This window comes from Nitrospira sp. Kam-Ns4a (assembly GCF_965152595.1).
Map to the genome: position 1 here is coordinate 404,809 of NZ_OZ224218.1, position 56,321 is coordinate 461,129.

Annotated in this window: 49 protein-coding genes, 7 pseudogenes and 1 riboswitch (2 of these 57 only partly in view); of the genes and pseudogenes, 30 read left to right on the forward strand and 26 right to left on the reverse strand. The window is 65.7% G+C overall.

What is annotated here, in order from left to right; genetic code table 11:
* Positions 1-2,117 carry the 5' portion of an FtsX-like permease family protein gene (locus tag ACWHYQ_RS02005; protein WP_447974094.1) on the reverse strand. It extends 484 nt beyond the left edge of the window, so only the first 2,117 of its 2,601 coding nucleotides appear in the window; the start codon lies at positions 2,115-2,117; its stop codon lies beyond the left edge, outside the window.
* Positions 2,118-2,262: 145 nt separating this feature from the next.
* Here ACWHYQ_RS02005 and ACWHYQ_RS02010 point away from each other — a divergent pair, with 145 nt between their 5' ends.
* A complete protein-coding gene (locus ACWHYQ_RS02010) occupies positions 2,263-2,514 on the forward strand; it encodes a LuxR C-terminal-related transcriptional regulator (RefSeq protein ID WP_447974095.1) in 252 nt (83 codons plus the stop codon).
* Between the two features lie 6 nt (positions 2,515-2,520).
* Here the strand turns inward: ACWHYQ_RS02010 and ACWHYQ_RS02015 are convergent, their stop codons facing one another.
* Together ACWHYQ_RS02015 and ACWHYQ_RS02020 are read right to left on the reverse strand one after the other, a co-directional pair.
* On the reverse strand, positions 2,521-3,447 hold the full coding sequence (locus ACWHYQ_RS02015) for a dihydroorotate oxidase (protein ID WP_447975507.1): 927 nt from the start codon (positions 3,445-3,447) through the stop codon (positions 2,521-2,523).
* A 14-nt stretch (positions 3,448-3,461) separates the two neighbouring features.
* Positions 3,462-4,148 carry an ABC transporter ATP-binding protein gene (locus tag ACWHYQ_RS02020; protein ID WP_447974096.1) on the reverse strand — a complete coding sequence of 229 codons (687 nt, stop codon included), beginning with the start codon at positions 4,146-4,148 and terminating at the stop codon, positions 3,462-3,464.
* A 249-nt stretch (positions 4,149-4,397) separates the two neighbouring features.
* Here ACWHYQ_RS02020 and ACWHYQ_RS02025 point away from each other — a divergent pair, with 249 nt between their 5' ends.
* Positions 4,398-5,132 carry a phosphoribosyltransferase family protein gene (locus ACWHYQ_RS02025; protein ID WP_447974097.1) on the forward strand — a complete coding sequence of 245 codons (735 nt, stop codon included), beginning with the start codon at positions 4,398-4,400 and terminating at the stop codon, positions 5,130-5,132.
* Between the two features lie 120 nt (positions 5,133-5,252).
* Complete coding sequence (locus ACWHYQ_RS02030; RefSeq protein ID WP_447974098.1) at positions 5,253-5,609, forward strand: FmdB family zinc ribbon protein; 357 nt, start codon at positions 5,253-5,255, stop codon at positions 5,607-5,609.
* 133 nt (positions 5,610-5,742) lie between these two features.
* On the opposite strand, the gene ACWHYQ_RS02035 is transcribed toward ACWHYQ_RS02030, so the two are convergent.
* Positions 5,743-7,173 carry an IS1182 family transposase gene (locus tag ACWHYQ_RS02035; protein ID WP_447973275.1) on the reverse strand — a complete coding sequence of 477 codons (1,431 nt, stop codon included), beginning with the start codon at positions 7,171-7,173 and terminating at the stop codon, positions 5,743-5,745.
* Positions 7,174-7,366: 193 nt separating this feature from the next.
* On the opposite strand from ACWHYQ_RS02035, the gene ACWHYQ_RS02040 reads away from it, so the two are divergent.
* From ACWHYQ_RS02040 to ACWHYQ_RS02065, 6 genes and pseudogenes are all read left to right on the forward strand, one after another.
* Positions 7,367-7,540 carry a helix-turn-helix domain-containing protein gene (locus tag ACWHYQ_RS02040; protein ID WP_447974099.1) on the forward strand — a complete coding sequence of 58 codons (174 nt, stop codon included), beginning with the start codon at positions 7,367-7,369 and terminating at the stop codon, positions 7,538-7,540.
* Between the two features lie 15 nt (positions 7,541-7,555).
* Complete coding sequence (locus ACWHYQ_RS02045) at positions 7,556-7,996, forward strand: division/cell wall cluster transcriptional repressor MraZ (RefSeq protein ID WP_447974100.1); 441 nt, start codon at positions 7,556-7,558, stop codon at positions 7,994-7,996.
* An 8-nt stretch (positions 7,997-8,004) separates the two neighbouring features.
* Complete coding sequence (locus ACWHYQ_RS02050) at positions 8,005-8,613, forward strand: RusA family crossover junction endodeoxyribonuclease (RefSeq protein ID WP_447974101.1); 609 nt, start codon at positions 8,005-8,007, stop codon at positions 8,611-8,613.
* 927 nt (positions 8,614-9,540) lie between these two features.
* Complete coding sequence (locus tag ACWHYQ_RS02055; protein ID WP_447974102.1) at positions 9,541-10,791, forward strand: IS256 family transposase; 1,251 nt, start codon at positions 9,541-9,543, stop codon at positions 10,789-10,791.
* Positions 10,792-10,932: 141 nt separating this feature from the next.
* Complete coding sequence (locus tag ACWHYQ_RS02060) at positions 10,933-11,271, forward strand: transposase (protein WP_447974103.1); 339 nt, start codon at positions 10,933-10,935, stop codon at positions 11,269-11,271.
* 168 nt (positions 11,272-11,439) lie between these two features.
* Positions 11,440-12,057: pseudogene (locus ACWHYQ_RS02065) on the forward strand (DDE-type integrase/transposase/recombinase); the annotation flags it as partial.
* Between the two features lie 92 nt (positions 12,058-12,149).
* Here ACWHYQ_RS02065 and ACWHYQ_RS02070 read toward each other — a convergent pair.
* From ACWHYQ_RS02070 to ACWHYQ_RS02105, 8 genes are all read right to left on the reverse strand, one after another.
* On the reverse strand, positions 12,150-13,523 hold the full coding sequence (locus tag ACWHYQ_RS02070) for an IS1380 family transposase (protein ID WP_447974104.1): 1,374 nt from the start codon (positions 13,521-13,523) through the stop codon (positions 12,150-12,152).
* A gap of 24 nt (positions 13,524-13,547) precedes the next feature.
* The gene (locus ACWHYQ_RS02075) at positions 13,548-14,543 is read right to left on the reverse strand and encodes an ISL3 family transposase (RefSeq protein ID WP_447974105.1); all 996 of its coding nucleotides are present in this window, start codon (positions 14,541-14,543) and stop codon (positions 13,548-13,550) included.
* 743 nt (positions 14,544-15,286) lie between these two features.
* Entirely contained in the window at positions 15,287-15,709 is a 423-nt protein-coding gene (gene vapC / locus ACWHYQ_RS02080; RefSeq protein WP_447974106.1) for a type II toxin-antitoxin system VapC family toxin, read from the reverse strand.
* A complete protein-coding gene (locus tag ACWHYQ_RS02085) occupies positions 15,706-15,933 on the reverse strand; it encodes a type II toxin-antitoxin system VapB family antitoxin (RefSeq protein WP_447974107.1) in 228 nt (75 codons plus the stop codon). Before ACWHYQ_RS02085 ends, vapC begins: the two co-directional genes overlap by 4 nt.
* Positions 15,934-16,230: 297 nt before the next feature.
* Entirely contained in the window at positions 16,231-17,466 is a 1,236-nt protein-coding gene (locus ACWHYQ_RS02090) for an ABC transporter permease (RefSeq protein WP_447974108.1), read from the reverse strand.
* The gene (locus tag ACWHYQ_RS02095) at positions 17,463-18,194 is read right to left on the reverse strand and encodes an ABC transporter ATP-binding protein (RefSeq protein WP_447974109.1); all 732 of its coding nucleotides are present in this window, start codon (positions 18,192-18,194) and stop codon (positions 17,463-17,465) included. The genes ACWHYQ_RS02090 and ACWHYQ_RS02095 overlap by 4 nt, the downstream gene beginning before the upstream one ends.
* A 118-nt stretch (positions 18,195-18,312) precedes the next feature.
* Positions 18,313-19,593: an efflux RND transporter periplasmic adaptor subunit gene (locus ACWHYQ_RS02100; protein ID WP_447974110.1), complete on the reverse strand. Its 1,281-nt coding sequence runs from the start codon at positions 19,591-19,593 to the stop codon at positions 18,313-18,315.
* 257 nt (positions 19,594-19,850) lie between these two features.
* The gene (locus ACWHYQ_RS02105) at positions 19,851-20,606 is read right to left on the reverse strand and encodes a helix-hairpin-helix domain-containing protein (RefSeq protein ID WP_447974111.1); all 756 of its coding nucleotides are present in this window, start codon (positions 20,604-20,606) and stop codon (positions 19,851-19,853) included.
* Positions 20,607-20,896: 290 nt separating this feature from the next.
* Between ACWHYQ_RS02105 and ACWHYQ_RS02110 the strand changes: the two genes are divergently transcribed.
* Positions 20,897-21,793 (forward strand): undecaprenyl-diphosphate phosphatase, encoded by an 897-nt coding sequence (locus tag ACWHYQ_RS02110; RefSeq protein ID WP_447974112.1) that lies wholly within the window; start codon positions 20,897-20,899, stop codon positions 21,791-21,793.
* Positions 21,794-21,821: 28 nt separating this feature from the next.
* Here ACWHYQ_RS02110 and lspA read toward each other — a convergent pair whose 3' ends face one another.
* The 3 genes from lspA to nadA all read right to left on the reverse strand — a co-directional run bounded on the left by lspA (position 21,822) and on the right by nadA (position 26,384).
* Positions 21,822-22,340: a signal peptidase II gene (gene lspA, locus ACWHYQ_RS02115; protein WP_447974113.1), complete on the reverse strand. Its 519-nt coding sequence runs from the start codon at positions 22,338-22,340 to the stop codon at positions 21,822-21,824.
* Complete coding sequence (ileS, locus tag ACWHYQ_RS02120) at positions 22,337-25,189, reverse strand: isoleucine--tRNA ligase (RefSeq protein WP_447974114.1); 2,853 nt, start codon at positions 25,187-25,189, stop codon at positions 22,337-22,339. Before ileS ends, lspA begins: the two co-directional genes overlap by 4 nt.
* A gap of 91 nt (positions 25,190-25,280) precedes the next feature.
* Positions 25,281-26,384, reverse strand: coding sequence for a quinolinate synthase NadA (nadA, locus tag ACWHYQ_RS02125; protein WP_447974115.1), 1,104 nt, complete (start codon positions 26,382-26,384; stop codon positions 25,281-25,283).
* A 306-nt stretch (positions 26,385-26,690) separates the two neighbouring features.
* Positions 26,691-26,791: riboswitch (TPP riboswitch) on the forward strand.
* Positions 26,792-26,924: 133 nt separating this feature from the next.
* Between nadA and thiC the strand changes: the two genes are divergently transcribed.
* From thiC to ACWHYQ_RS02160, 7 genes and pseudogenes are all read left to right on the forward strand, one after another.
* Positions 26,925-28,844, forward strand: a complete 1,920-nt coding sequence (gene thiC, locus ACWHYQ_RS02130) for a phosphomethylpyrimidine synthase ThiC (protein WP_447974116.1) — start codon at positions 26,925-26,927, stop codon at positions 28,842-28,844.
* Positions 28,845-28,922: 78 nt separating this feature from the next.
* The gene (locus ACWHYQ_RS02135) at positions 28,923-29,723 is read left to right on the forward strand and encodes a sulfide-dependent adenosine diphosphate thiazole synthase (protein ID WP_447974117.1); all 801 of its coding nucleotides are present in this window, start codon (positions 28,923-28,925) and stop codon (positions 29,721-29,723) included.
* Positions 29,724-30,266, forward strand: a complete 543-nt coding sequence (locus ACWHYQ_RS02140) for a tetratricopeptide repeat protein (RefSeq protein ID WP_447974118.1) — start codon at positions 29,724-29,726, stop codon at positions 30,264-30,266.
* A 29-nt stretch (positions 30,267-30,295) separates the two neighbouring features.
* Positions 30,296-30,724 carry a response regulator gene (locus tag ACWHYQ_RS02145; protein WP_447974119.1) on the forward strand — a complete coding sequence of 143 codons (429 nt, stop codon included), beginning with the start codon at positions 30,296-30,298 and terminating at the stop codon, positions 30,722-30,724.
* Positions 30,725-30,757: 33 nt separating this feature from the next.
* On the forward strand, positions 30,758-31,852 hold the full coding sequence (gene ygfZ / locus ACWHYQ_RS02150; RefSeq protein WP_447974120.1) for a CAF17-like 4Fe-4S cluster assembly/insertion protein YgfZ: 1,095 nt from the start codon (positions 30,758-30,760) through the stop codon (positions 31,850-31,852).
* A 394-nt stretch (positions 31,853-32,246) separates the two neighbouring features.
* Positions 32,247-32,789: pseudogene (locus ACWHYQ_RS02155) on the forward strand (site-specific DNA-methyltransferase); the annotation flags it as partial.
* 14 nt (positions 32,790-32,803) lie between these two features.
* Positions 32,804-33,349, forward strand: a pseudogene (locus tag ACWHYQ_RS02160) (DNA-methyltransferase); the annotation flags it as partial.
* 52 nt (positions 33,350-33,401) lie between these two features.
* Here the strand turns inward: ACWHYQ_RS02160 and ACWHYQ_RS02165 are convergent.
* Positions 33,402-34,671, reverse strand: a pseudogene (locus tag ACWHYQ_RS02165) (IS256 family transposase).
* A 229-nt stretch (positions 34,672-34,900) separates the two neighbouring features.
* Between ACWHYQ_RS02165 and ACWHYQ_RS02170 the strand changes: the two are divergent.
* Together ACWHYQ_RS02170 and ACWHYQ_RS02175 are read left to right on the forward strand one after the other, a co-directional pair.
* A complete protein-coding gene (locus tag ACWHYQ_RS02170; protein ID WP_447974121.1) occupies positions 34,901-35,536 on the forward strand; it encodes a hypothetical protein in 636 nt (211 codons plus the stop codon).
* Between the two features lie 11 nt (positions 35,537-35,547).
* Entirely contained in the window at positions 35,548-36,591 is a 1,044-nt protein-coding gene (locus tag ACWHYQ_RS02175) for an FAD:protein FMN transferase (RefSeq protein ID WP_447974122.1), read from the forward strand.
* Positions 36,592-36,703: 112 nt separating this feature from the next.
* Here the strand turns inward: ACWHYQ_RS02175 and ACWHYQ_RS02180 are convergent, their stop codons facing one another.
* Both ACWHYQ_RS02180 and ACWHYQ_RS02185 read right to left on the reverse strand, forming a co-directional pair.
* Positions 36,704-37,474, reverse strand: a complete 771-nt coding sequence (locus ACWHYQ_RS02180; protein WP_447974123.1) for a ZIP family metal transporter — start codon at positions 37,472-37,474, stop codon at positions 36,704-36,706.
* A gap of 150 nt (positions 37,475-37,624) precedes the next feature.
* Positions 37,625-38,056, reverse strand: coding sequence for a Fur family transcriptional regulator (locus ACWHYQ_RS02185; protein ID WP_447974124.1), 432 nt, complete (start codon positions 38,054-38,056; stop codon positions 37,625-37,627).
* 226 nt (positions 38,057-38,282) lie between these two features.
* Here ACWHYQ_RS02185 and ACWHYQ_RS02190 point away from each other — a divergent pair, with 226 nt between their 5' ends.
* Positions 38,283-38,840, forward strand: coding sequence for a hypothetical protein (locus ACWHYQ_RS02190; RefSeq protein ID WP_447974125.1), 558 nt, complete (start codon positions 38,283-38,285; stop codon positions 38,838-38,840).
* Between the two features lie 83 nt (positions 38,841-38,923).
* Here the strand turns inward: ACWHYQ_RS02190 and ACWHYQ_RS02195 are convergent, their stop codons facing one another.
* Positions 38,924-40,459, reverse strand: coding sequence for a carboxypeptidase M32 (locus tag ACWHYQ_RS02195; protein ID WP_447974126.1), 1,536 nt, complete (start codon positions 40,457-40,459; stop codon positions 38,924-38,926).
* Between the two features lie 133 nt (positions 40,460-40,592).
* On the opposite strand from ACWHYQ_RS02195, the gene ACWHYQ_RS02200 reads away from it, so the two are divergent.
* Both ACWHYQ_RS02200 and ACWHYQ_RS02205 read left to right on the forward strand, forming a co-directional pair.
* Entirely contained in the window at positions 40,593-41,324 is a 732-nt protein-coding gene (locus ACWHYQ_RS02200; RefSeq protein ID WP_447974127.1) for an O-methyltransferase, read from the forward strand.
* Entirely contained in the window at positions 41,282-42,205 is a 924-nt protein-coding gene (locus ACWHYQ_RS02205; protein ID WP_447974128.1) for a DMT family transporter, read from the forward strand. The genes ACWHYQ_RS02200 and ACWHYQ_RS02205 overlap by 43 nt, the downstream gene beginning before the upstream one ends.
* Before the next feature lie 32 nt (positions 42,206-42,237).
* On the opposite strand, the gene ACWHYQ_RS02210 is transcribed toward ACWHYQ_RS02205, so the two are convergent.
* Positions 42,238-42,576 (reverse strand): response regulator transcription factor, encoded by a 339-nt coding sequence (locus ACWHYQ_RS02210; protein WP_447974129.1) that lies wholly within the window; start codon positions 42,574-42,576, stop codon positions 42,238-42,240.
* A gap of 891 nt (positions 42,577-43,467) precedes the next feature.
* Here ACWHYQ_RS02210 and ACWHYQ_RS02215 point away from each other — a divergent pair.
* The gene (locus ACWHYQ_RS02215) at positions 43,468-43,860 is read left to right on the forward strand and encodes a nuclear transport factor 2 family protein (protein ID WP_447974130.1); all 393 of its coding nucleotides are present in this window, start codon (positions 43,468-43,470) and stop codon (positions 43,858-43,860) included.
* A 55-nt stretch (positions 43,861-43,915) separates the two neighbouring features.
* On the opposite strand, the gene ACWHYQ_RS02220 is transcribed toward ACWHYQ_RS02215, so the two are convergent.
* Positions 43,916-44,167, reverse strand: coding sequence for a hypothetical protein (locus ACWHYQ_RS02220; RefSeq protein ID WP_447974131.1), 252 nt, complete (start codon positions 44,165-44,167; stop codon positions 43,916-43,918).
* A 176-nt stretch (positions 44,168-44,343) separates the two neighbouring features.
* Between ACWHYQ_RS02220 and ACWHYQ_RS02225 the strand changes: the two genes are divergently transcribed.
* The 5 genes from ACWHYQ_RS02225 (at position 44,344) to ACWHYQ_RS02245 (ending at position 50,533) form a co-directional block, all read left to right on the forward strand.
* Positions 44,344-45,837 (forward strand): alkaline phosphatase D family protein, encoded by a 1,494-nt coding sequence (locus ACWHYQ_RS02225; protein ID WP_447974132.1) that lies wholly within the window; start codon positions 44,344-44,346, stop codon positions 45,835-45,837.
* Between the two features lie 137 nt (positions 45,838-45,974).
* Entirely contained in the window at positions 45,975-46,457 is a 483-nt protein-coding gene (locus tag ACWHYQ_RS02230; RefSeq protein WP_447974133.1) for a hypothetical protein, read from the forward strand.
* Positions 46,458-46,508: 51 nt separating this feature from the next.
* The gene (locus ACWHYQ_RS02235; RefSeq protein ID WP_447974134.1) at positions 46,509-46,859 is read left to right on the forward strand and encodes a hypothetical protein; all 351 of its coding nucleotides are present in this window, start codon (positions 46,509-46,511) and stop codon (positions 46,857-46,859) included.
* 88 nt (positions 46,860-46,947) lie between these two features.
* Complete coding sequence (locus tag ACWHYQ_RS02240; protein WP_447974135.1) at positions 46,948-47,829, forward strand: hypothetical protein; 882 nt, start codon at positions 46,948-46,950, stop codon at positions 47,827-47,829.
* A gap of 1,402 nt (positions 47,830-49,231) precedes the next feature.
* Positions 49,232-50,533 (forward strand): IS1380 family transposase, encoded by a 1,302-nt coding sequence (locus ACWHYQ_RS02245; RefSeq protein ID WP_447972544.1) that lies wholly within the window; start codon positions 49,232-49,234, stop codon positions 50,531-50,533.
* Between the two features lie 78 nt (positions 50,534-50,611).
* Here ACWHYQ_RS02245 and ACWHYQ_RS02250 read toward each other — a convergent pair whose 3' ends face one another.
* The 5 genes and pseudogenes from ACWHYQ_RS02250 to ACWHYQ_RS02270 form a co-directional block, all read right to left on the reverse strand.
* Entirely contained in the window at positions 50,612-51,646 is a 1,035-nt protein-coding gene (locus ACWHYQ_RS02250) for an IS481 family transposase (protein ID WP_447974136.1), read from the reverse strand.
* 158 nt (positions 51,647-51,804) lie between these two features.
* The gene (locus ACWHYQ_RS02255) at positions 51,805-52,014 is read right to left on the reverse strand and encodes a DUF4258 domain-containing protein (RefSeq protein WP_447974137.1); all 210 of its coding nucleotides are present in this window, start codon (positions 52,012-52,014) and stop codon (positions 51,805-51,807) included.
* Positions 52,014-52,250, reverse strand: a pseudogene (locus ACWHYQ_RS02260) (hypothetical protein); the annotation flags it as partial. The gene ACWHYQ_RS02255 and the pseudogene ACWHYQ_RS02260, both read right to left, overlap by 1 nt.
* A gap of 25 nt (positions 52,251-52,275) precedes the next feature.
* Positions 52,276-52,671 (reverse strand): annotated as a pseudogene (locus ACWHYQ_RS02265) (BglII/BstYI family type II restriction endonuclease); the annotation flags it as partial.
* A gap of 59 nt (positions 52,672-52,730) precedes the next feature.
* Positions 52,731-54,000, reverse strand: a pseudogene (locus tag ACWHYQ_RS02270) (IS256 family transposase).
* A gap of 369 nt (positions 54,001-54,369) precedes the next feature.
* On the opposite strand from ACWHYQ_RS02270, the gene ACWHYQ_RS02275 reads away from it, so the two are divergent.
* Both ACWHYQ_RS02275 and ACWHYQ_RS02280 read left to right on the forward strand, forming a co-directional pair.
* Positions 54,370-55,866, forward strand: a complete 1,497-nt coding sequence (locus tag ACWHYQ_RS02275; protein ID WP_447974138.1) for a hypothetical protein — start codon at positions 54,370-54,372, stop codon at positions 55,864-55,866.
* A 64-nt stretch (positions 55,867-55,930) separates the two neighbouring features.
* Positions 55,931-56,321, forward strand: partial view of a hypothetical protein gene (locus tag ACWHYQ_RS02280; RefSeq protein WP_447974139.1) — the 5' portion only. 68 nt of this gene lie beyond the right edge of the window; 391 of the gene's 459 nt are visible here — the first part of the coding sequence; the start codon lies at positions 55,931-55,933; its stop codon lies beyond the right edge, outside the window.

Consider the following 56,321-nt stretch of genomic DNA (forward strand, 5'->3'; position numbering starts at 1 on the left):
GTTTCGACGTCCCGCCGGACCGCTGCCGGATCAGCCTCCGGATCGAGGTACACGGCCAGGACCGTCGCCGTCTCGTCTTGCCAGTACTCCCGATAGAGGCTCCGATCCATCACGACCTTGCCGCCGTCGGTAGCGTAGTCATAGAAGACGCCGACGACCGGAAACCGGCGCTCGCCAGAAGGGGTCATGAGGGCTAGCGTCTCCCCGGGCGCGGTGCCGAGCGCGTCGGCCAGGACCTCGGAGACGATCACGCCCCGTTCCTCGACCGTGCGGCGAAGCAGGGCCCGCGACTCCCCCGAGACGAAGAGGTAGCGGCTGCGCTCCGCATGGAGCCGGAGATCGCGGGCGACCAGCGAGGCCGGCCGGCCGGCTAGCTCGATCGAGAGCTGCCGGTAGGCATCCACGGCCGCCACGCCGGGCACGGCGGCCACGACCTCCCGCCATTCCAGAGGAAGGCGTTTGGCGAGCATGCCCGATTCCTCCCCCTGCAGCCAAGAGGGCGCGGCGACGATCAGGTCCGCAAGGATCGTCTGGTTGATCCATTCCTTGACCGTGTGACGGAAGCTCTGGATCATGATGCCCACACCGACCATGATCGCAACGCCGACCATGAGGGCCGAGATCGTCACGGCGTTCCGGCCCGGCGCGCGGGCGACCTGGTCAGCGGCAATGAGCCCGAGCATGTTCCCGTCCCCGCGCTGGCGGAACGGCCCACGATCCAGGCGAAGCAGAGTCCCCCAGCCCCGCACCAACGCAGGCGCGAGCAGCGAGAGACTAACCAGCAGGCAGAACGTCGCGGCGTAGCCGAAGAGCGGGAGCCCGTGGACGGGGCCGGGCAAGGCGAGCAGCCCCGCCGCGACGAGCCCCGCGCCGCCGGTCCAGGCCAGCGCCGAGCCCCGCCGCCCCTGTACCGCTTCGTATTCCCCCGGAGCCAGTGCACGCGCCGGAAGGGTCCGGCTGGCTTCCAGGCTCGGGCTCATCGCCCCCAGCATGGATACGAGCACGCCCATCGCGACGCCCTCGCCGAGCAGGCCCGATGGCAGCTCGGCTAGCCCGCCGGTCCCCACCGTCACCGATACGTAGAGCTCCGAGACGGTCCGGCTCACCAGCACGACGAGGCCCCGGGCCAGAACCACGCCGAGCGCCGTGCCCGCCAGCCCGCCGATCGCCCCCATCCACGCGGCTTCCGTCAGGAACAGCGCGGTCACGGCTCCGCGAGGCATCCCCAGGGCGCGCAGGATCCCGATCTCGGTCCGGCGCTGCACCACGGCGAAGGCAACCGTGTTGTAGACGAGCAACACCCCCACCAGCAACGCGACCGCGCTCAACGTGACCAGGTTGAGCTGGAAGGCCCGGAGCATCCGCTCGACCTGCTCGTTGCGCTCGGCCGGCCGGCGGACCACTAACGGCGGGGGCAACGCCGCCTGCAGTTCGCGGGCCACCTCGGCGACCGATCGGCCGGGCTCCGTCACGAGGTCCACCCGGTCTAGCCGGCCAAACAGGCCGAACTGCGCCTGTGCCGCGGCGATGTCCATGACCGCCAGGCTGCCCCAGGCCGAAGGCCCGGCGGCCTCGGGCTCGACGATCCCGCGAACCACCAAGCGGTGCGCGGAGGGTCCGGCCAGCACCGCCAGCTCGTCCCCGACGGAGAGCCCCCAGTCCTCGGCCAGCCGCCGGCCCACGAACACCGTATCGGGTTCGAGCAGCAGTTCGAACTCGGGCTCCGCCCCCTGCGGGTCTTGGATCCGCACCCCCTTGAGGTCCCGCACTTCCAGCAGATCGAGACCCACCACCAGGAGAGGTTGGCCCGCGTGTGGCCCCGACGCGACAGTCGTTCCCTGCTGGAGGACCGGAGTGGCGGAGAGGACCGCTGGGTGCTTGAGCAAGTCCGCGATGACCAGTTCGTCCAGCCCCAGGTCCCCCGCGGAGACCTGGAGGGTCGCCCGGCCGGCTATGGCCAGGACACTGTCCTCGAACGCCCGCAGGACCTCCACATTCGCGGTCCGGATGGCCACGGAGACCGAGACGCCCAGAGCGATGCCCAGCACCGTCAGGCCGGTGCGGACGGGCCGCTCCAAAATGTGGCGGTAGCTCAGAATGCTCAAGGCCCCGATCATGGGCTTCCCGGTCGAGTTAAATTATTCGTAGTGAAAACCACGAATTTGGTATTTACAGGCACGAAGGATTCTGTTAGATTAAACCATAACAGTGCATCCAGAAGCTGGGGGAGTACCAGTGCCTAGGCAATCAGCAAGGAAGAAAATGCGCAAGGCTCGTCCGGCAGTGCGGTCCAACGCGACCCGCGCCCTGACGCCGCGCCAGAAGGAAATTCTGCGCCTCGTGGCCCAGGGGCTGACGAACCGGGAAATCGCCGACCATCTGGACATCAGCGTGCGGACGGTCGAGGTGCACCGGTTCAATCTCATGCGGCGGCTCAGGGTACGCAATGTGGCGCAGCTCCTGCGCCAGGCTCTCCAGTTGCGTCTCCTGCCGAGGAACTTCGCGACCCGCTAGCCCGGATTAGAGCTCCTTCAGCCGGCCCCGGCAAGCCGCGACGGAAGGATAGCCCTTTTTGTCCAGGAGGGCGGCCAGCTCGTTCTCCAGCCGCTCGAACAGGCCCAGCCCCTGCTCGACGAGCGCCGTGCCCACCTGCACCGCGGAGGCGCCGCAGAGCAGGTGCTCGAACGCGTCCCGCCCGCTGCCCACCCCGCCCGTCCCGATGATAGGCAGCCTTCCTTGAAACCGTTTCCAGAACGCCCGGACATTCGCCAAGGCCACCGGTTTAATGAGTGGCCCGCCGAGGCCCCCCAACCCGCCCTTTGGCTTGATCACGACGCATTCGCGCTCCGGGTCCACGACCAGGCCGTTCCCAACGGAATTGATGAGCGAGAGGAAGTCTGCGCCGGACCGCTCCACCACCCCGGCCATGACGTCCTGGTGCGCCGGGTCAAAGTAGGGCGGTAGCTTGACGCCCATCGGAACGGTGAGGACCTTCCGCACCCGTTGGAGCAGCCGCTCCGACGCCTCCGCGTCGTAGCCGATCTGGGGCTTGCCGGGGATGTTCGGGCAGGAGAGGTTCACCTCGACCAGGTCCGGCCGGCTCTCGTTGATCGTTTCGGCGATCAGAACGAAATCGTCCTCGCAGAAGCCGGCGACACTCGCGATGACCGGTTTGCCGAACGTGCGCAGCTCCGGAATGAGCCGGGCGTAGGCCCGATAGCCGAGGTTCGGCAATCCCATCGAGTTGATGGAGCCCAGGTCGAACCCGAAATAGCGCGGTTCGGGGTTGCCACTCCGGGGCTCCACCGTCATGGACTTGGTCACGATGGCGCCCGAGCGGGACCGGCCCAGCGCCTCCAGCTCCTCGCGTGTCACGCAAAGGGCGCCGGCGGCGTTCATGAAACAGCTCGGAAACCGGACCCCGGCGATCGTGGTTGAGAGGTCAATCCGGGGACGGGTTGTCACGGGCGAGGCTCCCCCAGTTCACGATCGAGCTGGCCGTCCCGGATGCGGATGAGGTGATCGGCCGCCTGCGCAGCAGCCGGGCTGTGGGTGGCGAGCAAGATCGTCTGTCCGGTGCGCTCGGGCAGGGACCGCAGCAACGCGACGATTTCCTCGCCGGTCTTGCTGTCCAAATTCCCGGTCGGCTCATCGGCCAGGATGAGCCGCGGGTTATGCGCCAGCGCCCGCGCGATCGCCACCCGCTGCTGCTCGCCGCCCGACAGCTCGCTGGGTCGGTGTCGCTCCCGGTGACGCATGCCAACCGTCTCCAGGCACGCGGCGACCCGGTCGCGGACGGCCCGTCCCATCTCCCCCTTGAGCAGCAGCGGCAGTGCTACATTTTCGGCCGCGGTCAGGCCCGGGACGAGGTGAAAGGCCTGGAACACCATTCCGATCAGCTCCCTGCGTGCACGCGTCCAGTCCGCATCGGTGAAGTCCCCGGTCGAGCGGCCATCGAGGTAAATGGTGCCTGTGGTCGGCAGGTCGAGCCCGGCCACCAGATTGAGCAGGGTGCTCTTCCCGCACCCGCTGGGCCCCATGAGCGCGCAAAACCGCCCCTGAGGAATCTCCAGGCTGATGTCCCGGAGGGCCGCCACCCGCGCCGCCCCCCGCACATATTCCTTGGAGACATGCACCAATCTGACCACACTCCGTCCGCCTCCCCGTAAGTCGCCCAGCCGGCCGCGCCTCCCCTATACCACAAGCGAGGAGGCGCCACAAGGACGGGCCAGTGCGTCGTCCCATCAGGGGCGGCGCACCGAACAGGTGGCGCGGCGGGCTATCCCAGCTTACCCTTGACAGCAGCAGTTCGATTTCTTACAAGGGCTGGACGAGGGAAGCGCGCCTTGGCCGACGCGTGCGCGTAGTCGCTGTGCGGGGGCGACTGGAGGGCGGGCATGGGGCTCCTGGCGACACTGGTCCGGCGAGCGCTGGATGTGGTCCTCCCAGTCGAGTGCGTCGGCTGCGGGACGATCCTGTCCGATGCACCGACGCCGTTCTTTTGCCAGCCTTGCTGGTCGGGCGTCGAGCCGCTCCGTGGCCCGGGCTGTCCTCGCTGCGGCCGCCCGTTCCCCTCGCCGGTTGCCCTGACCTACAGCCCCGCCCATCTGTGCGGACCCTGTCGGACGAGCCGGCCGGCGTTCACGCAGGCACAGTCCCTCTACGCCTACGCACCGCCCTTGCGGGAAGCTCTTCACCTGCTCAAGTATCACCGCAAGGTGGCGCTGGCGGACGCGCTAGGCGATCTGATGCGTGCGGCCTTCGTCCCGCCGCTGGACCTGGACGTCATCGTCCCCGTCCCGCTGCATGCGGCGCGGCTCAGGGAGCGGGAGTTCAACCAGTCGCTGCTGCTGGCCGACCGACTCAACCGGCGCCTGGGGCTCCCGCTCTCGTACCGGAACCTGATCCGCCTCCGCGAGACGCCGCCGCAGACGGAGCTAAGCCGGTCGGCCCGCCGGAAGAACCTCCGGCGCGCCTTCGCTGTGCAGCAGCCGGAGGAGCTGGCGGGCAAACGGGTCCTCCTGGTCGACGACGTCATGACAACCGGGACGACGGTGAACGAGTGCGCCAAGGCTCTGCGGAAGGCGGGAGCGGGCGACGTGTTCGTCGTCACGCTCGCGCGCACGCTTTGAACAAGCCATCAGCGGTCAGTCATCAGCCTCCAGCTTCCGGTTTCTCAGGGCTCGTAGTTCTGACTCCGGGGCCGACTGCTGAGAGCTGAAAGCTGAAGGCCAGACTCATGGAGTGCAACAATGCCGATCTACGAATACCGATGTCGTGACTGCGGGAAACGCAGCGCGTTGCTCATCCTCAGCCTCAGCAACCCAGGCACACCGTCCTGCAAGCACTGCCAGAGCCCGAACCTCGAACGGCTCCTTTCCCGCTTTGCGGCGCCGAAGTCCGAAGAAGCGCGGCTGGAGACGCTGGCCGATCCTGGCTCTTACGGCGACCTGGACGAGAACGATCCGAAGAGCATGGCCCGATTCATGAAAAAGATGGGGAAGGAACTGGGCGACGACCTTGGGGAGGATTTCGAGGACGAGCTGGACGCTGCCCTTGAGGAAGAGACCGGCGAGTCGGCGGAATCGGACCCCATTGACGTAGATTGACCTGCATTGGCAGGTACAGTTGAGCCTGTTGCTCAAACCCATGATTGAACCCTTTGGTCACCAGAAATTGTATTGTGCTCCCATCTGGGCCACTCGCTGCCGAGCCCGCGAGGGAGCGTGGCCGTCGAAAGGGTCATCCCCTCGTCTTCTTTCCACTTCCCCGGCCAAGCCGTCGCGGCTCGCTGCCTCTGCGCCGACCGGTCCAGGCCGCCTTCCCGCTCCGCCAGAGCTTCAACAAATTATGCGTCGCGCAGAGCAGTTTCCATTCGCCGTCACAGGCTTGGCGGCCCCGGCGCATGAAGCGATCACAGCCACGGGTGCTCTTGATCTGGCCGAATACCGGCTCCACCGTCTGGCCGCGCTTCGTGTACAGACGGCGTCCGCGCTTCGTCAGCAGTGTGCGCTCCATGCGGTCGCGGGCTGTCAGCCCCTTCGGACAGCGGCCGCGTGGCGGTGGCTGCTCCCGCAGCGCCTGGCGCTGTTTCCAATCTTGGTTCGGCGCGATCAGCAACTCAGGTCCGGCGGGATCGGCCTCCGTCAGGTTGGCCTCGCTGCAATAGCCGGCATCCGCCAGGGCGGTCCCGAGGGGCTGCGGGTGCTCGATGGCCTGCAGATTTTCCTGCGCCTCGGTCAGCATCGGATGCAGTTGGCGGATATCGTTCGCCTCCTGCGTGACGGCGGCCGCGACGATGATCTGGGCCTCCGTCACGACCGCTTGGGCATTGTAGCCTTGCACGTACCCGGCCGGTGTCTTCATGATGCGGCTCTCTGGGTCCGTCACGTTCGCCTTGGCCGTGGCATCCGCTGCCGCTTCGGCCGCCTTCGGCTTGCGGCCCCGCTTCTTCTGCCCGGTGGCGGCTTCCTCGGCCTGGCGGGCCTCAAGCTTGGCCTGCTGCTGGGCGGTCGCCTCGGCCGCCGCTTGCGTCAACCGTGCCTGGCACGCCTGCAACCGGGCCAGTCGGCTCCGCCGATCCCGCAACGCCTCCGGCAGTTCGTCGCCCCGCTGCTCCGGTCCGTACAGCCGATCCTCGGCGGCATCGGTGGCCTGAGCCTCGGTCAGCATCCGCGTCACCTCCGCCGCAATCGTCTCGGCGGTCCGATTCGCTGCCAGCGCCGCGTCGGCCTTGATCTTCGTGCCATCCAGGGCCACCACCCCGACCTTCACCAACCCCGCCGCCGCACACAGCGTCAGCACCTGCGTAAACAGGGCGGCCAACGCGGCCTCATGGGTCTGCCGGAATCGGGCGATCGTGGTGTGATCGGGCCGCTGATTGGCCGCGAGCACCCGAAAGGCCACATCCCGCTCGCACAGCCGTTCGATCCGGCGGCTGGAGCGCTCGCCCAGACAGTAGGCATACAGCAGCAGCGCCACCATCATGGCCGGCTCGTAGGCCGCTTGGCCCCAGCCATCGGCTCGGTACGCCCGCTCGATCTTCCTCAGATCCATCTGGGCCACCGCATCCAGGATGAACCAGGCCAGATCGCCCTCCGGCAGCCAATCCTGCAACGCCGGCGGCATCAGAAACAGTTGCTCACGATCACATGGCAGAAAGTTATAGCCCATGGCACCCTCCCTTCGGTCATGACGAGGGAAGAGAGTATACATAGAATTGCCTAGGTGTCAAGGGGTTTGTGCAACAGGCTCAGTTGCTTGACAATTCCAGGGAATCGCTCTAGCATCCCCCGTGATAGCCGGGGTCCAGGCCAGATCGGCGTTGTGATGGCTCATGCCCGCCACATCTTCGAAGGACGAGCTCATGACGGCCGCGGAGACGTGCCGGTACCTCAAGATTGCGCCGCGTACGCTCTACCGGTACATCCAGGAGCGCCGCATGCCCGCCTTCAAGCTCGGGAAGGAATGGCGGTTCGTGCGCTCGGACCTAGAGCAGTGGCTCCGGCGCCGGAGCGCCGCGGCCCGCCGGCGGCGATAACCAGGAGGCGCCTCCATGTTTGCAGGGGAATATCTGTGCAAATTGGATGAGAAGGGCCGGTTCATCGTGCCCTCGCCGATGCGCGAGCGGATCGAGGCCGAGGGCAACGGCGTCGTCTTCCTGAAAGGCCCCGAGCAGTCGCTCTGGGTCTATTCCGTCCAGGAGTGGGGGAGGGTTCTCGACCGGACCCGCGCCAGGCTCGACGAGGACCAGAGCCGGCAGTTCATGCACCACTTCGTCGCCGAAGCCGGCACCTCCGACGTGGACAAGGCGGGCCGCATCCTGATCCCCACCCGGCTCCGGAAGCAGATCCCGGTGGACGACGACCAGGAGATCGTGCTGGTCGGACTCTACACGCGCATGGAGATCTGGAACCCGGCCGAGTGGCGGCGGTACTTGGCGAAGACGGAAGACCAGTTCGAGCAGAACCTCGGCAAGATTGTGAACCTACTGTAGCCGACTCCGTGGCCAAGCGCGCGCAGTCAACGGCCCCGCGCCTCAAAGCCGTCGTCCTCCGCTCAACCTCCTATCGGACCTCGGCGACACCCTTCCCCGCGGCGCCGGTCGTCCCCCTGGGCAAGGCCCACTCCTGGCTCCTGCCGCCGTTCCATCGCACAGGCGGCCGCCGGCGGGCCGCGCGTGCGGTCTTGGCCGTCCGGGCCGAGGCCGCAGTCTTCACCGACCGGCTGGCGTTGACCCTGCCCGTGCCGCCCAGCATCAACCACCAGTACGCCACGGTGAACGGTCGCCGGGTTCTCTCGGCCCAGGGCCGCTCATACAAGGCGCTCGTCGCACAGGAGGTCCTCGCCGCCCTAGCCCGATCTGTACACCGCCGGACGTTGCTGCGCCGGCTTGGCGACGCCGACCTCGCGCTTGCCATCCACTTCCATTTTGCGTCGCCGCTCCGCCGGGACGTGGACGGCGGCCTCAAGATCGCCCAGGACGCCCTCTGTGAAGCCCTCGGCCTGAACGACAACCGGATCGTCGAGATCCACCTCTACAAACATCGCGACCCCGCCCGTCCGCGGATCGAGGTCACGCTCGGCCCGACGGCAGCTCTCTCGCGCCCCTAATCGGCCCACCCGTAGCAGGCTGTCCTGTCAGGCCTGAGATACCCCATTCTTCTGCGGCGCTCGTTTCTGTGGTCCGTGCCGTAGTGACCCGGCAATATACGCCCGATAGACGTGGTGATAATCCCCTATGGCAACGTGAGGTGCCGCAATGGCGAGCAAGATCGATGACCACCATCGAGCCTCCACCTTCCCAGAAAAGCGCCCTTGCCAAATGATCCACAAACTCGTCGAGGCGCTGGCGCCCTTCCTGAAGTTGCGGCGGGCGCTGGCGACGAGACGTCTATGAGTTCTTTCACTCGCTAGTTGACAACCGCCAAGACATCGGAAACCATTCTTAACCCTGATCCGAAAATAATCGCTGATGCCTGCACCAGCTCCAGCGGGTCCTGTCATGGCGATCACCCCCGTCGTCCTCGCTCCACCCATCCCCCCGTGGGGGGCGCTACACGATCGGCGCACAGCCGCTCTTTTGTGCACTGGGTCGGCGCGAGTCTCTGTGCGGTTCGCCCCTTCCGCTGCGGGCGACGGGAGACCCGCTCGCCACGCCACCCGCTCTGTCTTACGCAGTTCCGCGTGCCAAATATTTTCGGATCAGGGTTAATGAGCTATGTCCGCCACCACATCGAGAACTGACCGATCAGATTCGGCCTCGCGGGATAGGAAGCAAGGGACTGACCACTGGCTCCGGAACGGGAAAAGGCAGGTGCTTGTGAACATGGCCATTGGCTTGATGACCAGTGCCCGTCGGTGTGGAAAGATCGTCGCCGTGACAGAGCGACCAGCCAGACGTTTGCCGACGAAATAGTGCCGGGTGATGCTCTATACTTCCTGTAAAAGTGAGTTGAGCAGAAACAAAAATGGCGTAAGATGCCTCCGGCGTTTACCAACCCGGGGCCGAGGCCCCAAGCTGAAAGGAGGACTGACGCCATGCGAAAGCGGGGACCACCGAGCGAGCACCTGAAGCCAGCCCTCACGACCGTGTTGGAGCAAGGCAGCAAGAGCGCGGAGCATCCGTTGGATGAACTCATCAAATTGGGCGCCCGGTACGTGTGGCCAGTGGCCTCCGAGCAAGAAGTGACGGAGTGGTTGGGCCGCGCCCATGACCAGCGGGGCGCCCGGCGGCGGCGCGGCTGGCGGAATGGCGACGAGCCCAAGGGGCTCAAGACCCCGCTGGGGCTGCTGCCGGTGGCGGTGCCGCAGGTGCGGGGAACCGAGGAGCCGTTTCCCGCCCGCCTGGCGCAGGCCGTGGGCACGCGCTCGAACGCGCTGGAGCGGCTGGCCACCCGGATGTGGGTGCGCGGGCTCTCGCAGGCCGATGTCGAAGCCCTGTTTCTGGAGACGGTGGGGGACCGGGTGATTTCCCGCACCGGCGTCAGCGAGGTCTGTCGCCAGGTGCAAGCGGACTTCGAGGCGTGGCAGCGCCGGGATCTCAGTGCCCTGAAGGTCGTCTCTCTGGTCCTGGACGCGATCGATCTGGCCGTGCGGCAAGGGACGGACGAGCAGGAAGGGGTGCTCTGCGCCTACGGGATTCTGGAGTCGGGCCAGCAGGTCCTGCTGTCTCTGGCCCTGGGCAGCCGCGAGTCCTCCGACGCCTGGCTGCGCGTCCGGCACGACCTGACCGCGCGCGGCCTGGAGGCGCCGTTGCTGGTGGTCTCGGATGGCCAGCCCGGCCTGCGCAAGGCGCTGCGGGAGGTGTTCCCCCGGGCGTCCCACCAGCGGGGTCAGGGGCAGAAGATGCGGAACATCCTCGCCAAGCTGCCGCAGGCCGCGCGGGCGCTGCTCAAGCCGCTGATCCGCCAGGTCTTCTGTGCCGCCACGTATGAGCACGGGCTGACGCGGGGCCGTGCGCTCATCGCCCGGTGGCGCGCCCGCTATCCGGCGGCGATGGCCTGTCTGGAACAGGATCTGGAGGCGGGCCTGGTGTATCTGAAGTTTCCGAAGGAGCATCACAAGAGCATCCGGACCACGAATCTCCTCGAACGGACGTTCGGGGAAGGGCGGCGCCGCACGAAGGTGATCCCGCGGTTTCCGACCGAGACGGCCTGTTTGACGCTGGTGTTCGCCACCTTGCTCACCGCATCACAGTGCTGGCGCGGGTTGCGGATGTCCCCGCGCATCCTGCGCGAGCTGGACGCCATCCGCCAGGAGCGGTATCCGGTGCAGAGTCAGGTGGCCTGACCAGAAGAGCCGGAGGGATCAGCGTCATGACCACTTTTACAGGAAAGAAAGGACTTGACCTAGTGCCGGCCAGTGACAGCGATGCCGCCTGTGTGGTGCCCCACTTGAGATTTGGACAGGCATCATTAGTCAGGAGGGATCATGGAAACGGCAGTGAAACTTGTCCAGAACGGTCGTGGTACTCGACGTCGGTGGACGGCTGAGCAGAAGCTGACGGTGTTGCAGGAGTGGAAGAACGGCGTGCCCCTGGAAGAACTCTGTCGGAAATACGCCGTGAACGCGGCACAGATGTACCGCTGGAAGCGTAGCCTCGACCAGGGGCTCAAGGAGTCCGGCGAGATGGTCCCGAAGAGCCAGGTGCTGGGGCTAAAGAAGCGGGTCGCGGAGCTGGAGCGGGCACTGGGGCGGAAGGCCTTGGAGGTGGAGGTGTTAAAGAAAGCCTGCGAGCTCAAAGGGCTCAAATTACCCGAGGGGACATAGGGTGGCTGGCGAGAACCGCAGGCTGCTCCTTAGCCTTGGCGTGTCGGGCCCTGGGCAAGCATCGGAGCTGGCTCTATTAGCGGCGAGGTCCCTGGCGCAGGCGCCCGGAGCGGTGCCCGGAGGTGGAGGCGGCGCTCCGCCAACTCTTAGCGGCGAGCCCGGTGTCCTATGGGTATTGGCGGCCCCACGCCCTGCTCAAGCGCCAAGGGCTGGTGTGCAACCCCAAGACGGTATGGCGCAGACTGCGCCGACGGGGCTGGCTCGCAACGGGATGGAGGCGGCTGGGGCTGTGGCTGGGACGACGCCACGTGGGGCAGGTGCAGGTCGCGACTCCGAATCGGCGGTGGGCCTCGGACATCACCTGCATTCGGGCCTTGGGATGGCCAGAAGGGGCGCTTGGCCGTCATGATCAACTGCGCGGACCGGATGGTGCTGGCGTGGCGCTTCGCCCCGCGCATGACCGCCGAGGATCTCGCCGAGATGTTGCGGGAGGCCGTGTTCCAGCGATTCGGAGAGGCGGGGGCCCGCGCGCGGGGGATCGAGTTCCTCAGCGACAATGGGCCGGAGTACACCTCGCATCGGTTCCGGCCGTTCGTGCAGGCGATGGGGCTAATCCCCTGCCATACACCTCGACGGAGCCCGGAGTCGAACGGCCTGGTGGAGGCGTTCTTCGGAAGCTTCAAGCGAGACTACGTGTACCAGGCGTGCCTGGAAACGTTGGAGGCAGTGGGGCACCAGCTGCCGGCGTGGATCGAACCCTACAACCGAGAAGCGCCGCACAGCGCCTTTGGGAGGCGGGCACAGGCCGAGTTTTACGCAGAATGGATGGTCAAAAACAAGACATACCTGTCCAAATTTAGCCCTAATCCGAAAATAAATCAGGCCATCAGGGCCTGGGAAATCTTCGTATACAAGGCTTCGGTTGCGGGGTTCTCCGTGATGCGCAGAACGTTCCGATTGTCACTGCGAGTCAGTCGGCCCGCACGATTGATCAGGCGAAACCGCAGCGTGCGCATGCTCTGCAAGACGTACGCGTAGGTCCGCTTGGCCGACCGCGGCTTGGGCGTCGCGATCGTGTGAAGCTGGAAGCCGCGCAGCAGGTTAGGGCCGAGCACACTGAGCTGTTGCCAGGCGCTGTTGGCGCCATAGTGATGCGTCGGCACGACATCGAACGCGAACTCGCCTTTGAGCTCAGCGAGGGTCTTCTCTTGAGCGCCCCGACCAGCCATGAAGTCCCACAGGGCGGCTGCGCTGAGGGCCTTGTTGGTCGTCACCGCCGAGTACTCGAAATGCCCATCATCTGGCGAGAACAGATCGAGCTGGAAGTTCTTCCGCGTCTGATGGCGGACGTGTTTGCGATAGACGACGACCCGCAGCGTGAGGCCCCAGGGCACCAGCGGCAAGCGAGTCTCAAAACAACTGACCTCGTCGGTGACGCGGTCCCAGCGGGAACGGGCGGCCACCAGCGGCTTGAGCTCCACCCAGTCCCAGAACCCCACTTTGATGGCGTACTCGCAGCCCTCCCGCGCCAGCAGCGTCAGGATGTCACGCTGGAAAAACGCCGCATCCATGCGGAATTCGAGCGGCAGGCCCCGCCCGAAGCGGCCGCGCAGGTCGCGGATCACGTCGCGCAGGAAGCTCACCGCACCCCGGCTGTCATGCCCATTGCCCGGCCGGTTCCGCACGCGCAGGATCTGGCCGGTTTGCGCCACGTGCGCCAGCAACGGGTAGTAGCTGGCATCCTTGCGATGATGCGGATTGAAGCCCCGGAAGGCCCACGCCACCGTGCCGCCGGTCCGCACAACAGTGCCATCGAGATCAAGGGTCAGGCGACTCAGCCCCAGGCGCTCAATCTGCTCGTACAGCAGGGCACTGTTCAGCGCGACCAGAGCTTGAAGCGCCTCGTGGGTGAATGGTTTCAGCCAGTTGACCACGGTGCGATCGGACGGCACGCGGGCCAGGCCACAGAGCCGGCGCAGCAGGGGGTCCTGCTCGACGTACCGCCGATGCTCGAGCCGCCGCGCCCCCACCACGAGCAAGGCGATGACCAACAGGACCAGCCGCCCGCAGCCATAATCTCCGTGGACCCCGTAGGCGCTGAACGCCTGGCGGATCCGACGATGCAGCCCGAGCAGGGCACAATACCGGCGCAGCAGTTCCAGGCCACTGTACGACGTCAACTGCTGGCGGACAAATTCGATCCGGAGATCCCCTTTGACAGTGTGCCGCAAGCTTGCTATTCTCAAGCGCATTCCCAGGCCTCCTGTGTTGGCTCTTCAGGCTTTCGTGTGGGTTGGATAGAGATCCAATCCTCCACAATGGAAGTAGATCGCGGTCTTGAAGTGCTCGACGTTGCGGAAGCCGCGGGCGGTCTTCTTGACCCACTGGATCGTGGCATTGACCGCTTCCAGCCCCGCGTTGGTGAGCCGATGCCTCAGATACGTCAACACATTCGGAAGATGGCGCCGGATCAGGTGGGCGACGGCGGCCATTGGGCGCAGCCGACTGTGCGTGGCGCGCCAGAACCAGCGGGCAAAGAAGTTCTGCGCGGCACCGGGGGAGGCATAGTCCCAGAACGGGCGGAAGCGCTCCTTGAGGGTCCAGGCCCGGGCCACCGTCCGCTCACTGCGCTGCAGCGTCCGGAAGGTGGCCTGCTGCTCGGCGGTCATGTCCTTGGGGCGCATGAGCCAGAGGTACTTGGTGCCGGTCAGGCGCGCATCCCCGTCCTGCTTGAGCGTCCGATGCTCGACCCGGCGCACGCGGTCCACGGCGTCATGGAGGTGCTTGGCGATATGGAACTTGTCGAAGACGCTCGTCGTCTCGGCCTCGGGGAGATGGGCGTGGGTGGACTGGACGTAGGGCTCCCACCTGTCCATCGCGATGGCCTCAATCCCCGCGCGCTGCTCGGGCGTCAGCGTCGCCCAGAAGCCATCGAGGCTCTCTTGCTTCCGGTCCTCCGCCAGATCGAGCACGCGGCTGCGGTCCAGATCGGCCACCACCGTCAGGTCGCGATGCCCCTTCGCGATGGCCTTCTCCTCGACACCGAGGTGCGCGACGACGTCCCGGGTGCGACGGCTGAGCCCCCGCGCGACGGCCCGCTCCTTGATCCCCCAGGCCTCATCCCAGGTGATGCGCAGCAGCCCGGCCGCACCTGTGACCGAGCACTCGCGGAGCAGGTCGATGGCCAGGCGTTCGAACCAGGCGGTGAATTGGCTCCCCGGCTCGGCCCAGGGCACCGCGATCTGCTTGACCCCATGGGTCGGACCGCTCACGCGGGGCAGGTCCGCCTGGATCCATGTGGTGAACTGGCAAGGACTCCAGATGCCGCCACCGCCGGCGCTTGCGATCAGAGCCTGGGACCGGCGCCTGGCACTCAGGACAGGGATACGGCCCCGGGCCGGCCTCCACGGTCACGGTCACCGGCTGCCCCGTCACATCCAGCTCCACGTTGACCACGGTCCAGGGGGCTTGCAGCCCCAGCACAGCTTGAGAGCGTTCAACGTCACGCATCGCTCGGACCCTCCTTTCGAAGGTCCAAGCAGAGCGCAAGAGGGATCAGTGACCCACACAATTTCCTGAAGAGCCCCTGTGTTGAGAGTGTTGCATTGGCGTGCACACTCTCTGTACCACACAGGAGGCCTTTTTTCATCAACAATATACGTAAAATCACCCGAATTTTAATTTCGGTTAAGGTTAAGTGGGGCAGTATACCCCCTTGTCAGAATGGTGCGCACCTGCCCGCGGCGCCTCCTCATATACTCATCCCGGCTGGAACTGATGCGCCCCAAGGCGGGCCGCCGTGACGACGCACGGGCAACAGTGCGGCAGCAGCAGCCCCCGCAGCAACGCACCATGCCGAAGACCGCAGCGGCTACCCCCTCCGTCACCCGAGGCCTCTTCCTTCACTCGTCCCGCAGCGCCTCGATCGGATGCAGCCGCGTAGCCTTGTTGGCGGGAAAACGACTCAAGTAGAGAAGAAGGCTCATCCCGCAAGACCGGCTCAGAGGCCTCACCGTCAGGATGGCTCTGGCAGTAAGCGCAGCCCCGTCCGGCTCGCAATCTGCTCGAAGTCGCGATCCCGTTGGAGCAGTGCGCAGCCGTAGGCCTCGGCTAGGGTGGCGATGAGCGCGTCTATCGCGCTCACGGTAACTCCGTTGCGGCGCAGCGTCATCGCCAACTTGCCGGCCGCGATCCAGTGTCGCTCCTCCACCGGCAGCCAGTGCAGAGCCTTCAGCCGTTCGATCAACCCTTCCCGTTCCCCGTCCGAGCGGCAGCCCTGGATCAGCTCTAGCATGATCGGCCCGGCTGTGGCGACTAGGTCGGCTTCCAACAGATCGGCAAGCTCGGCCTTGATCCGGCGATAGCCCGACTTGGCGAAGAAGCAGATCCAGGCGCTCGTGTCCACCAGGACCAGGCCGCGAGGCTGATCCGGACTCAACGCACCCGCCGCCCGTGGACCTGCCCGCGACGCCTGGCACGACGAAGCTCAGGCAACGTCATGTCCACGATGCCACTCCCGGCCAGGGCCTTAAGCTCACGCCGCCGGCACGCGCGGATGAGTTCCTCCAGCGCCCGCTGCATGGTCTCCCGCTTCGTCGCCGAATCGGAAAGTGCCATCGCCTTCGTGAGCAGCCGTTCGTCAATATCTACCAGCGTCTTCATGGCACACTCTCGTCCTCAATATATACCACACCCACGAGTCAGGATATATAGGAAAAAGGACGTCCGCCGCGAGGACCACATAGCTTTTGCCTTCTCACGTACCCGTCTCGGCTGGAACGGATGCGCCCTGAGGCAGGCTGCCATGGCGGGCCGGCGCACAAGAAACCGGCAGGGTGCCGTGTGCCGTCCCGATGGTCCGTGGCGGCGCACGGCCGACAGTGCGGCGGCAGCAGCTCCCGCAGCAACGCACCATGCCGGAGACCCCAGCGGCGACCCTCCGGCACCGAGGCCTCTCCCTCACTCGTACCGCAGCGCCTCGATCGGATTCAGCCGCGCAGCCTTGTTGGCGGGATACAAGCCGAAGAAGAGCCCGACGGCGAGCGAGAAGAGAAACGCGATGAGGATGGAGTCGGCCGAGATGATCGTCGGCCAGCCCGCGAGCACCGTCGCGAGCTGCGCGCCGAGCACCCCGACCACGATCCCGAGCAGGCCGCCGATCAGGCTCAGGGTCATCGCCTCGATCAGGAACTGAAACAAGATCTGGCGCCGCTTCGCCCCCACTGCCATCCGCACCCCGATCTCCCGGGTCCGCTCCGTCACCGAGACGAGCAGGATGTTCATGATCCCGATGCCGCCCACGAGCAGCGAGATCGAAGCGATCCCGAACAGCATCATCGTCAGCGTCTGACTGGTCCCCTCCTGCACGCTGCCCATCTCCACCTGCGTGCGCACCGTGAAGTCGTCCGGCTGGTCCGGCCTCAGCCGATGGCGGAGGCGTAATACCTCGCGGATAGCGGCGGCGGCCTCCGCCAGGTCCTCCTCGCGATCCGTCGAGGCGAACAGGGCCCCAACCGACCCCAGGAACTGCGCGCCCAGCACCTTGCGCTCTGCGGTCGTGAAGGGAATGAACACGATGTCGTCCTGATCGGAGCCCTGGGAGGACTGCCCCTTCGGGGCCAGCACCCCGATGACCCGAAAGGGTACATTCTTGATCCGGATCGTCGAGCCGACCGGATCCTCGCCGGGCTCGTACAGGTTCTCCACCACCGTCTGGCCGAGGAGCGCGACCCGGGCCGCCGTGTCCATGTCGGTCTGGGTAAAGGGCCCGCCGCTCACGTAGGACCAGGCCCGGATCGTCAGGTAGCCGGGCGAGACTCCGTTGACAGGCCCGTTCCAGTTCTTGTTGCCGTGGACCATCTGCATCACATCCCGCTTGGCCCAGCCCACCTCGCTGAGGAGCGGAATCCGCTTCTTGAGGTCCAGCGCGTCCGCGACGGTCAGCGTCACCGCGCTCCCCTGGCCGCCGCGCACGCCACTCACGGTCGTGGCCCCCGGGAGCACGATGATCATGTTGGAGCCCATGCTGGCGATCTGGGCCCGCACGACCGCCTTGGCGCCCTCGCCGATGCTGACCATTGCGATGACCGCGCCGACCCCGATGATGATCCCGAGCGCGGTCAGGCCGGCCCGGAGCCGGTTTCTGGCTAGGACCCGGAAGGCGGTCGCGACGGTGAGCAGGATGAACGCGGTCACAGGGGGCCCGTGATGCCCTCGCCGGCGGCCACTAGGGGCACCGGGGGTCTCTCGTCGCTGACGATGCGTCCGTCCTTCATGAGGATCTGGCGCTCGGCGTACGTGGCGATGTCGGATTCATGAGTTACCAGGATGACCGTGAGCCCGTCCTCCCGGTTGAGGCGGGTCAGGACCACCATGATCTCCCGGCTCGACTCCGTGTCCAGATTTCCTGTGGGCTCGTCCGCGAGCAGGATAGCCGGCTCAGCGACGAGCGCACGGGCGATCGCGACCCGCTGCTGCTGGCCGCCCGAGAGCTGCGCGGGATAGTGGTGCTCGCGGCCCTGGAGGTCCACCCGGGCCAGGGCGGCGGCAGCCCGCGCCCGCTGCTCGCGAAGCGGCAGCCCCCGGTAGAAGAGCGGCAACTGGACGTTCTCCAGAGCGCTAGTCCGAGGAATCAGGTTGAAGCTCTGAAACACGAAGCCGATCCGGCGGTTCCGGATGTCCGCTAGCTCGTCGGCGCTCGCCTCGCCGATATCCCGCCCGTCCAGCCAGTACTGCCCGCGCGTGGGCACGTCGAGGCAGCCGAGGATGTTCATGAGCGTGGATTTGCCCGAGCCGGAGGCCCCCATGATCGCGACGAACTCGCCCCGCTCGACCTGCAGGTCCACGCCACGCAGCGCCGGGACTTCCACGTCGCCGACTCGATAGATCTTCCAGAGGTCCTGGCAGAGAATCAGTGGAGCCATAGAGCCAAGGCGCAGTCAGGGGTCGGTGGTTAACAGCCCTGTGAGGAAACGCCCGCCGGCACGGCATCCTCCGACCGCGGACACAGACCACCGCCCCCCGATCACTGACCACGTTCGGTCACAGGCCGCGATCCCGCGAGCTGCCGCGACGCTGGCCAGCGCCGAACCCCGGAGGAAGCGTGTTTGAGCCACGGGCCGCCCGCGGCATCTCGATCCCGACGATGACCTGGTCGCCTTCCTTCAAGTCGCCCTGGACAAGCTCGGTGACGATGCCGTCGGAGATCCCTGGCTCGATCGGGACGGGCTCCGGATCGCCCATCGGGCCCAACCGCCACACCCGCTTCGCCGCCCCGCTCCGGTCCGCCGGGGCAGCGTGGCCTGAGCCGGACGGGGGAGGCCCGCCGTGGCCGCCGGACGCCCCGTCCGATCCGTCTGCCAACCCGACCCGGGGCGGCGTGAACCGAAGCGCCGCGTTCGGCAGCTTCAACACATCGTCGCGCCGGGCGACCTCGATGGCCACGTTGGCCGTCATCCCTGGTTTCAGCCGCAGATCGCGGTTGTCCACGCCAATGACGACCTGGTAGGTCACCACGTTCTGCACGCTGATCGGCGCGTTCCGCACCTGGCGGACCTGGCCCCGAAAGATTTGGCCCGGATACGCGTCCACGGTAAAGGTCGCCACCTTCCCTTCCGTGATCCCTGCGATGTCGGACTCACTGACGTTGGCCTCGACCTGCATTTTGGTGAGATCCTCCGCCACGACAAAGAGGGTCGGAATAGAGAAGCTAGCGGACACCCGTTGACCCACCTCGACCAGACGGGAGATGACAGTGCCGTTGACCGGGGATTGGATGACGGTATATTTGAGATCGAGCTCGGCGGCCTGCAGGGCGGCCTCGGCCTGCTTGACCGCCGCTTCCGCGACCGCCAGTTGCGCGACGGCCCCCTCATGGGCCGTGATCGCGACATCCACGTCGTTCTGGGAGACGAACTGCTGCTTGAGGAGGGACTGGACGCGGTCCAGCTCCCGCTTGCGCTGGGCGAGATCGGTCTTGGCCTTGAGGACGGCCGCCTTGGCATTGGCGAGGTTAGCCGCCGCCTGATCCCGGCGCGCCCGATAGGGAAACGGGTCAATCCGGGCCACCACGTCTCCGGTCTTGACCGCGGAATTGAAGTCCGCGTGCAGGCTCTCAATCATGCCGGAGACCTGGCTCCCGACCTGGACCATCGTGACCGGATTGACGGTGCCGGTCGCCGATACGATGGAGACGATGGACCCCCGCTCGACGGGAGCCGTCCGGTAGCGGATCGGCGCCTTGCGCTCGCCCTTAAAAAATACGTAGCCACCGATGGCGAGCCCCGTCGCCACCACCGCCAGAATCAAGACGAGCTTACGCACTGGGCGTTCCTTCCTCGGTGGCATTCTAGGGAGGGGGTTTCAGGCCTGTCAAGCAAGGCGTCGCACGGACCGACGTGACAGGCACGCGCCCGCCTCCCCCCATTCTTCTATCGTGGGATCGAGCGCCGAAAAGGTTTCTGGTTCCCAGGGAGTACCTGGGCGTCTGCGGATGGTGCCGTCAAGAGGCCAAAAACAACCGGGGCCGTTCGCCCGCCGGCGAACGGCCCCGCTCCTGCCTGACATCGGTCCGAATAACCTTACGGGGACACGGTAATCCGGTCCTTGATCACGTCGAAGGTGGTCTTGGGGATCACGTTCTTCGCCACCAGTTCCCCCTTGAGCCGGTACGGGCGATTCGAGACGACCTTTTCTGCCATCTCCTTGGTCAGCCCCAGGAACAGCACCATGTCGTTGGCCGAGGCGGTGTTGATGTTCACCGGGGTCAAGCCCGTCTTGGGGCCCGATGGGACGGGGGCGACGCTAGGCGGGGAGCCGCCCGGCGGCGCCCCGGAGGGCTTGCCCGCCGGCGTCGGCGCCAGCCCCACCGACGGCGGGCTGGGCGGAACCGGCGGCTTGGGCAACGCGACGGCGCGCTCCCGCTCCTTCAGCTCCTTCTGGTATCGGGCTACCGTGGCCTTGAGCGTGTCATTCTGCGCCTTGAGTTCCTCGTGCTTCTGCTGCATGGTCTTGTACTGGACCGTCATGTCACGGATCTTCTGCTCCAGCTCCCGTACCCGGGCCTCGACGCTGGCCCGCTCCTTCTCCCGACTATCCCGGATGCGCTGCAGCTCGTCCTCGGCTGCCTGGGTCCGCTCCCCGAGCTTCGCCGCCTGGTCTTTGAGCTTCTTAACCTCCTGCTCGAGAACCGCCTTGCGGGTCTGAACATCTTCCAGGTTGGCCTTTGCGGTTTCCGCCTCCCGGACGGCCTGCTGGTACTTGTCCTTGGAGACCATACATCCGGCTGCCGCCATCATGACGATGAAGACCGCGCCAATGCTCACGACATTCTTCATACGTGCCTCCCCACGTCCGCCCTTGACACGACCAACCCGGCTCACCGTCGGGGCTTTAGGGCTCACCTCCCTACGTTCGTGGAAGTCGTTGTTGTGTAGTCCATCGGCCAGGGTTTGTCAATAGCCAGACCCTCTCCGCGGCGCTCCGCGGGCGGGAGCGCCCTCGCGGCGCAGGTCACCGGATCGCCTTGACTCCTCCCGGACAGTCTGTGATGATGCCGCGACCCTTCCCGAAAGCCGTCCTCTGATGGACCGGCAGTCTGGACCTTTCGCCGAGGCGCAGCGCAACGATGGACAAGTGGGGTCCTGCCCTCGCAGCGCTCCTGGGTCTGGTGGAGGGGCTGACGGAGTTCTTGCCCGTCTCCTCCACCGGCCACCTCATTCTGGTCGGTTCCTGGCTCGGCTTCACCGGGCAGGTGGCCACCAGCGTGGATATCTCCATCCAGCTTGGCTCGATCCTGGCCGTGGTCGCCTACGAGCGCGCCAAGCTGGCGGCCCTGCTCACCAACGCCGCACGGGAACAGGCGGCCCTGCGAGCCTGGGTGCGGCCCGGCCCCGCCGCCTCCGGCGCCGCAGCGGGACTCCCGTGGCCCGAGGCCCTCCGCCGCTCGGTTGCCGAGCACCCCAACCTGCGATTCGTGATCGGCCTGGGCCTCGCCTTCGTCCCCGCGGCAGTCGCCGGACTTGCGGCCCACCAGTGGATCGAGACCTACCTGTTCACCCCCACGACCGTGGCGGCCGCCTTGATCGGCGGCGGCGCGGCGATCCTGCTCGTCGAGGCCCGGCGGCCCGACGCCCGCATCGACCGGCTGGACCAGGTCGGCCTGGGCCATGCCCTCAAGGTCGGACTGGCCCAGTGCGTGTCGCTGATCCCGGGCGTCTCCCGCTCTGGCGCGACGATCATCGGCGCCATGCTGGCCGGGATGGACCGCAAGCTCGCCACCGAGTACTCCTTCTTCCTCGCGCTGCCCACGATGCTGGCCGCCACGACCTACAAACTGCTGAAGTCGAGGGACCTGCTGACTGGGGAGGACCTGCTCGCGCTGGGACTGGGGCTGCTGGTCTCGTTCCTCGTCGCCTGGGCCGTGATCGCCGCCTTCCTCACGTTCGTCAAGCGGCACAGCCTGCGGGTCTTCGCCTACTACCGGATCCTGCTCGGAGGGGTCGTCCTCGCCCTGCTCGGCTGAGCGGGCGAGCCGGGCGCCGCGCGGCGGCCTACGGGCGGTCTTCCTGCAACACCCCCTCGGGACGCTTCTTCTCGAAGGCGAAGTGCACGATCAGGAAGCAGACGCCGACCGTGATGGCGGCGTCGGCGATGTTGAAGGCGGGCCAGTGATAGCCGTTGATGTAGAAGTCGAGGAAATCAATGACCTCCCCGTAGCGGATGCGGTCGAGCAGGTTGCCGATCGCGCCGCCCAGGATCCCGGCGATGCTCACCTGGCCAAGCCAGTCGTCCTGGCTCAGGCGGAAAAAGATCGTCCCCAGCAACCCCAGCGCGAAGAGCGAGGTGAGACCGAAGAACACCAGCCGGAAGCCGTTGCTGCTGGAGGCGAGGAGCCCGAACGCCGCGCCGGGATTCCGGATGTAGGTCAGGCTGAAAAAGTTCTGGATGACGGCGATGGATTCATGCAGCCGCATCGTCTGCATGATGTGGGCCTTGCTCGCCTGATCGAGGACGATGGTCCCGACGCTGACCATCGCCAGGATCAAATACCGGGTCGTCCTCCCCTTCACCGGATCGCCTCAACGCACCGGTCGCACAGCGTCGGATGGTCCGAATTGGTGCCGACCGAGTCCCGATAGTTCCAGCAGCGCTCGCACTTGGCCCCGCTGGCTCGCAGGACCTCGACGGTGAAATCCATAGGCGGCGGAAGCTGCGGGACCGGCTTCAGCTCGACCCGCGACACGATGAAGAGGGCCGGCAGTTCCTGCTGATACCCCAGCAGGAAGGCGTAGCGGTCCGGAGCGGCCGTGATCACGACCTTGGCCTCCAGGGATGAGCCGATGACCTTGTCCCGCCGCTTGTCTTCCAGCTTCGCCTGGACGGCGCTCCGAACCTCGAGGAGCCGGCCCCACCGCTGCTCGAGCCCGGGATCAGCCCAGCGCGGGTCCGGTTCGGGAAACGAGGCGAGGTGGACGCTCCAGGTCTCGGGCCGGCCCCTGGCCGCCTGGGGGAGGATGCGCCAGATCTCCTCCGCCGTGAAGCTCAGGATCGGCGCCATGAGCTTCGTCACCGCGACGAGGATCTCCAGCAGCGTCGTCTGCGAGGCGCGCCGGAGGGGCGAGTCGCGGCGAAACGTGTAGAGCCGGTCCTTGAGGATGTCCAGATAGATCGCGCTGAGGTCCACCGCACAGAAGTTGTTCAGCTCGTGGAAGATCACGTGGAACTCGAAGGCCTCGTACGCCCGCCGGACGCGCTCGATCACCTGCCCCAGGCGCAGCAGCGCCCAGCGGTCCAGCTCCGGCATCCGGTCAACGGGCACCCGGTCGGCAACCGGGTCGAAATCATAGAGGTTGCTCAGCAGGAAGCGGCAGGTGTTGCGGATCTTCCGGTAGGCCTCGACGAGCTGCGACAGGATCTCCTTGGAGATCCGGACGTCCTCGCGGTAGTCCTGGGCGGCGACCCACAGACGCAGGATCTCGGCCCCGGACTCCTTCATGACCTCCTGGGGCGCGACGACGTTCCCCTTGGACTTGGACATCTTCTCGCCCTTGCCGTCCACCACGAAGCCGTGCGTCAGCACCGCCTTATACGGCGCATGCCCGTCCGTCGTCACCGAGGCGAGCAGCGCGCTGTGGAACCAGCCCCGGTGCTGGTCCGACCCTTCCAGGTACAGATCCGCGTCCCAGCCGCGGGGTTTGACCACCGCCGCGTAGCTGACGCCCGACTCGAACCAGACGTCGAGGATGTCCTGCTCCTTCTCGAAGGCCCGCCCCCCGCAGTTCCGGCAGGTGGTCCCGCTGGGGAGCAGCTCCGCCACCGGCCGCTCGAACCAGACGTCCGCGCCCTGCCGCTCCACCAGCGCCGCGAGATGCTCGATCACCGCGGGATCGGCCAGCACCGTCTTACACGCCGTGCAGGTGAAGCCCGGAATCGGCACCCCCCAGACCCGCTGGCGCGACAGGCACCAGTCGGGGCGGTTCTCGATCATCCCGCGGATGCGGTCCCGGCCCCAGGGGGGAATCCAGCGCACCCGCTGGTCAATTTCTTCCAGCGCGCGCTCGCGCAAGCTCCGGCCCTCGTAGGACTTGTCCATCGAGACGAACCACTGCTCGGTCGCGCGGAAGATCACCGGATTCTTGCAGCGCCAGCAATGGGGATAGGAGTGGCTGATCTCGCCGTGTCCAAGCAGCACGCCGTTGGCCTGGAGCTTCGCGATCAGGCCCGGATTGGCCTTGAACACGTGCTGTCCGGCGAACCCTGGCACGGCGTCCGTGAACCGGCCGAGGTCGTCCACGGGGACGACGATCTCCAGCGGCCGCGACAGGACGCCGCGATGGCTCGGCGCGTTGTATTCGAGCGCGAGCAGGTAGTCCTCCATGCCGTGGCCCGGCGCGATGTGGACGCAGCCGGTGCCTTGGTCCAGCGTGACAAACTCACCCAGCACGATCGGCGAGAGGCCGGTGGACAGTGGGCGGCGGCAGTCGAGGCCCTCCAATGGATTCGTTCGGTCGCCCCCCTTCTTCACTCCGAGTACATCGTCTATCGAGAACCCGCAAGCCTTCCTGACCGCGTCAACCAACTTCTCGGCAATCACCAAGGCCTCGTCACCGACCCTCACAAAGGCATAATCAATGTTCGGATGCAGGCAGATAGCCTGATTCGCGGGAAGGGTCCATGGAGTGGTCGTCCAGATCACGACGGACACCTGCCGCACTTCGGCCAGACGTGAGAGGCCGAGCCCTCCCTGCCCCGCCAAGGTCTCAGGAGAGTTCACCAACGGAAACTTCACGTAGATGGACGGCGAGGTGTGGTCCTCGTACTCGACCTCGGCCTCCGCGAGCGCGGTCTGATCGGTCGTGCACCAGAGGACCGGCTTCAGGCCCTTATAGACGATTCCCTTCTCGACGAACGTGCCGAACTCGCGCAGGATCGTGGCCTCGTAAGCCGGATCCATCGTGAGGTAGGGGCGCTCCCAGTCGCCCAGGACGCCGAGCCGTTTGAACTCGTCTCGCTGGAGCCGATAGTACTTCTCCGCGTACTCGCGGCAGAGCCTGCGGATGGCGGGCTGGTCGAGAGTCTTTTTCTTGTCCCCCAGCTCCTTCAGCACCTGGTGCTCGATCGGAAGCCCGTGACAGTCCCACCCGGGCACGTAGGGCGCGCGGTAACCCGCCATCGTCTTGGACTTGACGATGATGTCCTTGAGGACCTTGTTCAGCGCGTGGCCGATGTGGATCCGGCCGTTTGCGTAAGGCGGACCGTCGTGGAGGACGTAGAGCGGCCGGTCGCGGCGAGCCTCCTGGATGCGCTCATACAGCCGCTCGCGCTCCCACCAGGCCAACAGCTCCGGCTCCCGCTGGGGCAGGTTGGCCTTCATCGGGAAGTCAGTGCGGGGTAGGTTCAGCGTGGCCTTGTAATCCATTGCCTCAAGCGAGTAGCCAGCAGCGAACAGCGAATAGCAGCCACAGGCTCAAGAACTGTCACCTAGCTATGAGCTGCTCGCCTATCCGCTATTAGCTGATACTCATCATGCGGTCCAGCGCGACTTTGGCCCAGACCTTCTCGTCGTCCGGCACGACGATGCGGTTGACGACGCGGCCTTCGGCCAAATTCTCCATCGCCCAGCAAAGGTGCGGGGCGTCAATCCGGAACATGGTGGCGCACTGGCAGACCGTGGAGGAGAGGAAGAAGACGCGCTTGTCCGGCTGCTCACGCTTGAGCCGGTTGACGAGATTCAGCTCGGTCCCCACCGCCCAGGTCGTCCCGGCCGGGGCCGCGCGGACGGTCTGGATGATGAACTCGGTGGAGCCGACCAGGTCGGCCTTGTTGACGACGTCCTCGTGGCACTCGGGGTGGACGATCACCCGACCGTCCGGGTACTGCTTGCGGAAATAGTCCACGTGCGCCGGCTGGAACATCTGGTGGACGCTGCAGTGCCCCTTCCAGAGGATGAGCCGGGCCTTCCTGATCGCCTCCGCGCTGTGCCCGCCCCGGGGCAGATAGGGATCCCAGACGAGCATCTGGTCGCGCGGCAGGCCCATGCGGTTCGCGGTGTTGCGGCCCAGGTGCTCGTCGGGAAAGAAGAGGATCTTCTCCCGGCGCGCCCAGGCCCATTCCATCACCGCCCGCGCGTTGGACGACGTGCAGGTGATCCCACCGTGCTCGCCGCAAAAGGCCTTGAGGACCGCTGCCGAGTTCACGTAGACGACGGGCGTGACGGTCTCCTCCACCGGCAGAACCCGGCCCAAGGCCTCCCAGCACTGGTCCACCTGCTCGATGGCGGCCATGTCAGCCATCGAGCAGCCGGCGGCCAGGTCCGGCAGGATGACCGTCTGTTGCGAGCGGCTCAGGATGTCAGCCGTCTCGGCCATGAAGTGGACGCCGCAGAAGACCACGTAGGGGCGCTCTGCGTGCTGAGCCGCCAGCTTGGCGAGCAGCAGGGAATCCCCGCGGAAGTCGGCGTGCTCGATCACCTCGTCACGCTGGTAATTGTGGCCCAGCACGAGGACCCGATCCCCGAGCGCGCGCTTGGCCGCCGCGGTGCGCGCAAACAGCTCCTCTGGGGAGAGGTTGCGGTAGTCGCCGATGGCCAGGTGAGCCGATTCGAGCGTGGTCATTCCGCGGTCTCCATCCCGCCGCCGATTCATCTTCTTTCGGCAACCGCGCCACAAGCGGCCCGGAACCGCAGGCGCAGTGTGAAGGGGCATTCTACGCCAAGCCTGCGTAAACAATCAACGTCGAGGCTCCGGCCGATCGCCTGCGCGCGAAAGGCGACCCCGGCCACACCTTCACGGGCCCGATCGACCCCCTCGCGGGACCCGCAAGCCGGCCGGTCCCTGCATCCCGGCTCGGTGCGCGGAGGGCCGCTCTAATAGGCCCAATGGCCGATTGACAAGCAGAAAACCCAGGGTGTACGATCACGGCGTCATAGCTGGGGGCGCCTCACGGCTGAGAGTCCGGTTTCGGACGACCCTTCGAACCTGACCTGGATAATACCAGCGTAGGGAAGCGACGAGCGCAGTGTCGCGACGGACCCGGTGGGCCGCACCCTCTGCTGGTGCGGCTTTTTTGTTTGGGCTGCCGCCCCCGGTCGTCAGCCGTTGTCTGGTACTTCCGAAGCTGAAGGCTGATAGCTTCTTGACAGAAAGGACACGTCCATGAGCGACTCCGACGTCACCCCCGCAACGTCCGGTCACGGCCGCGGTCCCGCCGGTTCGGCGATCACGACGCAGCCTTTTCCGGCCTCCCGCAAGGTCTACGTGGAAGGCTCGATGCCCGGTGTGCGGGTGCCCATGCGCGAGATCACGTTGACGCCCACGCGCACAGCCAACGGCGGGGGCCCTGTTCCCAACCCGCCAGTGACGGTGTACGACACCTCCGGCCCCTACACGGACCCCGAGGCGACGATTGATATTCGGGCCGGCCTGGCGCCGCTGCGGCTCCAGTGGATCGCCATGCGGGGGGACACGGAGGAATTGCCCGACCTCACATCGGAGTACGGGCGGCGACGAGCGGCGGACCCGACTCTGGCCACCATCCGGTTTCCGCATCTCCGGAAGCCGCGGCGGGCCAAGCCCGGCCGGAACGTGACCCAGATGCACTACGCGCGCAAGGGCATCATCACGCCGGAAATGGAATACATCGCCATCCGCGAGAACCAGTCCCGGGAGCTGGCGCGGGCCCAGGCGGCCTCTCGCGGCGGCGCTGGAGACGGCCGGCTCTGGACGCAGCACCCTGGTCAGGCCTGGGGCGCTCGGATCCCCGAGCGGATCACCCCGGAGTTCGTCCGCGACGAGGTGGCGCGCGGCCGCGCGATCATCCCCGCGAACATCAATCACCTGGAATTGGAGCCGATGATCATCGGCCGGAACTTCCTCGTCAAGATCAACGCCAACATCGGGAACTCGGCCGTCGCCTCCTCCATCGAGGAGGAGGTCGAGAAGATGATCTGGGCCATCCGCTGGGGCGCGGACACGGTCATGGACCTCTCGACCGGCAAGAACATCCACGAGACCCGCGAGTGGATCATTCGGAACGCGCCCGTGCCCATCGGCACCGTCCCGATCTACCAGGCCCTGGAGAAGGTGGGTGGCAAGGCGGAGGAGCTGACCTGGGAAATCTACCGGGACACGCTGATCGAGCAGGCGGAGCAGGGGGTGGACTATTTCACGATCCATGCGGGCGTCCGGCTCCAGCACATCCCGCTCACCGCCGGCCGGGTGACGGGGATCGTCTCGCGCGGCGGGTCCATCCACGCAAAGTGGTGCCTGGCGCACCACCAGGAGAACTTCGCCTACACGCACTTCGAGGAGATCTGCGAGATCATGAAGGCCTACGACGTCTCCTTCAGCCTGGGGGACGGCCTGCGGCCCGGCTCGATCGCGGACGCGAACGACGCCGCGCAGTTCGCGGAGCTGGAGACGCTGGGCGAGCTGACGCAGATTGCCTGGCGCCACGACGTGCAGGTCATGATCGAGGGGCCCGGCCACGTGCCCATGCACCTCATCCAGATCAACATGGAGAAGCAGCTCCAGGCGTGCCACGAGGCGCCCTTCTACACGCTCGGGCCGCTGACCACCGACATCGCGCCGGGCTACGACCACATCACCTCCGGGATCGGGGCGGCGCTGATCGGCTGGTACGGCTGCGCGATGCTCTGCTACGTGACGCCCAAGGAGCACCTCGGGCTGCCGACCAAGGAGGACGTGAAGGCCGGGGTGATCGCCTACAAGATCGCCGCCCACGCCGCGGACCTCGCGAAGGGCCATCCCGGCGCCCAGGCCCGCGACAACGCGCTCTCGAAAGCGCGCTTCGAGTTCCGGTGGGAGGACCAGTTCAATCTCTCCCTGGACCCGGACACGGCCCGCGCGTTCCACGACGCGACGCTCCCGGACCAGGCGGCCAAGCTGGCCCACTTCTGCTCGATGTGCGGCCCGCACTTCTGCGCGATGAAGATCACCCAGGACGTGCGCGACTACGCCGCGCAGAAGCGGCTTGACGAGCAGGAGGCCATCCAGATCGGCCTCAAGGAGAAGGCGGAGGAGTTCCGGAAGGCAGGCGCGGAGATTTATCTCTAAGCGAATAGCGAACAGCTCATGGCCCATAGCTCAGAGCGGTCGGCTGCTCGCTGTTAGCGGCTAGCAAAGAGGCTCACCATGGAACGGCCCAAGCCCGCCCCCCTACGGGAGCGCGACATCACCCGGCAGATCGCCCGCGAGTACTACAGGGAATTCGACCAGCTCATCGAGAGCGACGTGCTCATCGTCGGGGCCGGCCCCTCCGGGCTGCTCTGCGGCCGGGACCTGGCGGCGATGGGGTTCCGGACGCTGATCGTCGAGCAGTCGCTCGCGCTCGGCGGCGGATTCTGGTCCGGCGGCTACCTGATGAACAAGGCCACGATCTGCGCGCCAGCGAACGAGATTCTGGAAGAGCTGGGCGTGCCCTGCAAGCCGGTCAAGGACTGCGAGGGGATGTACCTCGTGGACCCGCCGCACGCTACCGGCGCGCTCATCGCTGCTGCCTACAAGGCCGGGGCGAAGATCATGAATCTTACGCGCGTCGTGGACCTGATTCTCCGCCGGGACGGGGTGCTGGAAGGCGTAGTCGTGAACAACACGACGGCCGAGATGGCCGGCCACGACGTGATCCACGTGGATCCCATTGCGCTCGAGAGCAAGGTGGTGGTGGACGCCACGGGACACGACGCGGTGGTCGTGGAGCTGCTCCACAAGCGGAACCTGTATCAGCCGGTGCCGGGCAACGGCGCGATGTGGGTCGCGCGCTCGGAGGAGGAGGTCGTGGCCCGGACGGGCGAGGTGTACCCCAACTGCTTCGTCGTGGGGCTGGCTGTCGCGGCCGTCTACGGAACCCCGCGGATGGGCCCGGCCTTCGGCGCCATGCTGCTCTCGGGGCGCTATGGGGCGGAACTCATCAAGAGGAAGTTGAAACAGGGCTAGATGACGAGTGGGCAGGGATCGGCGGCGATGGATCTCCAGGATTTTCTCGTCCAGGGCGAAGGGAGCGAAGAGGACAAGAAGGAGGCCTGGCATTATTTCCAGCAGGCCTACGAGCACCAGATGAAGGGGGAACTGGAGGAGGCCGTCCGGCTCTACAAGCGGTCCATCGAGGCCCACCCGACCGCGGAGGCCTATACGTTTCTCGGCTGGACCTACAGCTTCATGGGCCGGCTGGACGAGGCCATCGAGGAGTGCCATCGCGCCATCGAGGTGGATCCCGAATTCGGGAATCCCTACAATGACATCGGCGCCTACCTGATCGAGAAGGGGCAGTACGACGAGGCGATCCCGTGGTTCGAGCGGGCGATGAAAGCCAAACGGTACGAGAGCCCCGCCTTCCCGCACCTGAACCTCGGCCGCGTGTACGAGCGGAAGGGCCAGTGGGACCAGGCGATCGAATGCTACAAGAAGGCGCTCGCACTGAATCCGAGCTACGCGCTCGCCCGCCGCGCCCTCGGCCGGGTGATCGGCATGCTGAACTAAACAGCCGTCAGCCTTCAGCCCAGAGACAGATGAACCCGCAAGATCAGAACGGAAACCAGGTCATCCTCGTCGCGGTCAACGACGTCTTCTTCTATACGAAGCTCCGCGACGCGCTGCGTGGCAGCGCCTACACGCTCGAGCGGGCACGGACGCAGGACGACGTCCCCGCAAAGACCGCCCCCGCGGCGCCGGCCGCGCTGGTCATCAACCTGAACGAGGAGCGGCTGGACCCGTTCCGGGCGATCGAGGACTTCCACCGGTCCGCCGCAGGTCGAAGCCTGCCGATCCTCGCCTTCGCGAACCATGAGGAGGTGGAGACCTGGCGGCGAGCGAAAGAGCTGGGGGTCACGAAGATCGTCTCCCGCAACGAGTTCTCCGCGCGGACGAAGGAACTGATCGAGGAAGTCATCAGCCGTCAGCTCTCAGCCTCCCGCTCCGGCAAGCAGGCGGAACGCTGACGGCCAACGGCTGACAGCTTGTTACGCTCGACGATGAAACGCTCTCCGATCCACGACCAGCATGAGAAGCTCGGCGCCCGGTTCGGCGAAGCCGCCGGCTGGGAAATGCCGGTCCATTACGGCGACCCGGCGGCGGAGCACCGGGCCGTGCGCGAGGCCGTCGGCGTCGCCGACCTCTCCCATCGGGGCAAGCTCCGCGTGACGGGCGACGACCGCGTCAAGTGGCTGCAGAGCGTGATCAGCAACGACATCCTCCCGCTCGCGCCAGGCCACGGCCTCTATTCGAGCTTCCTCAATCACAAGGGGAAGATGCTCTCCTACTTCCGGGTCTACGCCCTGCCCGACTGCCTCTTGCTCGAGGACGTCGGCGAGATCGGCGACGCGACGTTCCAGGCCCTCCGCAAATTCCTCCTCTACGGCACCAAGGCCAAGATGGAGAGCCTGACGGAGCGCTACGGGCACCTCCTGGTGAGCGGGCCCAAGGCGGCGGACCTGGTCAAGGTGGCCACTGGGCTCGAGGTTGGGGGGCTCAAGCCACTCGAGCTCCTCACCTACGATGCCGCCGGCCAGCAGGCCGTGCTGGTCCGAACCGAGGAAACCGGGGAGCTCGATTTCATGCTGCTCGTCCCGGGCGGGAGCTGTCTTGCGGAGACCTGGAATCGCCTATGGGAGGCCGGCCGGCCGATGGGTCTCATGCCGTTCGGCAGCCAAGCCCGGGAGGTGCTGCGCCTGGAGGCCGGCCTGCCGCTGGCCGGCGCCGACTTGACCGAAGAGATCGTGCCACCCGAGGCCAATCTCGAAGGCAAGGCCTTCAGCCTTACGAAGGGCTGCTACCCGGGCCAGGAGGTCGTCGCCCGGATGGATACGTATGGCAGCGTGCGGCGGCGGCTGGTCGGGCTCGTGCTCCAGGAGCCGGCGGTGCCCCCGAAGGGCGCCAAGCTCTTCAACGGCGAGCGGGAAGTCGGCTGGGTGTCGAGCGCCGCCTTCTCCTATTCCTTGAACCGCCCCCTGGCCTTCGGCTTTCCCTTGCGCGATTTCACCAAACCGGGCACCGAGCTGACCGTCGAGTTCGACGGCCGCCGCCATCCCGCCACCGTCCACGCCCTGCCCTTCTACGTCAAGGGCTAGCCATTCGCCCGCGCGGAGCCCTCTCCCCCGTTCGGTACATTCCGTTTCACCTGAGAGACGCCTCTCTATCTCTCATCCGGTACAGACGAGGCGGAAGCGGTGTGGCGAGCCCGGCTGATCGGTGATGACTGTTTCCGACCGACCCGGCCGGGGGGCGTTGATGGCTGGATAGACCGCGGATCAATATCTGGATACACCGCCGGGCTCCGCCGTCTATCCCAACCGGTGGCGCCTTGACAAAGGCACGCAACGAGCAGATATTGCAGGCGTTTTCAGCAGGGACGCTGAGGAACTGGAACGAGAGACACCGCGCGTTTATCCCAGGAGCCTCAGCGGTTCACTTGTTCGTTAGCCTCCCGAAGCAACGGACGACGAAACCCACAGGCGAGACTTGATGGCACGAAAGAAGAAGACAGAAGCCAACCGGACCAAGCGCCCGATTGAATCCTACGAGCATCGGGACAAGGAGCGCGTCAACAACCCGCCGGTGGGGCTGGTGACGCCGGAGACCGACCCCGACGGGGGCGCGAAGAGGACCTACGCCTACGACCCGCACCTGGACCCGCAACTGGTCTGGGCGGGCAAGGCCGAGTACACCTCCTTCGAGGTGCCCACGGTCTCGCTGCACGTCCACGAACGCATCGAGCCGCGCACCATCATCGAGGCGGTCCGCAAGCGGAACGGCAACGGCCAGCCTGTGCAAGGGTCGCTGTTCGAAGAGGAGCGCCAGGAGCCCCTGCGCGAGGCCATCGAGTTCTACCAGCACAAGCACGGCTGGACCAACCGCCTCATCGCGGGCGACTCGCTCCTGGTGATGAACTCGCTCTTGGAAAAAGAGGGGATGGCGGGCAAGGTGCAGATGATCTACATCGACCCGCCCTACGGCATCCGCTACGGCTCCAACTTCCAGCCCTTCGTCAACAAGCGCGACGTGAAAACGAAGATGCAACAATGAAGCCATACGTACCGAGCCTGTTTGCCCAGAATCTAAGCATTTCAGACCAATTCTCCCCTTCAGAGCGCATTGTCGTCTATCCGGGCGACTGTCTGGAGATGCTGAGGGCAATCCCGGCGGAATGCATGCAGCTTATTGTTACCTCTCCTCCTTATAACATTGGCAAAGAATACGAGAAACGGCTGGATATTGACCTTTACCTCCGACAGCAGGCCCAGGTCATCGCCGAGTGTGTGCGCACGCTGGCCCCGATGGGGAGCATTTGCTGGCAGGTCGGCAACTACGTCGATCGAGGGGCGATCATTCCCTTAGACACGGTTCTCTACCCGATTTTCGCTGGGCTTGGTCTTCGGATGCGCAATCGCATTATCTGGCACTTTGAACACGGCCTGCATTGCAGCCGCCGCTTCTCAGGACGATATGAAACCATTATCTGGTTCACCAAGTCCGACGAGTATGTTTTCAACCTCGACGCCGTGCGCGTGCCCCAGAAATATCCCGGAAAGAAGTACTTCAAAGGTCCGAAGGCGGGCCAATACTCGGAGGTTGTCAAGTTCTTAGTTGAAATTACGTCGTGGCTCATGGTTGATGATGTCATGCCGCGGCCTGCTCCTGCTGCCCGGCGTCCTGCTCGACTTCGATGTGTTTCACCACGACCGCGATCTGTCGCAACCCTTTCACTCGTTTGAAGCCCTGCTCGCAGTGCATCAGCACGGTCGCCAACCAGCGCTGACGCATCGTGCTGTTCCGGTAGCGCTTGATATTGCCTTCGCAATCCCGCACCGTCGAGAACCTGCGTTCGATCGGGTTCGTCGAGTGCAGGGTCTTGCGCAGCAGTGCTGGCCCCTGCAGGCGATGCAGCGTCAGCAACTCCTCGAACGCTTCGAGCAAGGAGTCCGCGGCTGACTCGTTGATCCGGCGCAGCCACTGCTCGAAGTCCGCGAACATCGCCTTCGCGTCGTCGTAGCGGTTCTGCTCCAAGGCCATCTGGAACCGGCGATGCGCCTCCTTCCGGTACCGCTTCGGGAGATGCTTCTGGATGTTGCGATCCTTGTGGCTGGGGCCCCGTTGGTGCACCAGCTTCTTGCCGTGGCGCGCCTTCAGCGCCTTGATGATGCCCTTGCCCCCATCGGTGATAGAGCGCACCCGCGTGGACAGCGTCAGCCCCCGCCGCTCCAGGTCGGCCAGCAGGCCCTCGCAGATCTCGTGGTTCTCCGTTGCGCCTTCCCAGAACCCCAGGGCGCGCTTCTGCCCGCTCAGGTCGATGCCCAGCGCCACGATGAAGGCCTGGCCCCCGCGGTGGATCGTGTCGAGGAACAGGGCGAACACCTCGAAGTCCTCGAGCCGGCGTTCCCGGAACTCGCGCCGCTGCTTCGCCGTGGCTTCGACGAGATGGCGCGAGTCCCGCGCTCGCGGACACGCCGAAGGCACGGCCGGCGGCGGTCACGGTCTCCTCATACTTGCGGGCTGACATCCCCCGCAGCACCTCTCCCAAAAGTTCTTCCGAGAAGCCGCCGCGCTGCTTCAACTGCTCGTAGCTCCGCAACGTGCGCTCGCCGTCAGGACCGCGTCACCGGGGATGCACCACGCGCAGTTTCTGGTCGCCGACGTAGATCGAGCCAGGCTGGCTCGCCCACTTCCGAAGCTCACGCGAGGTCGGATGGTAGTCCGGACCCGCTTGCTGCTCGCGCTCCATGGACATGATTGTCTCCGCCACCAGGCGTCCGATGTCCAGCAGCGCGGCATCGAGCGCCTGTTTGCCTCCCAGCATCACCTGCACCATCCGGTCCATCCACCACGGCTTCTCCTGGATCTCCTGCAACGCCTGGATGGCCTTCTTCCTCTGCTTCGTGTCCGGTCTCATCGCGGTGACTCCTTTCGTGTGCAGATCGTCTTCGGGTTGAAGCGACCTGATTTGAACGAAGCCACTCACCAATTTCAACTAGATTCAGTATAACCTCGAACGGAGAGAGGTAGGCTCTGAGTGCCATGCCGGCTGGCAGCCGAGCGGGTTGAGGAGGCAGCCGGTTTGGCCGGCCGGGCGGTAGCCAGAGCTGCGTGCAATTCCGTATCCGGCCCTGTATAATGTTTTCATGACGCGCCGCCTGTTTCCACCCTGTGCAGGACCCTCCCTCGCCTGGTTGCTGAATTCCCTGGTCGTTGTGGCGTTGGCTGGGTGTGCGACCTCGCTTCCATCCAAACCGGAGACGCTCACCTTCGATCGGCCCGTCGTGTTTGGCCGGGCTCTGGTTGTCCTCACTGGTTCCTCGCCCCGGTGGTATGGACCTGAAATCGAGTTCATCGAGGTGGAGAATCGCCGGACCCACGAGTTGTTCCGCATCTGGTTGCAGTCCGACGACAAGCTCTTCCTGCTGAATCTGGATCCGGGGGAGTACCAGGTGACTCGGATCCAAATCCGCGAGGGGCCGTTCACCTCCATGGCGAGCTTTGAGGCCCGGTTCGAGGTTGCCACCGGCACGGTGACCTATCTGGGCACTTGGCGGTTTGGCCTGGACACGCCTCGCTATGGCCGCATGGTCCTCATCTCGATGGTGCGCGAGGACGAGCAGCAGGCGGAGGCCGAGCGCCAGTTGACAGTGAATTATCCGACACTGACCGGCCGTCCGATCACAGCGCTCCTGCCCGAGCCAGCCGCCGCCGAGACTCGTTTGTACGAGGTTATGCCCTATCCCAGGGTGCCACGCTACTTCCTCCGGCATTGGTGGTGAGTCAGCGCATCGTGTACCGACCCCTTCGGTTCAGCGTGCGGATGGTCGGGGTCGTGCTGGCCCTGGTGGCCGGGGCGCTCGCGGCCTGCCAGCCGCTGCCGGTTCCTTCTTCTCCCGTCGTCGTCAAGCGCAGCCAGATGTTGATGGGCACGCTGGTTTTCGTGACCGCCGTGGCCCCGACCGAGGCGATCGGTCACCGGGCGGCCGCCGCCGCGCTGGGGGAGATCAAGCGCCTTGATGGCCTGCTGAGCACCTGGATTCCGACGAGTGAGGTCTCCCGGGTCAACGCCGCCGCGGGCCGCGAGCCTGTGAAAGTCAGCCCCGAGACCCTGTTTCTCATCGAGCGTGCCCTCGCGATCGCCGAGCTGACGGAGGGCGGGTTCAACATCGCCATCGGCCCGGCGGTGGATGCCTGGAACGTGCTGGAGCAGCCGCGTATCCCCAGCGAGGCAGAGCTGGCCGCGCTGCTCCCGTTGACAGATCTCAGCGCTGTCCGGCTCGATCAGCGGGCGGGCACCGTGTTCCTGGCCAAAGTCGGGATGCGGCTGGACGTCGGCGGAATCGGGAAGGGATTGGCCGCCGATCGGGCGGCTGCGGCGATGCAGGCCGCGGGCGCCTCGGCGGGGGTCGTCGCGCTGTCGGGCGACATCAAGACCTTCGGGCGCCTGCCAGACGGGCACCGCTTCATCTTCGGCATCCAGCATCCACGCAACGAGCGGGCTGTCCTGGCTCGCCTGGAGCTGCAGGATGAAGCGATCTCGACCGCCGGCGACTACCAGCGCTACTTCGAGCGGGACGGGGTGCTGTACCACCACATCCTGGATCCGCGGACGCTCCAGCCCGCGCGCCTCTGCCAGAGCGTCACGGTGATTGCGAAGGACGGAGTGGACGCCGACGGGCTGGACACGGGAATCTTCGTGATGGGCCCCGAGCGCGGGATGGCGCTGGTCGAGCGGCTGCCCGGCGTGGAGGCCGTGATCGTGGACGCGACCGGCCGCCTCCATGTCTCGTCGGGGCTGCAGGGCCGCTTGCAGCTTTCGTCGCCTGGGGAGTAAAGCTCCTCTTCGGGTGAAGCCCCACGGGCTGGCCAGCCCCAGCGGGTTTCGGCGGCGGGACGGGCTCCTGCTCGCACAACAAGAGGGGCGCGGCGATGGTCTCCGGAAGGAGCTAGGACTGCACGCCGGACACGAGCGTCAGCACCATGCCGGTCACGTACATGAGGCTGATGCCGAGGAAGACACCCAGCGCGGCTTGCACGCGGCGTGTGGCCGTATAGGTGATCGCCGTCAGCGAGAGGACGACGTAGAGCAGCGACCCAGCGGCCAACGTGTAGCAGATCACCGAGAAGTACGGAGAGATGTTAAAGCCGCTCAGGACCGTGCCGAGGCAGGTGGGGAGGCCGGCGAGCAGGCCCATCAGCGCCGCATCCTTCAGACTCACGGGCGTGCGCCCGGCGGCGCCGATGATCCCGAAGCCTTCGGTGCCGTTGTGGAGGGCGAACCCCGTGACGAGCAGGCCGCTCAACACCCATTGCGCGTTCGCGTAGCTAGCGCCGATGGCCAGCCCCTCGCCCAGGTTGTGCAGGCCCATCCCCAGGGCGATCATGTAAGGCAGGAACAGGCGATGGTTCACCGGCCTGTTCCGTTTCTGCTGCAGTTGCTCGAGCGACACCAACCCGACGAAGCTCACCAGCAGGCTCCCGAGGAAAATAAACCAGGACAATCTATCCGTCGCGCCAGTCAGCTCGACCGCTTCATGCATGAGGTCGAAGAACAGGTAGACGAGGACGCCGGTCGCGAGACCGACGAGTAACCCTTCCCAGGCCCGTACCAGTGACCGGGTCAGGAGCAGCGCAACGGCGATCCCTAAGTACACGGGGACGACCCCGGCTAGACCACCCAACCCGATCAACACCAGCAGGCTGTTCGATGGTTCCATGGCGATGAGCCGCGCCCCCTGCTCGAACCGTCCTTCACCGCCCGCTACTATAGGTGAAAACGAAATCCAATTTCAACGCCCGTGCCATGGCGTCGCGCCGAACGGGGCGAGCGGGGCAAACGTGGCATCAACAAAGCGACGCGCAGCGGGTCAATGGCGGCAGGTGGAGCACAGGCCGTACAGCTCCAGCTTGTGGGTCTGGATGGCGAAGCCGTGCCGGCGGGCGACCTCTTCCTGGAGCCGCTCGATGTCGCAGTTCTGAAACTCAACGATCCGCCCGCAGCCCGTGCAGATGAGGTGGTCGTGGTGGCCCTTGTGGGACACGTTGTCGTACTGGGTCTGGGCCCCGAAGTGCCGGGCCTGGGCGAGCCCCGCCTCGCAGAAGAGGTTCAGGGTCCGGTAGATGGTCGCCAACCCGATGTGGGAGTTCCGCTTCGACAGCATGGAATGCAGTTGCTCGGCCGTGACGTGCTCCTGCTTGAGAAAGGCCGTCAGGATCTGCTCCCGCTGCCGGGTCAGCTTCAACTGGTGTTTGGCCAGGTGCTGCTTGAGGAGGTCAATCTCTGGGGGTGCTTTGCCCATGGCGACCCGGTTTCAGGGGGGGACGTCATGGGTATTAAAGACTAAATTGAACAACCGGGTCAAGCACAGACCCGGGATCGCCGCTCCCGAGCCACGGCCCCGCGGCGGCTCGGCGCGCCGGTCCGGCCGCCGAGCCGCATTGACGGGCCTCCGATCGCCGGCCTATATTCGCTGGAGCGGCCTCGTCTGGGACGGGCTGGATTCTCCGGGGAGGGAGAAGGGCGCGGTGCGAACCCCCAACCAGATCACCGTGGATCGCGGACTGTTAGTCTATCTGCTGCACCTGGTCGAGCCCCACGGCCTCATGAGCGACGTGAAGCTCCAGCAACTGGCGTTCCTCTGCGAGCTACAGATGTTCGCCAAGGGGGTCAAGGGCTTTCATTTCGAATTCTTCCGCTATGCGTACGGCGCGTTCAGCAAGGACCTGGACAACGATCTGATGGCCTTGCGGCGCAAGGAACGGGTCGAGAACTTCAGCCTGGCTCCCACGGCGGAAGAGGCCCTGAAGGTGCTGGACGAGGCGGGCGAGAAGTCGGAGGGCAACGCGGCCGTGCTGGAGATCCTGCGGGCGGTGACCGGAACCTACGGTCCGCAGGACAGCAGCGCGATCATGCGGTCGGTCGAGCAGGTCGAGTTGAGCACGCCGGACCAACCCGACGTGAAGCTGCCGATTCGCGACATCTCGTTCCATTCGAGCCTGCTGGTGCCCGGCCGGATCCAAGTCGAGCAGGAGTTCACGCTGCCGGCCTCCCTGTTGGCCCGGCTGAACGCAGCGCTGGGCTAGTAGCGGATAGCGGAATAGCCAACAGCGAATCGCACAGAGCCGGACGGAGTCGCTGCCGGCTGCTCGCTATCAGCCACTCACGGCTAGCTTAATCCGTAGAGCTCGCCAAACTTTTCCTCGAGATAGCGCAGGAACGGCTCGGGGCTGAGTGACTGGCCGGTCACGCGCCGGAGGAGGTGGTCCGGAGTGAAGGTCCGGCCCCAACGGTGGATCTTGTGGTTGAGCCACTGCGTGAGGATCGTGAGCCGGCCTGCCTCGATCTCCGCCTCCAAAGTGGGGATCTCTCGCTTCGCCTGCTCGTAGAATTGCACCGCGTAGAGGTTCCCGAGCGTGTAGGTTGGAAAGTAGCCGATGGCGCCAAGGGACCAGTGGACGTCCTGGAGCACGCCGTCCGCGTCCTGCTCCGGCACGACGCCGAGGGTGCTTCGCATGGCCTCGTTCCACACCACTGGCAGGTCCTCGACGCGGATCCGATCCTCGACCAGCCCGCGCTCGATTTCGAACCGCAGCATGATATGTAAGTTGTAGGTCAGCTCGTCGGCCTCGACGCGGATCAACGAGGGCTTGACCCGGTTGACCGCCGCGTAGAACTGCTCCAGCCCGATGCCGCCGAGCTGGTCCGGAAAGGCCTGCTGGAGCAGGGGGAAAAAGCCGCGCCAAAACGGCCGGGACCGCCCCACGCAGTTTTCCCAGAGCCGGGACTGGCTCTCGTGGATGCCCAGCGACAGCGCCTCTCCCAGCGGGGTGCCATAGTGCTCGGGATCGAGCCCTTGGTCGTAGAGTCCGTGCCCGCCTTCGTGGAGGCAACTGAACAGGCAGGCCGGCAGCTCCTTCTCGTACACGCGGGTGGTCACGCGGACGTCGGTCGGGTGCAAGGAGGTCGTGAATGGGTGGGCGGAGAGATCCAGGCGGCCGCGATGGAAGTCATAGCCCATGGCGGTCAGGATCACGCGGCCGAACTCGACCTGCCGGGCCGGGTCGTAAGCGCGGTACAGCAGCTCGTCCTCGATCCGCACCGGTGCGGCCATGATGCGGTGGAGCAGCGGCACCAGCCGCGCACGGAGCGCGTCGAAGAGCGGAGTCAGTACCGCCACGCTCGTGCCCGGCTCGTAGGTGTCGAGTAGCGCATCGTAGGGCGAGTCCCGGTAGCCCAGGTAGCCCGCTTCCTCCCGCTTGAGTGCGAGGACGGTTCGCAGGTGGGGCAGAAAGAGCGCGAACTCGCTCCGCCGCCGCGCCTCCACCCAGATCTGCTGGGCCAGGGAGGTCGCGCGGCCGAGCCGCTCGACGAACTCGGAGGGGAGCTTCTTCGCGCGGCTGAAGTCGCGCCAGACTTCCCGCAGCAGGGCACGGGCCGGCTCGTTCCAGATGTCCTCCGCCAAATCCAGCACCTGGCCCGTCGCGAGGTCTACCCACTGGCTCAGCAGGGCCTCGATCTCGGGCGAGACGAGCTGGTCGTGGGCCAGGCGTTGGAGGGTCGCCAGTTGCTCGGCGCGCGCCGTGCCCCCGCCGGGTGGCATATAGGTCTCCTGGTCCCAGGAGAGCAGGGAGGCGGCGCTGGACAGGTGATAGATCTGCCGGAGCCGGATGATCAGGGGCTCGAGGGTGGCAAGGGTTTTCACGGTGACGTCTCCTTGGGGCTGATGCTATGATGCGGGGCCAGTGTACGCAAGGGCGAGCCGGCCCGGCAAGGGGCGCAGGACGCGCAAGGGGGAACTTGGGCGATTCGATGGTGCCGCCGCGTTGGAGGGAGTGATGAAGATCATCGTCGCGCCAGAGATCGAGGCCTATGCGGCGGCGCACTCGACGCCGGAGTCAGAGGTCCGCCGCGCACTGCGGGAGGAGACCGAGCGGACGATGGAGCTTCCCCAGATGCTGGTGGGGCCGCTGGAGGGCGCCTTCCTAGCGATGATGGCCCGCCTCGTCGGCGCGCGCCGGGTGCTGGAGATCGGCACCTTCACGGGCTACAGCGCCCTCTGCTTTGCCGAGGCGCTACCGGAAGACGGGCGCGTGGTCACCTGCGAGATTGATCCGGAGCCCGCCGCCGTCGCCCGCCGGTATTTCGCCCGAAGCTCTCACGGCCGGAAGATCGAACTGCGGCTGGGACCTGCGCTGGAGACCCTCCGGAACCTCGCCGGCCCCTTCGACGTGATCTTCATTGACGCAGACAAGGCGAACTACGTCAACTACTACCGGCGGGCCCTGGAGCTGGTCTCCCCGGACGGAGTCATCCTGATTGACAACGTGCTCTGGTCTGGCGAAGTGTTGATCCATCCCCCGCCGGACGAGCGGACCGCGACGATCCAAGAGCTGAATCGCCTAGTGGCCTCCGATCCGCGCGTCACCGCCGTCCTGGTGACGATCCGGGATGGGGTGTTAGTGGTGCGGCCGGTGCGGCGCGCGAGCATGCTGGAGGAATCCCGAGCCGCCACAGGAGCCTTCGAATGGGAAAGCCATCGGAAGCTGCGGCCTATGCCGCGCTCGTAACGGCCGCCGTCGTCTGGGGCGGCTCGATCGTCGGCCAGAAGTTCGCGCTGGGCTCCTTCTCGGCGGTGGAGACCTCGGTACTCCGGGGGCTGGGCGCGCTCGCCATCCTGATCCCGCTCTGGTGGTGGCAGGAAGGGGGCAAGGTCGCCTTCTCGCGAGCGGACTTGGCCGGCTTGACCGCTTTAGGCCTCGCGGTCCTGGGCAACCATCTGCTGACGCTCTTCGGCCTGCGCTACATCGGCGCGGCCGCGGCCGGCGTGATCATCGGAGCCAGTCCGGTCGTCACCGCGCTGCTGTCCTCCCTGATCATCCGGGATGTCCCCTTCCGGGTCGTGGCGGCTGGCTGCGCGGTCTCCTTCGCGGGGGTGGGCCTGGTGTCCTGGACCGAAGGCCAGGCGGTCGGGGAGAATCCCTGGCTGGGCGGCGTCCTGATCGTGCTGGGATTGGTGAGCTGGGCCCTCTACACCGTGGGTGGCCGGCGGACGATGGAACGCTTCTCGCCGCTCACCGTCAACTGGACCACGCTCCTACTCTCGATCCTCTTCCAGATTCCTCTGCTCTGGACCGATCAGCGCGTGATGACCGCGGGGCTCGCCTCGGTGCCCCTGGCCGGCTGGCTGGCGCTCGGCTACCTCATTGTCTTCGCCACGGCGCTGGGCCAACAGGCCTGGCTGTATGGCGTCCAGGGGATCGGCCCATCGCGGGCCGGGGTGTTTGTGAACCTGATCCCGGTCTCGGCCGTCATCCTCTCGGCTGTCATTCTCGACGAGCGGATCGGCCTCAAGGAGGTCCTGGGCATCGCACTGATCCTAGCCGGCGTCTGGCTGGTGAACTGGCAGTCTGCCCGGTACGCCGCGGGCCGCGAGCGGGTGCCTCGCTAGACCGCCTGGATCAGGATGGCTAACCGACGGTCTTAGGAGTGACAGCTCTCCTCGATCAGGCGGGCCATGATGCCGCACCGGCTGACTGCCTGGAACTTCAACTTCAGCTTGAGAATGTGGTCTCTGATGGTGTGCGGTGAGATACCCAGCTCCTGGGCCATTTCCTTGTAACTGGCGCCCTGCCGGACGTAATCGAGCACCTCGATCTCCCGGCTGGTCAGGTTGTAGGCATTCTTGAGGTAGGTGAGGTCGAGCGGGGTCCGCTTTGACTCGGATGTCGTGTCCACGACCACCAGGATCAGCGGCTCGCCTGCGGTCGCCGGCTCGAGGAGCAGGCCGCGCACGTGATGCAGGCAGGAACCGCGCCGCACGGAGACCGCCTCGGCGACGCAAGGACTCGGGGCCCGGCCACGGTCGGGACGCGGCTGGGCGAGCGCCCTGAGGCGCGCGCAGAGTTGCTGAATGTGGGGCTTGAGGTCTCGCTGTTCGGCCACCCGGCGGTGGCTTGCGGATGCCGGGCCTGCGGGTCTCGTGCGGCCGGAATACAGCGGTTGGCCTTTGAGATTACAGAGACAGACGAGGCGATCTTCCCACCGGGCACGCCACTTGCCGAACGGGGCGCCGCTCCTGGTTGCCGCGGGAGCGGTCGCGTGAGCCGGTGGGGTGTCGTTCCGACCCGTTGGCAGTCGGTCCGAAGACACGTCGCCGCGCTTGAGTTGGGGCGGGAATGAAGCGGGAGCCTTGCCGTCCGCGACAGATTCTCTCATAGACGCCTCCCAAGTTGGACGGGACGATCTTCGCCCCATCGCGATTCCCGATGCTCGTTCCTGGAGACGGGGCAAGGCCCGAGAGTCAGCCGGTTCGCCCCAGCCGATTGAATTCCCCCCGTTTGCAGACCCGGACGAAAGTTCTACGTGCTTTCACCAGCCCAGCAGTGGCCCGCCGCAAGGTCCCTGCCAGACGGGAGGCCATTCAACAGGTGGAAAACCGGCAGTCTTTGGTACATGGGGCGTGCCGGCCTTCGGCCAATCCGACAATTTTGTCGGCCAACCGACAAAATTGTCGGATTGGTACGCCAGAGAAGGCGGGCCTTACTGTACAGCTTGGACTATGGTATCGAGTCAACTGCTTAGCTTAGTGCAGGGCGGCGGACGCCTGACCGTGGCGGGCCGACGTCCGTGGCCGGGGCGGTCCTGTGTCCGGCCGTGAAACGGCAGGAGCGTTTAGGGTATGATACCGGCTCCCGATGCCGGGGAGGGGCCATGCTGCAGGAGCGGATCGAAGAGGTCACCAGGGCCAATCAGGAGTTCTACGCGGCGTTCGAGAGTCTGGACATCGGCCGGATGGACCGGATTTGGGCACACGAGGACTACGTCAACTGCATCCACCCCGGCTGGAATCTGCGGGCGGGCTGGCCGGCCGTGCGGGACTCATGGGTCCTCATTTTCAACAACACGTTCTTCATGAGATTCGAGCTGACGGAGGTGCAAGTGCATATCGCGGGGGACCTCGCCTGGGTCGTCTGCACGGAGAATATCACCAGCCGACAGGATGACGAGCCGCGGGTGAGCCGCGTGCTAGCCACGAATCTCTACGAGCGGTTCGGGCTCGAGTGGAAGATCATCCACCATCACGGCTCGCCCGTGATGGGCTGAGGGCCGCGCCGCCGGAGGGACTCGGGGAGTCGAGCGGATCGGCTGTGGGATCGCCTCAGGGGGCCGGCCGGACGGGGGGCGTCTGGGGCGTAGGTGGCTCCTCGGCCTTGACTGTCTTCCGCCACTCGGCGACGAGCGCGTCCCGCTCCTCCATCGTCAAGGCCGCATACTTGGCGAACATGCCAGGTCCGCGTTTGCGCCGCCAGGCCAGGTAGCTCAGAAAATGCGCTTTGCACAAGGAGCCCGTTCCCGCCGGAGCGTACACCCGCGCGGAACAGCCCTCGATCTGACAACCTTGCTCGTTCATGTGCGTCCTCCACGTCGGCGTTGTCTTGCGCAGCCGGAGCCGCGGACGGCGCCGACGCCGTCCTTGCGGCTGATGGGTGAAGGCGGTCTGGCGTGCAGTATGCCGGACTCACGGGGTCCGATGCAACGGCGGGCGCCGCGGCGAGCCCGCCCGCGCCCTTCTCAACCGGGAGCTCGATGGGAACGCAATGGAAACATCCGGAGCGGCTGACCCTCTTGCTGGTGCCCCTCCTCGGACTGTCGGCGGTTCTGTCTGGCTGTGAGGCCGGCCCCAGGCCGGGCCTGCCGGTCTCCAGCCCGTTTCCGGAGGAGGCCGCGTTGAGCCACGGCGTGGCGCTGGGCGACCTCACCAGCACCTCGGCCGTCCTGTGGGTGCGGACCGTCGGTTCCGCGAGCGTTCGGGTCGAGTGGACCCCTGAAACCGAACCGTCCCCGGACGGAGCGTCAGCCGGGCAGACGGGGCGCGGCGGCGGGGTGGTCTCAGGCCGGACAGAGCCGCGGCGGGATTTTACCGCATCGCTGCTGCTCTCCGAGCTGGCTCCGGGGACTCCGTACCGGTACCGGGTGTTCGTCTCGGCGGAGCAGGACGGGGAGCCTCCTCCAGGTGTGCCGGCGGCGATCGGCCGGTTTACCACGCCGCCAGCCGCGGAGGTCTCGCAGCCCGTGACGCTGCTCTGGGCGGGGGATCTGGGCGGCCAGCAACGGTGCCGCCGCCCAGAGGGCGGCTATGCGATTTTCGATCGCATGCTCGAGCGGCAACCAGCCTTCGCCCTGCTGCTCGGAGACCTGGTCTACAGCGACGACCGCTGTCCCTCGCCGCCCTCGGTGCCGGGCGGAGATTTTCTGGCGACGACGCTGAACGGGTTTCGGGCGAAGCATCGGTACCAGCGCGGGGACGCGGCCCTGCAACGGTTTCTCGCCGCGGTCCCCGTCTATGTCACCTGGGACGACCATGAGATCCGAAACAACTTCGCCGGCCCCTACGAGCCGCTGATGTCGCTCGGGCGCCAGGCGCTGTTCGAGTACTGGCCGATCGCGCCGTCCTCGGGCGAGCCGTACCGCCTTTACCGAAGCATCCGCTACGGCGCGGACCTGGAGATCTTCCTGCTGGACACCCGGCAGTACCGGAGCCGCAACAGCGACCCGGACGGGCCAGGGAAAACGATGCTGGGGGCCGCCCAGCGGTCCTGGCTGCTCGACGGGCTGGCCCGCTCCACCGCGACCTGGAAGGTCATCGCCACGAGCGTGCCGCTGGCCATTCCCAAGCCTGGCTCCCCAACCGCGCCGGGATACGATAGCTGGGCGCGGGGAGCGGACGGCACGGGGTTTCAGACCGAGCTGAAGACGATCGTCGCGGCGATGCTCGAGCGCCGAATTCGCAACGTGGTCTGGTTGTCCGCGGACGTGCACTATGTCCAGATCAACGAATATGACCCGGACCGGGATGGGGTGCCCGACTTCCGGGAGTTTATCGCGGGGCCGCTCGCCGCAGCCCCGGGTCTGCTGCGCCCGCTCGACCCCGAGCTCAATCCCACGACCCTGTACACTGAGAGTGGGTATTTCAACTTCGGATTGCTGTCCATCCGGGGGCCCGAGCTGCGAGTGGCCATCGTGGACGAGGCGGGGAGCACGCGCTTCGAGCGAGCGTTCCGTGCTCGTGAGGACAGGTGAGGCCCCCGGCGGCGGCGATCGCGGGCGCTAACGTGGAACTTCCCCTTGCAATGGAGCGGTCACACCGGGTAGGGTAGCGCCCGTTCGCCGTGGCGGAGGGAGGTCCCTTCGCGCGGGTAGGGGAAGGAGACACTGAGATGGCAGGACTGATGACGGCGAGCGATGTCTTCGAGAAGGCGCGGGCGGCGGCCCTGGCGGCGACGGGGCCGGACGAGCGGGCGCTGCAAATTGACTACGACGCGCTGAAAGTGCAGATCGAACGGGCGTTGGGCGACCGGAAGGTCGCGCTCGTGCACGTCAACAAGTTTCTTCCCGAAGGGTACGAGGATCAGGGCCGCTTCAACCTGGTGCTGCTGACGGCCGGCCAGGTGATCTACGACATGGTGATCGGCGACCAGTACTTCCGCTATGACGTGGTGTCGGCGGCCGATCTGGACAAGGTGCAGGTGATTGACGCGGTCTGGGAGAACCGCGAGAAGCGCCGGGAAGAGCCCTTCCTCAGCCTCCGCCTCGCACATCGAGACGAGATGCACCTGCTGCTGGCGCTCGATGACGAGGAGCGCAAGAGCCTCCATGCCTTCGCCCAGGCCGTCGCCGCCGCGCGCCACCCGGAGCGGTAGCCGCTTCAGAGGAAGCACGTGTCACAGCGGGTTGCTCACAGGTGGCCGACCATGCGGCGTCCGGCAAGACGATCCGGCTGGCTGCTCGCGCTCACCTGGATCGCGCTGGCGCTGAGCGTGACGGCCTCCGCCGACGTCGTTGAAGACCTGGTCTTCGAAGAGGCCAATCCTTATGCGGCTTCAGCCGCCGTGCCGCCTGACGAGGATGATGGCATCTCCAACGTTTGGGTCTCACCTTCTGAGAACCAGCTCGCCTCCACGACGAAGGCGCGCGGCGCTCTTGCCGAGCCCGTGGCCGCCTATGCCGGGGCGATACGCGGAGAAGTCTCAACCGCACCGACCGGCCGACCGATTATGAGGCGAGCCAACAGGGCCTGCCCGCTCTCCCCACTCCGTATCTGATTCCGTTTCCTCCTGCGTTCTCCAAATCTCTCCGCATCTATCCATCCAAGCGTTCTGTCCCGTCGGTCGGACGGAGAGGAGGGGCGTCATGCGGGGCACGCCTCAAATGCGCTGGCTGTTGCTCGTCATAGTGCTCGCAGCGGGTGAGTCGCAGATGACCGGGTGTTGGGCCACGAACTCGGTCAGGGTTCCCGAGCGAGACCGTCCCAGGCTTGCGGTGCTGGGCTTCGACCTGGACGTGGACATCACATCGCTATCTGCCATCCGGTCGGTCGAGGAAGCGTTGCCTCCTGAGCGAGAAGCCTTGCTGGTCGCGCAGGCGGTCCGGGAGATCCGCGAGGAGGCTCGCCACCTGTTGTACAGCGGGCTGAAGTCAGGCGAGCAGTTTCGGCTGGTGTCCCTCGAGGAAACCGACGCAGTGCGCCACGCCCTCGGGATCGAGCGCGACGCTTCGCTCACGACTGCACAGGTGCGGAAGCTGCGGGAATACTTGGACGCGGATCTGGTTGTGCGCGGAGCTGTGCTCGATTACGGCAAGGTCCGGTGGCAATGGGCGGCCGCGGGGATGCTGGGGGATATGCTATGGGAGACCGTGGTCATCGGGGTGGCCACCGCGTGGAATCCCGCGATCATCTTGGGGAACGTCGGCTTCGAGCTCCTGACCAGCACGCCGGTCTGGTTCGGCGGAGCCTATCTCTTCGGAGTGGCCTGCCGCCCTGTGCGCGTCGAAGCCGAGGCCATCGAGACCCAGGAGGGGACCCGGGTGTGGAGCAAGATGGCGGTGGCCACCTGCGCCTGGGGTCGGCTGAAGGCACTGCCTGCGAGCGAGCGAACGAAGAAGGAGGCCCAGCTTCGGCTCAATCTCTCGACGGCCATGCGGAGCCTGGCGGAGTCGCTCGACGGAGCCGGGCTGACCCGCGAAGCCCTCTGGGAGATGCGCCTGCCGGAGCCGCCGCCGGCGGCGTTCTGAGCGGGGTCATGCGGCGGGCCGGCTCGATGCCGTCCAGATTGACAAGCAAAACTGCCGCGGTTGACAACTGGTTGACGATCTAGCAGCCCACCGTGTCGAGGCCATGATCCGGTGCGCATCGTCGCTGTACGCCTTGACCACCGCGGCAAAGCCGGGAGGGACAAGCTCGCCCTGATGCGCCGGTGCGTCGCCATGTGCAGCCCTCCGCGGGCCCAACGCCCGCGGTCAGCCGCAGCGGCCCCATGCCCTCGTGACGTCAACCCCGCCGTGCTAACGACATCCTCCGGCAAGGGAAGGCGCTCAAGTGCTCGGGGTTCCACCTTAATACAGCCGGAGCCATAGGACTTGCCAACGAGCGACAGGTTCTTCAGCGTCGCGGGGTCATTGAGTACGGACCATAGCCTCTCTAGAAAGGCCGGGTCGTCTGACCGGGGGTAGACACACAGGAACCCGGTGAGTGGTACCACGTTTGCCAGGTTCCTCACGAACCGAGCATTCCGGCGACCGAGGTAGGCAAACAGGATAGGCGGAGCCTTTCTCACCTCCATCTTGTACCAGGGCCGCCGGGACGCAATGAGTGGCCGCTCAGCAAGCCCCTTCCGCTCGCCCACCTCCAGATACCGCCGCACGGTCGCTGGGAAACGATCGAGTGGGCGACCGTCCGGGCAGAACAGCAGTGTTGGCCGGTCCGAACTATCGAGCGCCGCCAAGAGCTGCTCGTCAATCACATCGCCCGGCACGTCCCGCGTGCGGCCGATCGCCCGCACCAGGAAGGTTCGCGGAATCGCCAGGGCTTGGACCTGCTTTTGCGTCAGGAAGAAGAAGTCATTCGCCCCAGTGGCAATGCCCCGCAGGACTGTCGCGAAATCCACAAGCGAGGGGCCTGCCGGTGTAACCTCGCGTGGAGGCCGCGACAGGCCAGTGGTCAACCCTTCAGCCAGGTTGCGCCGGTGGACGACGAGGCCGCGTGTGGGGCGATACCGAAACTGGGAGAGCGTCCACCGCTTCAGCGCATCGGTACCCGCCTCAGTGCAGCGCGCCCACAGGAGCTCCGGCGCCGGTGCCGTCCGACGAATCATGAAGATCAGCGCGTTCGTGTCTACCCTCGGGAACGGTGAGGCTTCGGCGTCGAAGGTCACCACGGCGTCAATCCGGTAGTGCCGGCTCACCCATTCCCAGAGGATAGGAGCAAACACGCCTTCGCAGGTGTCAGCCGGCATGATGAAGGCGAGCCGCCCCCGCTCGGGGGCGAGGAGCTGCAGTGCGCGGAGCAGGAAATAGATGTAAACCTGAATCCGGCGCCAGGTAATGACAAGATCCTCTGCTGACGCGCATTCTCGGGCCGCTGGCGCCCCTTCGGGGGAGTTGAGCGAAAGCTATCATTGTGTTAGCTTTGGCTCAAATGCCGCGGGGGCCCCGGAAGCTCACGATCAGGTTCGGTGCCGCGTCGCTGACGCATTACGGCGGCGTCTACCTGCTGCATCGCTTCTTGTCCCGGATTGGCTTCAAGGACGCGATCGCCCGACATGTCCGAGTGGTCCAGCGGAACAACCGGTACAGCATGGGCGAGATGCTGCTCGCCCTGCTGTACCCCATGATCCTCGGGCTCGAACGGATCGAAACCACGCAGTTGCTGCGGCAGAATGGCGTATTCCAGTCTCTCACCGGCCTGCCGAGCTATCCAGAGGCGACCACGCTCCGCCGCTTCCTGCTGCGGGTGGCCCCGACGGCGCTCCCGAAGGTGCGCGCCCTGCACGACAGCTTTCTGCGCCGGATGACCGTTCGGCCGCGGCCCCCGACCCGGCTGATCTTGGACGTGGACTCCACCGTGCTGGTGGTCTATGGCCGTCAGGAGCAAGCTCGGATCGGCTACAACCCGGTCAAGCGGGGCCGGCCGTCGTATCACCCCTTGCTCTGCTTCGAGGGACAGACCAAAGATTTCTGGCACGGCGAGTTGCGGCCAGGGGATGCGCATACCGCCAGCGGGACGCTCGACCTCCTCGCGGCGTGCTTCGCGAAGATCCCGGCCGGGGTCCGGTTGACGATTGTCCGCGCGGACAAAGGGTTTTACGACCACAAGCTGATCGAGTGGCTGGAAGAACACAGGGCCCGATTTGTGATCGTGGCTCGCCTGACCGCCCCGATCAAGCGCAAACTGTCGGGTCTGCGGTACGTCAGTCCCAGTCGAGGCATCGAGGTGGCCGAGTTCCGCTACCAGCCTACCCGCTGGCCCCATCCCTGTCGGTTCGTCGTGATCCGTCGCCCGCAGGCCGAAGAGCCCACCGCCCAGCTGACACTCTTCAAGCTCGGCAAGTACCACTACCAGGTCCTCGTCACGAATCTCCCGTTGCGACCCCTCAACCTCTGGCGGTTCTACAACGATCGCGCCGGAGTCGAGTTGCTCATCAAACAGCTCAAGGGAGATTACGCGTTGGGCAGCATTCCCACCCGTCACTTCTTTGCCAACGAGACCTACTTCCATCTTCTTCTGCTAGCCTACAACCTCGTCAACTGGTTCAAGCGACTCTGCTTGCCTCTGGAATTCCAGAACGCCACCCTTCAGACCTTGCGTCAGCGGATCCTCTCCATGCCCGCCCAGTTGCGGCGCGCTCGCAATCGTCCCACCCTGACCTTACCGGCCAGCGGCTATCGAGAGGCCGCGTGGAAGTACGCCCTGCATCAGATCCAGCGACTTAGGCTGTGACGCCCGCGCTTTTCACGCCGGATTCAGGGTAAATGTCAAGACTTCATCTGACGGTCACGGAGTCCTCGCCCTCATCGGTTATGCCGCGATCATCTTCTCCTTCGCCAAGGGCACACTGTCGAGAAACGTCTGCATCGGGGTCTTGCCAGAGCACCAGCGCCCTTGGTGGGGCCGCCGTTCGTTGTACTCCTGAACCCAGGCATCCAGGTCGGCTTGCAGTTCCTCCAGGCTGCGATAGATCTTCTTGCGGAAGGCCACCCGGTCGAACTCGTTGAGCAGGGTCTTGTGGACGCGCTCGCCGATCCCCTTGGGCTGCGGGCTCTGGGTCTTGGTCCGGGTGTGGTCGAGGTGCTCCACCGCCAACGAGCGTTCGTCCTCGTGCCGGTCCGGGGCCCCACAGCACTCGGTCCCCCGATCGGTGAGGATCCGGCTCAGCGGGATGCCATGCGCCTCAACGAACGGCCGCACCCGATCGTTGAGGAGATCCGCCGCCGTGATCGGCGTCTTGCGGTCAGAGAGCTTGGCGAAGCTGACCTTGCTGTCGGGATCGATGAAGGTCTGCTGAGAGCTGCGGCCCACCCCCTTGAGCGTCCCGACGGAGCAGGGATGCTGCGCCCCACAGGATCCGGGGCACTCGCTCTCGAACTCCCCATGGGCTTCTTGGTCCCCCTTCGCCTTCTCCAGGGCCACCACCTGGGCCTCGGTCAGCACGAGCCCCTCTTGCGCCACCTTCGCCTCCAGCGCCTTGAGCCGCTTGCGCATGGTCTCCAGGTCGTGCCGGAGCCAGAGGCCCCGGACGCCGGCCGGGGAGACCGTCAGCCCCTGGCGGCGCAGCTCATTGGCCACCCGGACTTGGCCCCAGGCCGGCTGCTCGATCGCCAGGTGCACGACCGCCTCCTCGACCTCGGCCGGCACGCGGTTCTTCAGAATCGGCTTGCGCCGGGAGATCTCCGCCAGGGCCGCCTCGCCCCCGGTCTCGTCGAGCTCCTTGAACCGGTAGAAGCTATCCCGGCTGTAGCCCATGATCCGGCAGGCCTTTGACACGTTGCCCAGTTGCTTCGCCAGCTCCAACAACCCCAGCTTGGTCTTCAGAATCTTCTGCTCCGTCGTCATCGTCCTCGCTCCTTTCTCCCCCAGGGGGAACAGCGAGGATTCTACCTGACTGTCAGATTAAATTCTAGCACATACAGCTCAGGGTGAGGTACAGCGCGTCGGCCTGCTGGTCCACTTTGAGCTTCATGGCGTAGCTCTCCTTCGATCAAAGAATGCCGTCACGACGATGGGCGGTGTTTTCTTGCCATTGTCACGCGCAACACCCGGTTGCCAAACTCTGGAATCTGGGCCAGCCGGTGTTCCAGATCCGGGTCCACCCGGTCGGCCTCGGTCACCTCCGGTGTGTTCAAGGCCCGTTCCACCCAGGCAAGCGCAATCTGCCGTTTTTGCAAAGCATCCTGGGCGTGTTCCGTGAGCACGTAATCCATCAGGCCGCCCCGTTCAAGTCGATGACCTTCAGGCTCTCAATGCCCCGGTCGTCCACGATCTTGACCGCGATTCGCTGGTGTTCCCCCGCCTCGAAGGGCAGCGACACCGTGCCCCGGTAGGCCTCGATCAACTCCTCACCGATTTCGGCCTTGAGATTCTTTGCGAGCCGCGCCCAGCCTTCCTTCTCGCCCGCCATCGGGAAGAACACCTGGCGCGGATAGAGGCTGCGGCCGTCGTCCCTGTTGGTACTTCCCATCGCATCACGGTTCAATGCCAATGAGCACAAGTGGCACTGCCGGGACACCTCGGCCTTGGCGAACAACATTGTAGAACTCGCCCTCGTAATAAGCGACGCCTGAACTCATCTGGCTTTGCAAGGACTTCATCGGGAGAATCTCGACGCCGACGTCAATACGATCACCGACATAGAAGGCCAGATGCTTCACGAAGAGATCATAAGCAACGAACGCATACTTGCCGAATTGAACCTCAACGGCTACCCGGTCCTTAACGAAATCTGTCTGGTTGTAACTAAAGATCGGTGTTTCGCCTGCCGCTTCGATTTCCCGTTTCTGTTCCTCGGCCGACATGGTAAGCGTCTTCCGAATCAACTTCTCGCTTCGGGTAACCCAGTAGCTGACACGGCTCTCCTCCCAAGAGCTTGAGGTTGTCAAGTTCTTAGTTGAAATTACGTTGTGGCTCATGGTTGATGATGTCATGCCGCGGCCTGCTCCTGCTGCCCGGCGTCCTGCTCGACTTCGATGTGTTTCACCACGACCGCGATCTGTCGCAACCCTTTCACTCGTTTGAAGCCCTGCTCGCAGTGCATCAGCACGGTCGCCAACCAGCGCTGACGCATCGTGCTGTTCCGGTAGCGCTTGATATTGCCTTCGCAATCCCGCACCGTCGAGAACCTGCGTTCGATCGGGTTCGTCGAGTGCAGGGTCTTGCGCAGCAGTGCTGGCCCCTGCAGGCGATGCAGCGTCAGCAACTCCTCGAACGCTTCGAGCAAGGAGTCCGCGGCTGACTCGTTGATCCGGCGCAGCCACTGCTCGAAGTCCGCGAACATCGCCTTCGCGTCGTCGTAGCGGTTCTGCTCCAAGGCCATCTGGAACCGGCGATGCGCCTCCTTCCGGTACCGCTTCGGGAGATGCTTCTGGATGTTGCGATCCTTGTGGCTGGGGCCCCGTTGGTGCACCAGCTTCTTGCCGTGGCGCGCCTTCAGCGCCTTGATGATGCCCTTGCCCCCATCGGTGATAGAGCGCACCCGCGTGGACAGCGTCAGCCCCCGCCGCTCCAGGTCGGCCAGCAGGCCCTCGCAGATCTCGTGGTTCTCCGTTGCGCCTTCCCAGAACCCCAGGGCGCGCTTCTGCCCGCTCAGGTCGATGCCCAGCGCCACGATGAAGGCCTGGCCCCCGCGGTGGATCGTGTCGAGGAACAGGGCGAACACCTCGAAGTCCTCGAGCCGGCGTTCCCGGAACTCGCGCCGCTGCTTCGCCGTGGCTTCGACGAGATGGCGCGAGTCCCGCGCTCGCGGACACGCCGAAGGCACGGCCGGCGGCGGTCACGGTCTCCTCATACTTGCGGGCTGACATCCCCCGCAGCACCTCTCCCAAAAGTTCTTCCGAGAAGCCGCCGCGCTGCTTCAACTGCTCGTAGCTCCGCAACGTGCGCTCGCCGTCAGGACCGCGTCACCGGGGATGCACCACGCGCAGTTTCTGGTCGCCGACGTAGATCGAGCCAGGCTGGCTCGCCCACTTCCGAAGCTCACGCGAGGTCGGATGGTAGTCCGGACCCGCTTGCTGCTCGCGCTCCATGGACATGATTGTCTCCGCCACCAGGCGTCCGATGTCCAGCAGCGCGGCATCGAGCGCCTGTTTGCCTCCCAGCATCACCTGCACCATCCGGTCCATCCACCACGGCTTCTCCTGGATCTCCTGCAACGCCTGGATGGCCTTCTTCCTCTGCTTCGTGTCCGGTCTCATCGCGGTGACTCCTTTCGTGTGCAGATCGTCTTCGGGTTGAAGCGACCTGATTTGAACGAAGCCACTCACCAATTTCAACTAGATTCAGTATAACCTCCTCCGTTCGGCTCAGTGACCGTCCACCTGTCTGACCAGACAAAATTCCTCTTGACATGGCAAGGAGGAGTTAGATAGTAATAATCGTTCTCAATTTCAACTTTCGGGCGAAGGGTTGCCTTCTTGCCTTCCCCTAGCCGCCAAGGCCCTTGGCTCTAACGAAAGGAGGTGCCTGACCTAGACACAACCGCGCTAGGCGCGACACCAATACAGAGGACCTTAAGAGTCCCGAGTCACATCTAACCACTCAACCCAACTTCAAGGAGAGCAACAATGAGGACGTGGTTACTCCTCGGGGCTCTGGTGCTGTGTCCGCTGATGGCGTTGCCCGCCGCCGCGGAAGACAAGGGCCTCGAAGAACGAATCAAACAATTGGAAGAAGCGCTCAAGAAACTCGAAGAACGCGAGAAGATGGAACGCGAACAAGTCAGACCCGCAGAGCCGGTCGAGCAGCCCGGGGTCGGCCCCCTGCCGGAGGTCGGGAAAGACCTCCGGACAGAGAAGCAGGCGCCGTTGTCCTTCAGCACGACCGGGTCCGGTCGCATGGTGTACGCCAAGCCGTTCGTGTCAGCCCCGAAGGCCATCGTGGGCGGCTACATGGATTTCTTCTACACAAACCAGCGCAAGGCCCCCCTTGATAATGGCGCGGGATCAAGCAATCCGGGTATCGGGCGGACGAGCAGCTCCTTCGATCAGCAGCGGTTCGTGCCCTTCATCTATGCCGATGTGACCGACCACGTGAAGGTGGCCTCCGAGCTCGAGATTGAACACGGCATCCGCGAGACGAGCGGCGACGGCCGGGAGCTCGAATTCGGCTTGGAGTTCGCCACGATCGACTACCTGGTCCGCGAGGAGGTTAACCTGCGTGGCGGCATCCTCCTGCTACCCATCGGCAAGTTCAACCTCCTGCACGACTCGCCGCTCAACGACGTTGGTCCCCGACCCCTCGTGGATCAGTTCGTCATCCCCACGACCGTGGCAGAGACCGGGGCCGGCTTCTACGGGACGTTCTACCCCACCCGGCTCTCGAAGGTGGACTATGAGCTGTACATAACCACCGGCTCCAACGGATACCAAAAAGACGGCACACCGACCATCAATGAAAAAAGCGGCCTCCGCGGGACCCGTCTGCGTAAGTCCTTCGCCTCCGACGGGCTGGACAACAACAACGGCAAGGCGGTGGTCGGCCGGGTGGCCGTCAGCCCGAGGCTTGGGATGGAAATCGGCGGGTCGGGGTACTTCGGCACCTACGATCCAAACAGCAAGCGGGAGTTGAGCATCTGGGCGCTCGACTGGACCTTCCAGCGAGGACCCTTCGAGCTGATCGGTGAGTCCGCCTGGGCCTATGCCAAGGACGCCGACAAGTGCCTGCCTGTTGTCGCGACCAACGTCGCGACCAACTGCGTCAATGGCCTCTACATTGATCCGGACACCGGGCGGCCGACTCCGCGACGGAGCCAGGGCTTCTATATCCAGGGGAATTACCACTTCTTGCCAGAGTTCCTGACTCGCTTGGCCCCGGCGCACTTTCACGCAGGCTCCACGTTTACGAGCTTCATCCGGTACGACCGGGTGAACACGAACCTGGACGTGTCTGCCGGTGGGTTCGGCGACCTCGAGAAGCTCACGATCGGTTTCAATTTCCGTCCCGTGGAGGACACGGTCTACCGGTTCGCCTATGAGTTCAACATGCGGGGCTTCAACCCCATAGACAACCGGACGGTCACAGGCGCCAACGCGCTCGTGCTATCGGCCGCCACCTACTTCTAGCAGTCGCAGCAGGGGGACGGGCTCCTCCGTCCCCCTGCCCTGCTAGTCCGACATCAGGAGGACCATGCCATCACCCCGTCTGATCCGAGCCCTGCTCCTGACGCTGGCCTGCGCTGGATGCAGCTCGCTCGGCGGCATCGAAACCCACTACGTCGTCTGTCCCTATGAGAAGGCCTGGGAAGCGGCTTTGGCCACGACAAAGGATCGTCCTATTCGGGTCCAGGACAAGACGCAGGGTCTCATCGAGACGGATTGGGTCGAGGTGCCCGCGATCTCCCGCCCGTACGGGTTTTTCGGCCGGGACCTTGGAAACGACAAGGAGCGGTCCCGCATGATCGTCACCGTCAAGGCGCTTGACGACGTGGCGGTGGTAGGCGTCAACGAGGTGCGCGAGCACTGGGGCTTCCGCGGCGGGGCGCGGCTCTTTCAGTGGATGGCGGTCGAGCCCTCGGAGC

Bases quoted from the DNA above. Each gene is read 5' to 3' on its own strand.
- ACWHYQ_RS02010 (WP_447974095.1), top strand. From the start codon at position 2,263: ATGCGCAAGGCTCGTCCGGCAGTGCGGTCCAACGCGACCCGCGCCCTG.
- ACWHYQ_RS02025 (WP_447974097.1), top strand. From the start codon at position 4,398: ATGGGGCTCCTGGCGACACTGGTCCGGCGAGCGCTGGATGTGGTCCTC.
- ACWHYQ_RS02030 (WP_447974098.1), top strand. From the start codon at position 5,253: ATGCCGATCTACGAATACCGATGTCGTGACTGCGGGAAACGCAGCGCG.
- ACWHYQ_RS02035 (WP_447973275.1), bottom strand. From the start codon at position 7,173: ATGGGCTATAACTTTCTGCCATGTGATCGTGAGCAACTGTTTCTGATG.
- ACWHYQ_RS02040 (WP_447974099.1), top strand. From the start codon at position 7,367: ATGACGGCCGCGGAGACGTGCCGGTACCTCAAGATTGCGCCGCGTACG.
- ACWHYQ_RS02045 (WP_447974100.1), top strand. From the start codon at position 7,556: ATGTTTGCAGGGGAATATCTGTGCAAATTGGATGAGAAGGGCCGGTTC.
- ACWHYQ_RS02055 (WP_447974102.1), top strand. From the start codon at position 9,541: ATGCGAAAGCGGGGACCACCGAGCGAGCACCTGAAGCCAGCCCTCACG.
- ACWHYQ_RS02060 (WP_447974103.1), top strand. From the start codon at position 10,933: ATGGAAACGGCAGTGAAACTTGTCCAGAACGGTCGTGGTACTCGACGT.
- ACWHYQ_RS02070 (WP_447974104.1), bottom strand. From the start codon at position 13,523: ATGCGCTTGAGAATAGCAAGCTTGCGGCACACTGTCAAAGGGGATCTC.
- ACWHYQ_RS02085 (WP_447974107.1), bottom strand. From the start codon at position 15,933: ATGAAGACGCTGGTAGATATTGACGAACGGCTGCTCACGAAGGCGATG.
- ACWHYQ_RS02095 (WP_447974109.1), bottom strand. From the start codon at position 18,194: ATGGCTCCACTGATTCTCTGCCAGGACCTCTGGAAGATCTATCGAGTC.
- ACWHYQ_RS02105 (WP_447974111.1), bottom strand. From the start codon at position 20,606: ATGAAGAATGTCGTGAGCATTGGCGCGGTCTTCATCGTCATGATGGCG.
- ACWHYQ_RS02110 (WP_447974112.1), top strand. From the start codon at position 20,897: ATGGACAAGTGGGGTCCTGCCCTCGCAGCGCTCCTGGGTCTGGTGGAG.
- ileS (WP_447974114.1), bottom strand. From the start codon at position 25,189: ATGGATTACAAGGCCACGCTGAACCTACCCCGCACTGACTTCCCGATG.
- nadA (WP_447974115.1), bottom strand. From the start codon at position 26,384: ATGACCACGCTCGAATCGGCTCACCTGGCCATCGGCGACTACCGCAAC.
- thiC (WP_447974116.1), top strand. From the start codon at position 26,925: ATGAGCGACTCCGACGTCACCCCCGCAACGTCCGGTCACGGCCGCGGT.
- ACWHYQ_RS02135 (WP_447974117.1), top strand. From the start codon at position 28,923: ATGGAACGGCCCAAGCCCGCCCCCCTACGGGAGCGCGACATCACCCGG.
- ACWHYQ_RS02140 (WP_447974118.1), top strand. From the start codon at position 29,724: ATGACGAGTGGGCAGGGATCGGCGGCGATGGATCTCCAGGATTTTCTC.
- ACWHYQ_RS02145 (WP_447974119.1), top strand. From the start codon at position 30,296: ATGAACCCGCAAGATCAGAACGGAAACCAGGTCATCCTCGTCGCGGTC.
- ygfZ (WP_447974120.1), top strand. From the start codon at position 30,758: ATGAAACGCTCTCCGATCCACGACCAGCATGAGAAGCTCGGCGCCCGG.
- ACWHYQ_RS02170 (WP_447974121.1), top strand. From the start codon at position 34,901: ATGACGCGCCGCCTGTTTCCACCCTGTGCAGGACCCTCCCTCGCCTGG.
- ACWHYQ_RS02180 (WP_447974123.1), bottom strand. From the start codon at position 37,474: ATGGAACCATCGAACAGCCTGCTGGTGTTGATCGGGTTGGGTGGTCTA.
- ACWHYQ_RS02185 (WP_447974124.1), bottom strand. From the start codon at position 38,056: ATGGGCAAAGCACCCCCAGAGATTGACCTCCTCAAGCAGCACCTGGCC.
- ACWHYQ_RS02200 (WP_447974127.1), top strand. From the start codon at position 40,593: ATGAAGATCATCGTCGCGCCAGAGATCGAGGCCTATGCGGCGGCGCAC.
- ACWHYQ_RS02205 (WP_447974128.1), top strand. From the start codon at position 41,282: ATGGGAAAGCCATCGGAAGCTGCGGCCTATGCCGCGCTCGTAACGGCC.
- ACWHYQ_RS02215 (WP_447974130.1), top strand. From the start codon at position 43,468: ATGCTGCAGGAGCGGATCGAAGAGGTCACCAGGGCCAATCAGGAGTTC.
- ACWHYQ_RS02220 (WP_447974131.1), bottom strand. From the start codon at position 44,167: ATGAACGAGCAAGGTTGTCAGATCGAGGGCTGTTCCGCGCGGGTGTAC.
- ACWHYQ_RS02225 (WP_447974132.1), top strand. From the start codon at position 44,344: ATGGGAACGCAATGGAAACATCCGGAGCGGCTGACCCTCTTGCTGGTG.
- ACWHYQ_RS02230 (WP_447974133.1), top strand. From the start codon at position 45,975: ATGGCAGGACTGATGACGGCGAGCGATGTCTTCGAGAAGGCGCGGGCG.
- ACWHYQ_RS02235 (WP_447974134.1), top strand. From the start codon at position 46,509: ATGCGGCGTCCGGCAAGACGATCCGGCTGGCTGCTCGCGCTCACCTGG.
- ACWHYQ_RS02240 (WP_447974135.1), top strand. From the start codon at position 46,948: ATGCGGGGCACGCCTCAAATGCGCTGGCTGTTGCTCGTCATAGTGCTC.
- ACWHYQ_RS02245 (WP_447972544.1), top strand. From the start codon at position 49,232: ATGCCGCGGGGGCCCCGGAAGCTCACGATCAGGTTCGGTGCCGCGTCG.
- ACWHYQ_RS02250 (WP_447974136.1), bottom strand. From the start codon at position 51,646: ATGACGACGGAGCAGAAGATTCTGAAGACCAAGCTGGGGTTGTTGGAG.
- ACWHYQ_RS02255 (WP_447974137.1), bottom strand. From the start codon at position 52,014: ATGGATTACGTGCTCACGGAACACGCCCAGGATGCTTTGCAAAAACGG.
- ACWHYQ_RS02275 (WP_447974138.1), top strand. From the start codon at position 54,370: ATGAGGACGTGGTTACTCCTCGGGGCTCTGGTGCTGTGTCCGCTGATG.